Raw genomic sequence first — 43,236 nt, forward strand, 5'->3', positions numbered from 1 at the left:
GTACCCACCTGGACCCCGTCGGCGTCCGCCCCGGCTTCGGCGTCCGCCCCGCCCTCGGTGGCTGCCCCGGCTCCGGCGTCCGCCCCGGCTTCGGCGGCCGTTCCCTCCACATCCCCCTCGGCCGCGCCGTCGAGGCCCGCGGTGCCCGGCTGAGGAGGACGAAGCGAGGACGAAGCAAGGACGGCCGCCCGTACCGGGCGGCCGTCCTGGTGTGCCGGGTCCTGCCGTGTTCCTCAGCGCCGCGCCATGTGGTGCCGTACCGCCGCCATGCGGGCGGAGGCGCGCTGCCTGGGCGCGCGGTGCCGGCCCCTGGCCGTACGCCGGGCCCGTCGCGCCTGCCGAGCGGCCAGGACGTCCGCCACCCGGCGCCGCAGCACGCTGCACCGCCAGACCAGCAGCGGGACCAGGGAGGTCAGCAGCGCGATCGCGGCCCAGACGCGCAGCGCCGGGTGGGCGTGGCCGCGGGGGACCGAGGCGAGCAGCGAACCGGCGAGCAGGGCCGCCCAGAGCAGGTGGACACGGAAGGTGGCGAGCCGGTCCGGGCGGGCCGGGCCGCCCTCGGCCGTGGCGAGCCGGCCCGGCGGGCGCCGGAGCACCGTCCGTACCAGGGAGAGTACGTGGAGCGGGGCGGACACCGCGGACATCAGCAACCCCGCGACGCCGAAGGACCCCTTCGGCCGGTGGGGGCCGGCGTTGCGCCCTCGGGTCCCCAGGCACAGGGCGATCCGGAACGCGACGGCGGCGCCGTGGAGCGCCAGCCACACCGTGGGGTCGAAGGGGGCGCCGGAGGCACCGAGCCCCAGGAAGAGCACGCAGGCCAGCGCGGAGAGGATCCAGCCGAGGCCCGAGAGGGGGTAACGGGCGGCCGCCAGCGTGTAGGTGAGCAGGCTGCCGGGGCGCAGTTTCCACGGGGCCTTCCAGAACTGCCGCAGGAGGGACTCGTAGGTGCCGCGGCTGCGGTGCAGTTCCTGGGCGAAGAAGCCGTTCCAGGAGGACGGTCCCCGGCCGACGGCCACCACGTCCGGGGTGTGGACCGAGCGCCACTTGCGGCCGGTGGCGGGGTTGCGGCGGGCGTGGATCTCCAGCCCGGTGGCCAGGTCGCCGGCGGCGGAGTCGTACATCCCGCCGGCCTGCCGCAGCGCCGTGACGCGGACGACGTCGGTGGTGCCGGTGAACAGGGCGGAGCCGTAACGGTTGCCGGCCCGCTGCGCGGAGGCGTGGACGAGGAACCGGTGGCTCTCGGCGGCCCTCGTCACGGCGGTGTCGTGGTCGCCGTGGACCTGCGGGCCGACGACGAAGGCGACGTCCGGGTCGCGGAAGTAACCGAGCATCCGCTCCAGGTAGTGGGGGAGCGGGACCTGGCCGGTGCCGACGCCGGCGGTGAACTCGTAGTCGCCGCCGTGGGCGTCGAGCCAGGCGTTGTGGTCGCCGTGCCGGGCGCCGGCGCGCAGGGCGCCCTTGGGGTGGTTCCAGCGCGCGACGCCCTTGCGGGTGAAGTGCCGTACGCCCAGCGTCTCGCAGAGCCGCCGGACCTCCGGGTCGTCGTCCTGGTCCAGCAGCCACACGTCGACGGGGCCTTCGTGCCGGACGCGTACCGCGCCCTCCAGCGTGGCCCGCAGCTCCTCCAGGGACTCACCGCCCGGGGCGGAGGAGACCAGGAGGGCGACCCGGGTGCCCGGTGCCGGGGCGACCGGGACCGGGTCGCGGGCGACCAGGGTGGCGTGGGCGTGGGCGAGGACGGCGACCAGGCGGAGGAGTTCGAGGAGGCCGAGGGAGACCAGCATCGCGGTGTCGGCGACGTGCGCCCACTGCGGCGCGGTCTCCCGGGCCGTCCAGTGGCGCGGCTGCACGAGCCAGACCAGCACGCCCAGCGAGGCCAGGGGTGCGGCGGTGAGCAGCAGCCAGGTGCGGATCCGGTGCCCTTCGCGGGAGATCAGGCTGCGGTACCTGACCCGGTACAGCACCCCTGGCCGAGGGGGGTCGTTGAGGGGTCCGGCGAGCGTCCCGTGGCGCGCGTAGTCGTAGCGGCGGGGGGCGCCGGGGACCGGGGCCGGCCGGTCGCCGTCGCCGGTGGCCGGTGCGGGGACGAGCCCGCCGGGCCGGTTGGGCGTCTTGCGCATGCTGCTGGGCGTGATCGTCACGGCGACCCCGTAGGAGGAGAGAGGTGAAGGAATCACCGAAAGGTGGGAAAGCGGTGCAAAGCCCCTGATGGGCACTGAGAAAGTAGCAAAGGGCCCTAGAGTTATCCGACAAGCAGACAATCGGCGTGGCGCGGTGCGCGGCCATTGCCCGCTACGACCCGGCGCGGATACGCTGCGTTCGCGATACCGATCGCTATACGGAATATCGAACAGGCGCCGGAGAGAGCGAGCAGAGATGGGACGTCTCGTACCCGCCGTGACCAGAGCCCTGGACATCCTGGAGCTCTTCCTCGAAGGCGACGGCACGATGTCCGCGCCCGAGATCACCCGCAGGCTGGGTCTGCCGCGCACCACCGTGCACGAGCTGGTGACGACCCTCGCCGCGCGCAACTACCTGGTGCCGCAGCCCGGTCAGTCCGGCCGCTACCGCCTCGGCGTGCGCACGTACCAGCTCGGCAGCCGCTACGCCGAGCAGCTGGACCTCGCCGCCGAGGGTCAGCAGGTGGCCCGTTCGGTCGCGGAGACCTGCGACGAGACGGTGCACGTGGCGATCCTGGAGGGCACCGACGTCATCTACATCGCCAAGGTGGACAGCACCCACGCGGTCCGGATGGTGTCGGCGGCCGGGCGCAGGCTGCCCGCGCACTGCACCTCCGTCGGCAAGATGCTGCTGGCCTCGCTGCCCCCGGACGCCCTCGACGAACGCCTGCCCGGCGACGGGCCGCTGCCCGCGATGACCGAGCACAGCATCACCTCGGCCGACGAACTGCGGCGCCAGCTCGGTGCGGTGCGCGAGCGGGGGGTCGCCGTCGAGCGGCGCGAGTCCAACCCGGACGTCTCCTGCGTCGCCGCCCCGGTCCGCAACTCGGCGGGACGGGTGGTGGCCGCGCTCAGCATCTCCGTGCCGATGATCCGCTGGACCGAGGAGCGCCGGGCCGAGCTGGAGGAACTGGCCGTCAAGGGCGCCGCCGAGCTGTCCGAGCGCCTCGGGCACCGGGGCGGTGCGCGATGAGCGGGGTCGAACTCGCCCTCAAGGCCGGGGCGCGCCTCGGCGAGGGCCCGACCTGGGACCCGGTCGGCGCGCGGTTGCTGTGGGTGGACATCCTCGCCTCCCGGGTGCACTGGTACGACCCGGCCGGCGGCGGCGAGTCGGTGATGGCGACCGGGCAGCACGTCGGCGCGGCCAAGCCGCGCGCGGCCGGCGGCGTGGTGGTGAACCTGCGCGACGGCGTGGGGCTGTACGACGCGGACGGTGCCTTCCGCTGGCTGCACCGCGACCCCGTCCCCGGCCGGCGGGCCAACGACGCCGCCGTGGACGCCGCGGGCACCCTGTGGGCCGGCACCATGCGCTACGACGAGGCGCCCGGCGGCGGGACCCTGCGCCGGGTGGCCCCGGACGGCACGGTCGAGCCGGTGCTGGACGACGTGACCGTCAGCAACGGCACCGACTGGAGCCCCGACGGCTCCCTCATGTACTACGTGGACAGCCCGACCCGGCGCGTCGACGTCTTCGACGTCGACCGGGACACCGGACTCGTCCGCGGGCGGCGGCCGTTCGCGGAGGTCGAGGAGGCCGCGGGGCTCCCGGACGGCCTCACCGTGGACGCCGAGGGCTGCGTCTGGGTGGCCCTGTGGGACGGGGCCGCCGTCCGCCGCTACACCCCGCGGGGGGACCTGGACCGGGTCGTGGAGGTGCCGGTACGGCGGCCCACCGCCTGCGCCTTCGGCGGCCCGTCGCTGACCGATCTCTACATCACCTCCGCGAGCACGGGCCTTGACGCCCGGGAGCTGGCCGAGCGGCCGCTGTCGGGATCGCTGCTGGTGGTGCCGGGGGCCGGGCAGGGGATGCCCGATGTGCCGTTCGGTGGTTGATTCCGTGGTGGTTCGGGGTTGATTCGGGGCTGATCGGCCCCTAAACCCGCATGTCCCGGGTTTCACAGAGGTTTCACGGGATCGACGGTCAACTCATATGTACGTCGTATCGTCGCGTCCCATACGCTGCCGGGGCAATGGACTACTGCGCAGCATGCCGACGGCACATCAACGGCGCCCTGTCTTGCCCGGGGTGCGGAACGCCCGCTCACCAGCTCGGTGCGCAGGGGCCTGCCGACGCGCCCGTGCAGGAGCCCGGGACCGACGAGGGCGAGGCCACGGCGCCGCCCGAGGGCGGTCGTGCGGACCGCCGCAAGGCCGCGGGACGGGGGTCCGCGGAGAGCTCCCCGCGCCGTTCCGGCAGCCGGGCCCGCACCCGCCGCGTCCGCACCCGCCGCCGTTCCCGGCTGCTGGTCGGCACCCTGGTGGGCGCCGCGATCGTGCTCGTCGGCTGGAGCGTGGCGGAACTCCCGCTCGCCGGCTACGTGACGGGCGCGAGTTCGGCCGCCTCGGACGACACGCGGACCGACGGCGCCTCCCCGCGCCCGACCTCCTCGCCCGGCGACGACACCTCGGGGGACCCGGCGGCACCCGCCTCCGACGCCCCGGCGTCCGAGAGCGCGAGCGCCTCCGCGTCGCCCAGCGCCTCCAAGAGCGACAAGGAGTCGTCGTCCCCCTCGGCCTCGGCCTCCGCCTCGGTCAGCCACCCGCCCGCCGGCTCCGGGACCAAGCCCCCCGCCGGAGGGGGCCCCACCACCTCGGCGCCGCAGAACTCGAGCCCGGCGTCCGCGCCCCCCACGCACACGCCGAAGCCGACGCCCTCCTGCACCCGTTTCCTGTGGTGGTGCACCTGACGGGCACCGGGCCCGTCCTCCCCGGCTCGTCCACCGACCCGCTCCGACCCGCTCCGTCCTGCGGTCCCACCGGCCGTCGCCGCGGTGTGCGACGGGACACGCCCATGCCGATTTATTTGACTTCCTCAAACATCCAGGCTCATGGTTAGTTAAGAACCTAAAGCTTTGGAGGCGTTCCCCCATGCCGAAGAGCCGTGAATGGCACCTGGTCGCCCGCCCGCACGGGTGGCCGAAGCCCGAGGACTTCGCGCTGCGCGAGACCGAGGTCCCCGAGCCCGGACCCGGTGAGATCCTCGTGCGCAACCTCTACGTGTCGGTCGACCCCTACATGCGAGGCCGTATGAACGACGCGAAGTCGTACGCGGAGCCGTACCGGCTGGACAAGCCGATGCACGGCGGCGCGGTCGGCCGGGTCGTCGCCTCGGGCGCGGAGGGCTTCGCCCCCGGCGACCACGTGCTGCACTTCCTCGGCTGGCGTGAGTACGCCCTGGTCAACGCGGAGACCGCGGTCAAGGTCGACCCCGACCTCGCCCCGCTCAGCACCTACCTGGGCGTGCTCGGGATGACCGGCCTCACCGCCTACGCGGGCCTGTTGCGCGTCGCCGGCCTCAAGGAGGGCGACGCGGTCTTCGTCTCCGGCGCGGCGGGCGCGGTCGGCAGCCAGGTCGGCCAGATCGCCAAGCTCAAGGGTGCCTCCCGGGTCATCGGCAGCGCCGGTTCGGACGAGAAGGTCAAGCTCCTCGTCGAGGAGTACGGCTTCGACGCCGCCTTCAACTACAAGGACGGCCCCGTGGCCGAGCAGTTGGCGGCGGCCGCGCCCGACGGCATCGACGTCTACTTCGACAACGTGGGCGGCGAGCACCTCGAGGCGGCCATCGGCGCCCTCAACCTGCGCGGCCGGGTGGCCGTCTGCGGCATGATCGCCCTCTACAACGCGACCGAGCCCGCCCCCGGCCCCCGCAACCTGTCCCGGCTCATCCAGAACCGGCTGCGCATCGAGGGCTTCCTCGTCGGTGACCACTACGACCTGCAGTCGCAGTTCGTCCAGGAGGTCGGCGGCTGGATCCGCGAGGGCAGGCTGCGCTACCGCGAGACCGTCGTCGACGGGATCGAGAACAACCTGGAGGCCTTCCTCGGCGTCCTGCGCGGTGACAACACCGGGAAGATGCTGGTGCGTCTGCCCGATTAGCAGCGGGCGGGAACGGGGGACGAGGGGCGTGCCCGGATGGGTGCGCCCCTCACGCGCCGCCGGGTTCCCCGGCGTCGCGGGCCGGATCGAGCAGGGCGACGAAGCGCCGGAAGACCGCGGGCATGTCCACCTCGCCGGGGTCGTGCAGCCACTGCAGTTGCAGACCGTCCATGACGGCCACGAGCAACGGGGCGGCCTGCTCGGGCGTGAGGCCGCCGGGCAGCGTCCCGCCGTACTCGGCGCGCAGCGAGTCGGCGGCCCAGCGGCGCACCCGTGTGTAGCGGTCCCTGAAGTACTCCCGCGCCGGGTGGTCCTCGGTGACGCTGTCGCCGGCGAGCACGCTGAAGACCTGGACGACGCCCGGCCGGGTGGCGTTGTACTCGACCAGGTTGGCCACCATCTCCATCGGCCAGGCCGTGCCGTGCAGCGCCGCCGAGGCCATGTCCCACCGGTCGCGGACCTCGAGCACCGCGACGAGCAGGGCCTCCTTGGTCGGGAAGTAGTGGAGCAGCCCCTGCTGCGTGAGCCCGACCCGCTCCGCGACGGCGGCCAGCGAAGCCCCCCGGTAGCCGCGTTCGGCGATCACTTCGAGGGCGGCCTGGATGATCTCCGCCTTGCGGTCCTCGTTGCGGACCGCGCGGCCGAGTCCCCGGCCGCGGTCGTTGGCAGTCACAGGCGTGAGCCTAGCCCGGTGCCGGGTACGGGCCGAAAGTAACGAAGAGGTGACGACACCTACCGATCAACAGGACGCGGGCCGGAGGATGGCGACCAGTCAGGCAGGCAGGCGACGGGTTGTCACGTCCTCACGAAGGAGTCCACCCCATGAGCGACACCTCCGGAACCCCGCTCGACGACGCGGTCGAACGCGCGCTGGGCAAGCTCGACCTCGACGCGAAGGCACGGCTGCTGGCCGGGCAGGACATGTGGTCGCTGCCCGCGCTGCCCGAGATCGGACTGGGCTCGCTGGTCATGTCGGACGGGCCCATCGGGGTGCGCGGCGTGCGCTGGACCGCGGACGACCCCTCCATCGCGCTGCCCAGCCCCACGGCGCTCGCCGCCACCTGGGACCCCGCCCTCGCCCGCCGCACCGGGCGGCTGCTCGCCCAGGAGGCCCGCCGCAAGGGCGTGCACGTCCTGCTCGCCCCGACCGTCAACCTGCACCGTTCGCCGCTGGGCGGGCGGCACTTCGAGGCGTACTCCGAGGACCCGTACCTCACCGGTGAGATCGGCACCGGCTACGTCGCGGGCGTCCAGGACGGCGGGGTCGGCACGACCGTCAAGCACTTCGTCGCCAACGACGCCGAGACCGAGCGCTTCACCGTCGACAACGTCATCGGCGAGCGCGCCCTGCGCGAGCTCTACCTCGCGCCCTTCGAGGCCATCGTCAGGGACGCCCGTCCCTGGGGCGTCATGGCCGCCTACAACTCCGTCAACGGCACCACGATGACCGAGCACCACCGCCTGCAGAACGAGGTGCTGCGCGAGGAGTGGGGCTTCGACGGCTTCGTCGTCTCCGACTGGGCGGCCGCCCGGGACACCGCCGCTGCCCTCGCCGGCGGCCTCGACGTGGCCATGCCGGGATCGCGCACCGTCTACGGGCAGGCGCTGGCCCGCGCGGTGCGCGAGGGCCGCGTCGAGGAGTCCGCCGTGGACACGGCGGTGCGCAACGTGCTGCGGCTCGCCGCCCGGGTGGGCCTGCTGGCGGACACCCCCGCGGCGGTGCCCGCCGACCGGATCCCCGCCGCGATCGACGGCCCCGCGCTCGCCCGGGAGATCGCCCGCCGCTCCTTCGTCCTGGTCCGCAACGAGCCGCGCGACGGGCGGCCCGTCCTGCCGTTCGACCCCGCCGCGGTGCGCGGGATCGCGCTCATCGGCGCGGCCGCGCGTGACGCCCGGGTGCTCGGCGGCGGGTCCGCGCAGGTCTTCCCCGCCCACGTGGTCGCGCCGCTGGACGGCCTGCGCGCGGCGCTGCCGGAGGGCACCCCCTTGGCCTACGCCGTGGGCGCCGACCCCAACGAGGAACTCGCGCCCGCCGGGCCGGGCTTCGCGCTGCGCGCGGTCTGCCGGGACGCGGCGGGCGAGGTCCTCGGCACCTGCACGCTGCCCGGGGGCCACGTGCAGTGGATGGGCGGTGACCTGCCCGACGGGGTGACCCACGACACCCTGCACTCCGTCGAGGTGACCGGCACCTTCACCCCCCGCGAGAGCGGCGCCCACCACTTCGGGACCCGGGGGCTGGGCGGCTTCCGGCTCGTCGTGGACGGCGCGCCGGTCTACGAAGGGACCCAGGTCGCCGGGCCCGAGTCCGGTCCCTTCGAGGGGATGTTCGGTGCGCCCGTCGAACGCGGCCGGGTCGTACTGACCGCCGGGGTGCCCGTCGAGGTCTCACTGACCCACGCCCTGCCCCAGGACCGCAGGGGGCCGGTCCGGGCGGTCGTCTTCTCGCTCGTCCACGGCGAACCGCAGCGGGACGGGGACGAGTTGATCGCGGAGGCCGTCGCGGCGGCGCGGGAGGCGGAAGTGGCGGTGGTCGTGGTCGCGACCACCGAGCGGGTCGAGAGCGAGGGATTCGACCGCGCGGACCTGCGGCTGCCGGGCCGTCAGGACGAACTCGTGCACGCGGTGGCCGCGGTGAACCCTCGGACGGTGGTCGTGGTGAACGCCGGATCGCCGGTGGAGATGCCGTGGCGCGAGGAGGCCGCCGCGGTGCTGATCGGGTGGTTCCCCGGACAGGAGGCCGGCGCGGCGCTCGCCGACGTCCTCCTCGGCGCCGCCGAGCCCGGCGGCCGGCTGCCCACCACCTGGCCGGCCCGGCTGGCCGACGCCCCGGTCGGCGAGGTCGTGCCCCGGGACGGGGTCCTGCGCTACGACGAGGGCGTCTTCATCGGCTACCGCGCCTGGGAGCGGGCCGGGGCGGAGCCCGCGTACCCGTTCGGGCACGGGCTCGGCTACACCGACTGGGCCTACGAGGACGCCTCCTTCGCACCGGCGGAGGGGCCGGAAGCGGACGGCGGGCGAGGCACCCTGGGCACGCTCACCGTACGGCTGCGCAACACCGGTGACCGGGCCGGGCGGGAGGTCGTCCAGGTCTACCTGGCGGCGCCCGCGGGCGAGGACCCGGCGGGCGGACGCCCGGCCCGCGTCCTGGCCGGATTCCTCCCGGTGGAGCTTCCGGCGGGCGCCGTGACGGAGGCCCGGATCGCGCTGCCCCGCCGTGCCGCGCAGATCTGGGACCCCTCGGAGGGTGACTGGCGCACTCTTGCGGGTACGTACACCGCCGAGGTCGCGCGCAGCGTCGCCGACCGCCGTCTCACGGTGCCGGTGGCCGTGGGCGGCTGACCCACCACCCCGGGGAGGTCCCTGACAGCCTCCCCGGGGTGCGGGGTCGTCGTCGCATGATGACGGATCGTCAGGCTCCGTTCCGGGTGCGGTCCCCCGGCCGGCCCCCGCCCGATTGCGGGCCGCCTCCCGTGACGTGACGCTCGTGCCAACCGCGCCCCACTCCAGGCGTCCACCCGAGGAGCAGCGATGACGGCACGTACGCGCACCCGTCCGGTCCTGGCCGGCGCGGCTCTCGTCCTGGCCGGCGCGTCCGCGCTGCTGACCGGCTCCGCGCGGGCCGGCGAGCCGCCCGCGCCCGCCGTCGCCGGCTGCACGGTGAACGGCCGGGCGGTCACCGGGGGTGCCGTCACCGGCACCGAGGGCTTCGACGAGATCGACTGCCCGGGCGGTGTCCCCGCGGGCGTCGTGGTCGCCGGGGCCGGCGGCGTCGACGTCATCACGGTCCACGGCGGCAACGCGGGGACCGTCGACGGCGGCGGCGGGGCCGACATGATCGAGATCAACGGCGAGAACAGCGGGCGGGTCACCGGAGGCGACGGCGACGACCTCGTCGACCTCATCGGCGACGCCGGGGCCAACTCCGGTACCGTGGGCGGCGGACCGGGCGACGACGTGCTCTTCCTCAAGGCCCAGGACATCGCCGGCACCGGCGTCGTCACCGGCGACACGGGCTCCGACGTCTGCCTCTTCGACCCGGACCCCTCGGGCGCCCGGGACTGCGAGGTCATGGTCTGAGCCCCACCGTCCGCGCGCGGTTCGCATACCCTGTCGCGCATGCGAGATCTTGCCAACGGGATACGGCTCTTCGTGGACGGCCAGCGCTGGGTGCTCCGGCACGGCCGCTGGTTCGGCTTCGGGCTGCTGCCGGCGCTGATCACCCTCGTCGGCTACGTGGCGGCACTGGTCGTCCTCGCCTTCTGGGCCGACGACGCGACCGCCTGGGCCACGCCCTTCGCCGACGACTGGGACTCGCCCTGGCGCGGCCTGTTCCGCGGGCTGCTCACCGCGGTCGCCTTCGGCGGCGGCCTGCTGCTGGCGGTGATCTCCTTCACAGCGGTGACGCTCCTGGTCGGCCAGCCCTTCTACGAGTCCCTCGCCGAGCGGGTCGACGTCACCGAGGGCGGCGCGCCCGACGCCCCCGACGTCCCGCTGTGGCGGGAGCTGCTGCAGTCCGCCCGGGACAGCCTGCGGGTGCTGGTCCGGGTCGCCGCCTGGGGCATCCTGCTGTTCGCCGCAGGCTTCATCCCCTTCGTCGGCCAGACCGTCGTCCCCGCGATCGGCTTCTGCGTCTCCGGGTACTTCCTCGCCCTCGAACTCAGCGGGGTGGCCTTCCAGCGGCGTGAGGTCCCGTTGCGGATGCGGATGCGGATGCTGCGCGGGCGGATGGCGCTGACGCTGGGCTTCGGTGTGCCGTTGATCCTGTGTTTCCTGGTGCCGTTGGTGTCGGTGCTGCTCATGCCGGGTGCGGTGGCGGGTGCGACGCTTTTGGTGCGTGCGTTGATGCAGCCGCAGGAGGTGCCCGAGCCGCGGCCGGAGCCGGGTGCGCCGGTGGGGCGGCTGGACTTGGGCAAGCCGTAGCCGCCGGGGGCTCGGCGGCGGGGTGGCCTTCCAGCGGCGTGAGGTCCCGTTGCGGATGCGGATGCGGATGCGGATGCTGCACGGTCGGATGGCGCTGACGCTGGGCTTCGGTGTGCCGTTGATCCTGTGTTTCCTGGTGCCGTTGGTGTCGGTGCTGCTCATGCCGGGTGCGGTGGCGGGTGCGACGCTTTTGGTGCGTGCGTTGATGCAGCCGCAGGAGGTGCCCGAGCCGCGGCCGGAGCCGGGTGCGCCGGTGGGGCGGCTGGACTTGGGCAAGCCGTAGCCGCCGGGGGCGATCCGGAGGGAACCGTTCCGCACCTGCCGCGTGACTTATGCCCTGTGGACGAGCACGCGAGGGGGAGGCGCGCCATGGCGCAGCGCACCAACCAGTACGACGACAATCCGCAGAGCTACCGCACCTACTGGGAAGGCCGCGGCTACGAACACGACGCCGAGGTCGCCGCGTTGCGGCGGCTGCTCGAAGGGCGGCACTTCGGGCACGCGGCGGACGTCGGCGGCGGCTTCGGCCGGCTCGTGCCGGTGCTGCGGGAGTTCGCCGACCGGGTCACGCTGGTGGACGCCAGCCGCAAGCAGCTGGACGACGCGGAGGAGTTCCTCAGGGGGCTCGCGGGGGTGAGCATGCGGCTGATGATCGCGGGAGGCCTCGGGCTGCACTCCGCGAGCGTCGACCTGGTCACCATGATCCGCGTCATGCACCACCTGCCCGACCCGGGGGCCGCGCTGACCGAGATCGCCAGGGTGCTGCGGCCGGGCGGCACCGCCGTCGTCGAGACCGCCAACCTCGCGCACGCCGCCAACCGGCTGCGCTACGCGGCGCACCGCCGGCGGGTGCCGCGGTCGCCGGTGGACATCCGCTCGGCGGAGAACCGCGAGCGCGACAGCATCCCGTTCGTCAACCACCACCCGCGCACGGTGGCCGCGCAGCTGGAGGCCGCGGGGCTGCGCGTGGAGCGCCGGCTGTCGGTGTCCAACCTGCGCAGCGCGCGGCTCAAGCGGGTGGTCCCGCACGCGACGCTGGTACGGGCCGAGGGGGCGCTGCAGTCCCCGCTGGCCCGCGTGGGGTTCGGGCCGAGCATCTTCTTCCTCGCCCGCAAGCCGGCGTAGCGCCCGGGACCCCTGGCGGAGCGGCGCCCCGGTGCGCCATGCTCCGGGCGGCCGACCCGCTACCCGACCGCCCGGAGGTTCCCCGCGATGCGCCTGCCGCTCCGCCCTGCCGTGCCCGCCGACGTGCCGCCGCCCACGGCGGAGGAACTGCGCCTGGAGCGGGCCGTGCCGCGGGAGATCCTGCGCCGCGGCGGCTTCGACACCGCGGCCCCGCGGTTCGCCCGGGCCCTGGCGGAGGCCCGCGACCCGGCCTCGGCCGCCCGGAGCGTGCGGCGGCACGGGCGCGCGCTGTGGCGGGCCGCGGTGGACCGGGCCCAGGGCCGCGGGGCGGTGGGCGGTGACCTGAGCCACGACGACGACCGGCCGCTGTACTGGGCCCGGCTCGCCCTCGGCGCGGAACTGCGCCGGTGGGAACCGGCGTTCGCGCTGCCCGCCGCCGGCCGTGTCGCGCTGGCGGCCCGGCTGGAGCGCGCCTCGCGCGGACAGGACGCCGTCCGCCCGCCCCTGGCCGAGGGCGTGCGGCGCATCCTGCTGACCGGCTTCGACCCCTTCCGGCTGGACACCGACATACGCTGCAGCAATCCCTCCGGGGCTGCGGCGCTCGCCCTGGACGGCGTCACCCTCGCGACCGCCGCGGGCCCCGCCCGCGTCGAGACCGTCGTCTTCCCGGTGCGCTGGGGCGACTTCGCCGACGGCACGGTCGAAGCCGTCCTGTGCCCCCGGTTCCGGCCAGGCCCGCGCCGGGTCGACCTGTTCGCGACCGTCAGCCAGGGCCGGGACGGACGCTTCGACCTCGAACGCTTCAACGGCGCCTGGCGCGGCGGCCATCCCGACAACACCGGCCTGTCCGTCACCGGCCCGGTCCCGGTCCCGGTGGCCGCCGCCGACCGGCAGCCGCAGTGGACGGCGTCCACGCTGCCGTACGCGGCGCTCGCCGCCGCCGGCACCGGCCCCTTCCCGGTGCACGACCGCACCACCGTCACCGAGGTCCCCGCCGGGGCGACCGACCCCGTCACCCGTGACGGCGGCCCGACCTCCGGCTCCGCGGCCCGCGCCGGGGGCGGCGGCGACTACCTCTCCAACGAGATCGCCTACCGGGCCACCCTGCTGCGGGACAGGCTCGCGCTGCCCGCCCCGGGCGGCCATGTCCACACCCCGGTGCTGCACTTCGGCCCCGGCAACACCGACCCGGCCACCGGCACGGTCACCGACCCCGCCTTCGTCGCCCAGCGGCTCGCGGTCACCGCCCAGATCCGTGCCCTCCTCGTCGCGGCCGCGGGCACGCTCGGCTGAGGAGAGGTGAAGGACAGGGGCCGCACGCGGACCCGGGTGCTCGACCATGTCCCGGCCGGGGACGTGAAGCTCGTCGCGCCGGCCGCCGCGGGCCGGATCACCACCGTCGCCGTGGGCCTGCGCGGTCAGGGGAGGCGATGACTGAACGGAAGCCCCGCCGGGCCCGTATGAGACCGGGGACGGCCGCAAGATAGCCGAACCGCGCACCACTTGTCCCGTAAACACCACACATGTACCAGATGTGAGGAATATGCGAAAAGGTGGTGCAGGCAAGGGGAAGCGGGCCGCCGCGGCGTGGCCCCCGTGATCGAGGGAGGTTCTGCCGTGACCGTCGCAGTCGGCGCCACCGGTAATGCCACCGAGTTGTTCCGCGCCAACACCGCGCACAGTCCCTCGTACTTCGCGCTGCGCCGCGCCGCCGGCGGCCTGTCGTCCTCCGACGCAGGACACGACATCGTCGACTTCTGCATCCCGTGCAACCCCTACTTCCCGAGCCCGGCCATGTACGACAAGCTCCAGGAGTCGATGCGGGACATCCTCACGTACTACCCGAGCAGCACGGACGTCATCACCAACGAGCTGTGCTCGCTGCTCGGCCTCAACCCGCAGACCGTGGCCATGGGCAACGGCTCGACCGAGCTGATCACCTGGATCGACCACCTGCTGGTCCGCGAGAGCCTGGCCGTCCCCATACCGACCTTCGGCCGCTGGACCGACCAGCCCATGGAGACCGGCAAGCGCGTCGACATGTTCCTCCTCCCGGAGGCCGCCGGATTCGCCCTCGATCCGGCGGCCTTCGTCTCGTTCGTCCGCGCACGGGGTTCGCGTACGGCCGTGATCTGCAACCCCAACAACCCCGACGGCGGCTTCCTCCCCAAGCACGCCGTCGTCGCGCTCATGGACGCCCTGTCCGACCTCGACCTCGTCGTGATCGACGAGTCCTTCCTCGACTTCACCGACGCCGAGGCCTGGCCGAGCGTCGCCGGCGAGGCCGTCCTGCGGCCCAACGTGATCGTCCTGCGCAGCCTCGGCAAGAACTTCGGCCTGCACGGCATCCGCTTCGGCTACCTCGTCGCCAACCCCGCGCTGGCCGGGAAGGTCCGCCGCATGCTGCCCAAGTGGAACCTCAACTCCTTCGCGGAGGCGGTGGTCTTCATGCTCAAGGACCACCGCGAGGAGTACGCGCAGAGCCTGCGCCTGGTCTCCCGCGACCGGCAGGAGATGACCTGGCAGCTCGCGGCCCTGCCGGGGCTGACCGTCTACCCGTCCCAGGGCAACTTCGTCTTCGTCAAGCTCCCCGACGGCGTCGACGGCGCCGTGCTGCGCGACCGGCTGCTGGCCGAGCACGGGGTGCTGGTCCGCGAATGCGGCAACAAGCTGGGCAGCAGCAGCCGTTTCATGCGGCTCGTGGTCCGGCCGCAGGCCGACGTGCAGCGGCTGCTGACCGGGCTGAGCACGGTGCTGTACGGCAGCACCTGGTACGCGGCGCCCGCGCCCACGCCCGCGGCGGCTGCCGCGCCCGTCCAGGAGCAGCCCCCGCAGCCCGCTCCGCAGCAGCTGCCGCAGATCCAGCCCGCGCCGCCCGTACAGCCCGCCATGCCGCCGGTGCAGCCGCTCCCGCAGATCCAGCAGGCCCCGCCGCCCCAGCCGATGTACGAGCAGCCCGTGGGGCCGCCGCCGATGCCGCCGCAGCCGGTCTACGAGTTCAGGCCCGAGCCGCCGCCGCAGCCGGTCTACGAGTTCAGGCCCGAGCCACAGCAGCAGCCGGTCTACGAATTCAGGCCCGAGCCACAGCAGCAGTCGCAGCAGCAGCCTCAGGTGCCGCCTCAGACGCAGCCCCAGCCGCGCCCCCAGGCGCCCGCTCCGGACACGTACCCCGCGCTGACCGCCGAGGTCCCGCCGGCCTTCGCTTCGGCGCCGCCCGGCACCCCGCGGCCGGCGCTGTACTGGCAGGACGCCTCCTGACGCACCGCGCCCGCGCGGGCCGGTGAGCGACCGGACCGCGCGGGCGCAGGGTCACCTGGCCGCCCGGAACGAGCGGCTGTCCAGGGTCTTCCACTCCCCGCACGAGCTCTGCTTGCCCTGGGTCTCCCGGATGACGCAGTGCGTCTCGACCACCCGGCCGTCCCGGGTGATCGCCTTGACCCACACCCCGGAGCCGACGGAGGTCACCGTGGCGCCGCAGACGCCGCGCGGGTAGCCGCGGTTGCCGCTGAGGGAGTGCCAGACGAAGGGCCCGCGGGGAAGGGTGCGACCGCCGATGAAGACCCGGCCCTCGAACACCGCGACGGAGATCTCCTGGTCGCCCTTGCGGAGGGTGGAGTCGATGCTGACGCAGGATCCGTCACGGCCGTCACGGCCGTCGCGGCCGTCGCCGCGGTCGTTCCGGGGCCCGTCGTCCCGGCCGTTCCCCCGCTCGTCCTCGCGGCCGTCCCCGCGGTTCCCGCCCTGGTCGTCGCGGCGCTGCTGCTCGCGCTCGTCGCCGCGTTGATCGCCGCGGTCGTCCCGGCGCTCGTCGTTCCCGCCGTTCCCGTCGCCCCGGTCGTCCCGGCGCTCGTCGGCGCGCTCGTCGTCGCCCTCGTCCCGGCCGTTGTCGCCCCGGTCGTTGTCGCCCCGGTCGGTCTCCCGGCCGCCGCGCTGGTCCCCGCCGTCCTCGCCGTCCTCGCGACCGCCCTCGTCACGGGCCTCCTCGTCGCGGCCGCCGTCCTCGCCCTCCTCCTCGTCGTCGTCCGCGGCGACGCTGCGCGTGCCGGGCGGCCGGGGGTCGGCCACGGCCGCCGTCGTGCCGGCCGCGGTGGTCACGGCGCCGGGGGTCGTGGCGAGCACGGGCGCCGACACCGCGGCCGCGGCGACGGCGAGCGGCACGACCACACCGGTCAGCCGTCCGTACCGCCGGGACCTGCGCGACGGCGGCCTGCCGTCAGGACTCATGGGGGACTCCCTCGTCGAGTGCGAAAGCGCGGGGCTTGAACGACGGGATGCGTACCCGTCTGCGCGCCGACTCTCCGCCGGAGTCATTCCGGTGGCCCAGAACATCCCCGTACGGCCGACGGGGGTTCACCCGGTGCCGGTCCCGAAGTCGACAGGCGGGGGCGGCCGGGAGAGAATCCCGGCCGCCCCCGCCCGCGGGGAGGACTGCGCCGCTCAGTGGGTGCCGAAGGAGTGCACGGTGGTGGAGCGGTAGGTCTGTCCCGGCCGCAGGACCGTCGACGGGAACGAGGGCTGGTTGGGGGAGTCCGGGAAGTGCTGGGTCTCCAGGCAGAAGCCGTCGCCCTGCCGGTAGACCCGGCCCGAGGAACCGGCGAACGCCCCGGTCAGGAAGTTGCCCGTGTAGAACTGCACACCGGGCTCGGTGGTGGCGATCCGCATGACCCGGCCGGAGACGGGCTCGGTGACCGTCACGATGTGCTCGGGCGCGGCGGTGCGGCCCTTGTCGAGCACGAAGTTGTGGTCGATGCCCTGCCCGTACAGGACCTGCTGGTGCGCGGAGCGGATGTCGCGGCCGATCGCCTTCGCGGAGCGGAAGTCGAACGGGGTGCCCGCGACGGGCGCCAGCTCACCGGTGGGGATCAGGGTGGAGCCGACCGGGGTGTAGCGGCGGGCGGCGATCTGGACCTCGTGGTCGTAGATGCCGCCGTCGCCCTCACCACGCAGGTTGAAGTACGTGTGGTTGGTGAGGTTGACGACCGTCGCCTTGTCGGTGGTGGCGGTGTAGTCGATCCGCCACCGCGCGTCGGCCGTCAGGGTGTAGACGACCTTGACCTTCAGCGTGCCCGGGTAGCCCATCTCGCCGTCCGCGCTGGTGTAGCGCAGCACCAGACCGGCGTCCGAGCCCGCCTTGAAGCCCTCGACCTCCCAGACCCGCTTGTCGAAGCCCCGGTCGCCGCCGTGCAGGCTGTTCGGTCCGTCGTTGACGGGCAGCTGGTAGGTGTGCCCGTCCAGGGTGAACTTCCCGCCCGCGATGCGGTTGCCGTAGCGACCGATCAACGCGCCGAAGTACGGGCTGTTCGCCACGTAGCCGGCGATGTCGTCGAATCCGAGGGACACGTTGACGCGGCGCCCGCGCCGGTCGGGCAGCTCCAGGGTCTGGACGACGCCGCCGTACGAGAGCACCTTGAGGGTGATCCCGCCGTTGCTGACCGTCCAGATGTCGACCTTGGTGCCGTCCTCCAAGGTCCCGAAGTGTTCCTTGCTCACCTTGCTCCCGCCTGCGGGCCTGTGCCGGGCGTCGGCGGTCTGCCCCGCCGTGCCGGCCTTTCCGGCCGCCCAGGCGCTCGTCCCGCTGATCGCGGGCGCGACCGCCCCGAGCGCCGCGCCCGCGATCAATGTACGTCTGTTCACTTGCGGCTCCTTCGATAGGTAGCTGCTTTACGAACCGACCTTGCGCTTGTTCCAGACGTCGAAGCCGACCGCGGCCAGGAGCACCAGACCCTTGATGACCTGCTGGTAGTCCGTGCCGATGCCGACGAGCGACATCCCGTTGTTGAGCACCCCGAGCACCAGGCCGCCGATGATGGCGCCCAGCACGGTGCCGACGCCGCCGGTGGCGGAGGCGCCGCCGATGAAGGCGGCCGCGATGGCCTCGAGCTCGAAGTTGATTCCGGCCTGCGGGACACCGGCGTTGAGCCGTGCCGCGTAGACCACGCCCGCGAGCGCCGCGAGCACGCCCATGTTCACGAAGACCAGGAAGACGACCCGCTTGTCCTTGACGCCGGAGAGCTTCGCCGCCGCCTGGTTGCCGCCGAGCGCGTACACGTGGCGGCCGATCACCGCGTTGCGCATCACGAAGCCGAAGACGATGAGCAGCCCGGCCAGGATGAGCAGCACGATCGGCACGCCGTGGTAGCTGGCCAGCGTCATGGTGAAGGCGACGACGCAGGCGACGATGGCGAGCAGCTTCAGCAGGAAGAAGTTGCGCGGCAGCACGTCCAGGTCGTACGCGAGCTGCTGGCGGCGGTCGCGGATCTCCTGGACGACGGCGATGGCGATCACCACGAGACCGATGAGCAGGGTCAGGTTGTGGTAGTTGGTGTGCGGCCCGACCTCGGGCAGGAAGCCGTTGCCGATCTTCTGGAAGCCGCGCGGGAAGGGCGAGATGGACTGGCCCTCCAGGAAGATCTGCGTGCCGCCGCGGAAGAGCAGCATGCCGGCCAGGGTCACGATGAACGACGGGATCCCGACGTACGCGATGAAGTAGCCCTGCCAGGCACCGGCGACCGCGCCGATGAGCAGGCAGGCGACCAGGGCGAGCGGCCACGAGACGTGGTGGTGGATGATCATCACTGCGCCGGCCGCGCTGACGAAGGCCGCGAGCGAGCCGACGGACAGGTCGATGTGGCCGGCGATGATCACGACCATCATGCCGATCGCCAGGATCAGGATGTAGCTGTTCTGGCCGATGAGGTTGGTGACGTTCTGCGGTTTGAGCAGGATGCCGCCGGACCATATCTGGAAAAGCGCCGCGATCAGCACCAGCGCGATGATCATGCCGTACTGGCGCATGTTGCGCCGGGCCGCCTGCAGCAGGAGGCCGGCGGCTCCGGCCGCCGCGCCGCCGCCCTCGGCGGCCGTTGCCGCGCCCCCGGCGGGCGGCGGAGGAGTCTTGTCGGTCTTCACCGGGCTGCCCATCTCAGTTACCTCGGTCCATGGTCATGTGGCGCATCAGCACTTCCTGGGTCGCGCTCTCGCGCGGGATCTCCCCGGTCAGCCGGCCCGCGGACATCGTGTAGATGCGGTCGCACATGCCGAGCAGCTCCGGCAGTTCGGAGGAGATGAAGACGACGGCCTTGCCCTGGGCCGCCAGGTCGTTGATGACCGTGTAGATCTCGTACTTGGCCCCGACGTCGATGCCCCGGGTGGGCTCGTCGAGGATGAGGACCTCCGGCCCGGCGAAGATCCACTTGCTGAGGACGACCTTCTGCTGGTTGCCGCCGCTCAGCTTGCCCGTGGTCTCGAAGACCGTCGGGGTCTTGATGTTCATCGTGGAGCGGAAGGACTCCGCGACCCGGGCCTCCTCGTGCTGGTTGACGACGCCGCGCTTGGCGACCTTGGACAGGGCGCTGAGCGAGATGTTGCGGCTGATGTCGTCGATGAGGTTCAGCCCGTAGTGCTTGCGGTCCTCGGTGACGTACGCGATGCCGTGGCCCACCGCCTCCGGGACGGTGCGGGTGCGGATCTCCTTGCCGTGCAGGTAGACCCGGCCGCTGATGCCACGGCCGTAGGAGCGGCCGAAGACGCTCATGGCCAGTTCGGTGCGGCCGGCCCCCATCAGCCCGGCGATGCCCACGATCTCGCCGCGCCGGACGTCGAGGGAGACCCCGTCGACGACCTTGCGCTGCTGGTCGATCGGGTGGTGCACGGTCCAGTCCTCGACGGCGAAGGCCACCTCGCCGATCTCCGGCTCCCGCTCGGGGAAGCGGTGGTCGAGGTCGCGGCCCACCATGCCGCGGATGATCCGCTCCTCGGTGACGGTGCTGTGGCCGTCCTCGTCGGTGGCCTTCATGTCGAGCGTCTCGATGGTCCGCCCGTCGCGCAGGATCGTGATGGAGTCGGCGACCCTGGCGATCTCGTTGAGCTTGTGCGAGATGATGATGCAGGAGATGCCGTGCTCCTTGAACTCCATGATGAGGTCAAGGAGCTTGCGGCTGTCCTCGTCGTTCAGGGCGGCGGTCGGCTCGTCCAGGATGAGGAGCTTGACCTCCTTGGACAGCGCCTTGGCGATCTCGACGAGCTGCTGCTTGCCCACGCCGATGTCCGCCACGCGGGTGGTGGGCCCGTCGGTGAGCCCGACCCGCTTGAGCAGCCGGCCCGCGTGCCGCAGCGTCTCGTTCCAGCTGATGACACCGCGGGTGGAGTGCTCGTTGCCGAGGAAGATGTTCTCGGCGATGGACAGGTACGGCACCAGGGCGAGCTCCTGGTGGATGATCACGATGCCGCGCTGCTCGCTCGCGCGGATGTCGCGGAACTCGCAGGTCTCACCCTGGAAGAGGATCTCCCCTTCGTAACTGCCGTGCGGGTAGACCCCGCTGAGCACCTTCATCAGGGTCGACTTGCCCGCACCGTTCTCACCGCAGATGGCGTGGACCTCGCCCTCGGCGACAGTCAAGGTGACGTCGGAGAGCGCCTTGACCCCTGGGAAGGTCTTGGTGATGGAGCGCATTTCGAGGACGGGTCCGGCCATTCCTGCTTTCCGTTCTCCTCGGGTGGTGGGAAGTGACGATCGTCGGTCGCGGTCCGGCTCAGGGACTACTGGAGCTCGGACTCCTTGATGTAGCCGGAGTCGACGACGACCTCCTTGTAGTTCGACTTGTCGACGCTCACCGGCGGCAGCAGGTAGGTCGGGACGACCTTGGTGCCGTTGTTGTAGGTCTTGGAGTCGTTGGTCTCCGGCTTGCCGCCGGTCAGCACCGCGTTGCCCATCTGGACGGCGACCTTGGCCAGTTCGCGGGTGTCCTTGTAGACGGTCTGGGCCTGCTCGCCCGCGATGATCGACTTGATCGAGGCGACCTCGGCGTCCTGACCGGTGACGATCGGGAGCGGCTTCTTGCCGGTGCCGTAGCTCACGCTCTTGAGCGCCGAGATGACGCCGCGGGAGATGCCGTCGTACGGGGAGAGCACCGCGTCCACGTCGTCGGAGGTGTACGACTTGCTGAGCAGGTCGTCCATGCGGGCCTGGGCGGTGGCGCCGTCCCAGCGCAGGGTGGTGACCTGGTTGAGCTCGGTCTGGCCGCTCTTGACCACCAGCTGCTTCTTGTCGATGTACGGCTTGAGGGTGTCCATCGCGCCGTTGAAGAAGTACTTGGTGTTGTTGTCGTCGGGCGAGCCGGCGAAGAGCTCGATGTTGAAGGGGCCCTTCTTGCTGCCGTCCTTCAGGCCCAGCTTCTCGAGGATGTAACCGGCCTGGAGCTGGCCGACCTTGTAGTTGTCGAACGTCGCGTAGTAGTCGACGTTCGCCGAGCCCAGGATGAGGCGGTCGTAGGAGATCACCTTGATGCCCGCGTCGTGGGCCTGCTGCAGCACGTCGCTGAGGGCCGAGCCGTCGATGGCGGCGATGACCAGCAGCTTGTCGCCCTTGGTGATCATGTTCTGGATCTGGGCGACCTGGTTCTCGACCTTGTCGTCGCCGTACTGCAGGTCGGTCTTGTAGCCCTGGGCCTGGAACTGCTTGACCATGTTGTCGCCGTCGGCGATCCAGCGCTCCGAGGACTTGGTGGGCATGGCGATGCCGATGGTGCCGCCCTTTCCACCGTCCTTGTCGCCGCCGCCTCCGGTGTTGTCGCTCTGCCCGCAGGCGGTCGCGGTGGCCCCGAGGGCGAGGGTGGCTATCAGCGCGGCTGTGGTGCGCAGACGTGCGGCTCTGGCGATGCGCATGGCTGATCAGATCCTTTCGGCGGCCAGGCGGGGGTCGGTCGCCTGGTCCGGGTCGGTCGCGATGTCCAACGGGAAGCGGTGGAGCGGACCCGGCTGCCGCGCGCCCAGCGGGGAGAGCCCGCCGTCCGCGCCCAGCCGGGAGAGCAGGTCGAGCACAAGGCGGCCGCGCCGGACCCGCTCGCGGGCGGTCGTCAGGGCGACCTCCCGCAGCTGACCTCCGTACGGGTAGATGCCGGGGGCCTTGCTCAGCCCGAACTTGAGGTAGATCGGCGCGCCGCGGCGGATCAGCTCCGCCGCGTCGTAGAGCCGGACGAAGCCGCCGAGGTCGTCCGGGGCCTCGATGTAGAAGTCCATCGGCGCCCGGCTGACCCGGCGGATCTCGGTGATCTGCTGGAGGGTCAGGTCGGAGGGGATGTTGATGGAGTCGGCGCCCAGCCGCTCCCACACCGCGTAACCCGCCGGGTTGACCGGGCCGACCAGCGCCGAGACCTTGAAGGTGGTGTCGGCCGGCAGCAGGCCCTGCGCGCGCAGCTGGTGCAGCAGCCACAGCACGCCCTCGTCGGCGACGAGCAGGCAGCGCACGCCCAGGGCGGCGGCGCGCAGCGCGTCCTCGACGCAGCCGGCCACCTGGTCGTGGCCGCGGGCGCGCAGGCCCCCGCCGCGGGAGTCGGTGCGGGTGGCGGCGCCGATGTCCCAGGTGCCGCGGGGACCGGTGAACAGGCAGAGCTCGACGTCCCGTTCGGCGCAGGCGGTCACCATCTCGGTGATCTCCGCGTCCGTCAGCATCCAGATGCCGCTGCCCTGGCTGATCCGGTGCACCGGCACCTCCAGCCGCTCGCTCTCCTCCAGCACGGTGGCCAGCGCCTCCGGGCCCTCCACGGAGGGGATCTCGGTGCGCCAGCTGCCCCCGTCGGGGAAGGAGTGCGGGGAGGCGTCGGCAGGGTCGTCCGCCGGCGCGCCGTGACCGAGGAGGGTGAGCGCGTACTGACCCGGGTGTCGGGGACCGCCTGTGGTGCCGGCCGTGCCGGGGCTCGGGGTGGGTGCGTCGGTCACGGTGCTCCTTCGTTCTCGCCGTTCGGCATATCGGACGACGTTCGGTTCATTGGGTATGGGTGGGCACGGATGGGACATCGGGTGTCCGCCGCGCACGGAGCGGTCACGGACGCAGCAGCACCTTCCCCACCTTCGGATCCCTGTTCCCCAGCAGTCCGAGGGCGTCGGCGTACTCCTCCAGCGGCAGGTCGTGCGTGATCAGCGGCGCCGGGTCCAGGATCCCGGCGTCGAAGGCCCGTACGGTGTGGGCCCAGGCGGCGGGCGGCGCCCCGAAGACCGTGTGCACGGTCAGCTGGCGCACCACCAGGTCGGTGGGGTCGAGCCCGAGCGCTCCCGGCGCGGGGATGCCGGTCAGCGCCAGCCGCCCGCCGCGGCGCAGCAGCCCCGCCGACACGCGGGCCGCGGAGGCGGAGCCGGCGGCCTCGACCACCAGGTCGTACCGCCCGTCCTCAGCGGCCAGTTCACCGGCCGTGCGGAAGCGCGTGGCGCCGAAGGAGGCGGCCAGCTCCTCCCGGTCCCGGCCGGTTCCCACCACCAGCAGCTCCGCCGGCGACACCGCGGCCAGGAACTGCACCGCCAGCATGCCGAGCGTGCCGGTGCCGACGACCGCCACCCGCTCGCCCGGCGCGGCCGGGGCCTTCAGCAGCGCCGCCGCCACGCACGCGGCCGGCTCCAGGAGCACGGCGGTGCGCAGGTCGGCCGCGTCGTCCAGGACGTGCAGCAGCCGGGCCGGCAGCGTCAGGGTGTCCGCCATGGCACCGGGCTGCGTGAAGCCGGTCTCCTCGTACGGCGCGCTGCACAGCGTGGTCTCCCCGGCGTGACAGCGCTCGCAGACCTGGCAGTTGCGGAAGCCCTCGCCGACGACCTTCCGGCCCACCAGGCCGGCGGTCACCCCGGCGCCGACCGCCTCCACCGTGCCGGACCACTCGTGGCCGGGGGTGACGGGGTAGCGGACGTAGCCCTCGGGGCGGGTGCCGGCGTGCACCTCCCGGTCGCTGCCGCAGATGCCCGCGGCGTGGACGCGGACCAGCGCCTCGCCCGGACCGGGCGCGACCGGTCCGGCCGGCACGATCCGGTGCCGGCCGGGTCCGTCGAGGACGACGGCGCGGGGGGTGTGGACGGTCACTTGGCGCCCTTCGGCTTGCGGCGCTCCCAGCCCTCGGCCCACAGGTCGAAGCGGGCCTGCTGCTGGGGGAACTCGGCGGCGGCGTCGACGTCGAGCTCGACACCGAGGCCCGGCGCGTCCGACAGCGTGAAGTACCCGTCCTCGCCGACCACGGGGGCGCCCTTGACGACCTTCTTGATCTCGGAGTCCGCGAAGTCGTTGAAGTGCTCGAGGATCTTGAAGTTGGGGGTGCACCCGGCGAGCTGGAGGCTCGCGGCGGTGAGCACGGAGCCGCCGACGTTGTGCGGGGCGACCAGCACGTAGTGGGTCTCCGCGGTGGCGGCCAGCTTGCGGACCTCGTTGATGCCGCCGATGTGCCCCAGGTCGGGCTGGATGATGTCGGCGGCCTGGAGCTCGAACAGCTCGCGGAACTCGTAGCGGTCGTGGATGCGTTCACCCGTGGCGATCGGCAGATCGGTGTGGGCGGCCACCTTCGCCAGGGCCTTGAGGTTCTCCGGCGGCACCGGCTCCTCGATCCAGCTCGGCTTGAAGGGCGCCAGCTCGTTGGCGACGCGGATCGCGGTCGCCGGGCTGAACCGCCCGTGCATCTCCACCAGCAGCTCGGTCTCGGGGCCGATCGCGTCGCGCACGGCCTCGATGAGGGAGACGGAGTAGGCGGTGGCCGCGTGGTCCAGCTCGAAGTGGCCGGTGCCGAAGGGGTCGATCTTCAGCGCGCGGTAGCCGCGGTCCACCACGGCGCGGGCGGCCTTGTGGTAGGCCTCCGGGGTGCGCTCGGTGGTGTACCAGCCGTTGGCGTACGCCTTGACCTTCTCGTTCACCTTGCCGCCGAGCAGCTGCCACACGGGGACGCCCAGCGCCTTGCCCTTGATGTCCCAGCAGGCCATCTCGATGACGGCGATGCCGGACATGACGATCTCTCCGGCCCGCCCGTAGTCGCCGTACTTCATCCGGCGGACCAGGTCCTCCACCGCGAAGGGGTCGGAACCGGATATGTGGTTGGCCTCCGCCTCGCGGAGGTAGCCGAGCAACGCGTCGGTGTGGCCGAGCATGCGGGTCTCGCCGACGCCCGTGAGCCCCTCGTCGGTGTGGACGAGCACGTAGGTGAGATTCCGCCAGGGAGTACCGACCACATGGGTGCTGATGCCGGTGATGCGCACGGGAAGCCGCCCCTTTTAGGGTGTCGTTCGAGATTTCGTCACACGTTCGAAATGTTGAAGGGAACGTAGTTACGGGCTCCCGGCGGTGTCAATGGGTGTGCCGGGCAGGTGTCGGCGATGTTGCCGAAGTGAGTCCGTACGCCCGTCACGCGTGCCGTCCCGTGTCCGAAACCCCGGACGAACGGCCGGGTCCGGCGCGGCTAGCCGCCGGCCGGGTCCGGTCCGAAGGCCGCGGCGTAGACCAGCCCCGCGAGCTTGGCCTGTCCCTCGGCGCTGGGGTGGAACCAGTCCCAGGGACTGAGCTCCTTCTGGGTGAAGCGGTAGTCGAAGACCATGCCGCCGTCGTAGCGGCAGCGTTCGTGGCGCGCGCACTCCTGCCGCAGCACGTCGTTGTACGCCATCACCCTTTCGCGTACGGTCTGCCGCCGTTCGCGGGCGGCCGTGCTCATCGACTGTGCGTCGGACAGCATCGACGGGCACAGGCCCAGCTTCCAGATCTGCCGTCCCAGCACGTTCTGCCGGCCGACGTCCCACAGGCGCATCAGGTCGGGCACGCTCGCGACGAAGACCTGGGCCTTCGGCAGCTTGCTGTCGAGGGTGCGCAGGGCGGCGGAGAAATCCTTGCGGTACTCGGCCACCGGGGTCATGCGGTCGATGCTGCGCGCGCACGCGTCGTTGGCCCCCATCAGGATCGTCACCTGCTGCGGTCGCAGCGCGACCGCCTTCTTGGCCTGCTCCGGCAGGTCATGCATCCGGGCGCCGCTGGCCGCCAGGTTCCAGCTCTCGGTGGCCGGCCGGTTCAGCACCCGGGTGGCCACGCTCTTCACGGAGCTGCGGCTGCCGGTCGCCCAGGACAGGTCCGGACAGTCCGTCAGGATCCCGCAGGCGTCGAAGGCGCGGGTGATGGAGTCGCCGAGCGCGGCCAGGGAGGCGGGCGTGGTGTCCCACACCTGCGCGGGGCGCTTCGCCGTGCCCGCCCGCCCGGCGGCACCGGCCTCGGTGCTCCCGGGGCCGCCGGTGGCCGAGCAGCCGGCCGCGAGTGCCGTCGTGAGCAGTGTGACCAGCGCGATCAGGGCGCCGCTGACCCCGCGCGGGAGCGACTGGCGCATCCGTTCTCCCTCGGACGAGTGGTGACTTCTCGCTGATCCCGACAGTACGTCACTCCTCGCCTGACGCAGCGCGGTAGCTTTTTCCCTGACAGGTGGTGCGAAAGAGGTGATCAGAGGTCAGATCTTGTCTCATTCGTTATGATTAGTGCAGAATGTCCACTGCTGTCCCGGATGGCTCGGTTATGGGCATGAGGCCGCTGGGGAAGGCGTACCTCGTCCCACACTGGAGGTCCCGGTGACGACACGTGGAGTTCTGTACGTGCACTCCGCGCCACGCGCGCTCTGCCCGCACGTCGAGTGGGCCGTCGCGGGCGTGCTCGGCGTGCGCGTGAACCTGGACTGGATCCGCCAGCCAGCCTCTCCCGGCACCTGGCGGGCCGAGTTCTCCTGGCAGGCGGAACCCGGCACCGCCTCCAAGCTGGCGTCCGCGCTGCGCGGCTGGCATCTGCTGCGCTTCGAGGTCACGGCGGAGCCGTGTGCCACCGCCGAGGGGGAGCGCTACAGCAGCACGCCCGAACTCGGCATCTTCCACGCCGTCACCGGCATCCACGGGGACATCCTCATCCCCGAGGACCGGCTGCGCGCCGCGCTCGCCCGCGCCCGCAAGGGCGAGGCCGACCTGGAGACGGAAGTCGCCAAGCTGCTCGGCAAGCCGTGGGACGACGAGTTGGAGCCCTTCCGCTACGCGGGTGAGGGCGCCCCCGTGCGCTGGCTGCATCAGGTCGTCTGACGCTCCGCCATCCGCCGCGGTGCCGCGGCGCCCTCCGGCGCCGGCGGCTCGTCGCCCGCGCGCGCCGCGGCGCCCGGCCACCACACCTTCGGGCCGATGTCCCGTACCAGCGCGGGCAGCAGCAGCGAGCGCACCAGCAGGGTGTCCAGCAGCACCCCGAAGGCCACGATGAAGGCGATCTGCGCCAGGAAGGCCAGGGGGATCACGCCGAGCGCCGCGAAGGTGGCGGCGAGCACCACGCCCGCCGAGGTGATCACCCCTCCGGTGGCGGTCAGCCCGCGCAGGACGCCCTGCCGCGTGCCGTGACGCAGCGTCTCCTCGCGGACCCGCGTCATCAGGAAGATGTTGTAGTCCACCCCGAGGGCGACCAGGAAGACGAAGCCGTACAGCGGCACCGAGGCGTCCGTCGCCGAGAAGCCGAACGCATGGCGGAAGACCAGCGCCGACACGCCCAGGGTGGCGGCGAAGTTGAGCGCCACCGTGGCGACCATGAGCAGCGGCAGCAGCAGGCTGCGCAGCAGCGCGGCCAGGATCACCAGGATGATCGCGAGGACGACGGGGACGACGAGCGTGCGGTCGCGCTCCGCGGTCCGCTGGGTGTCCACCTGCTGGGCCGTGTAGCCGCCGACCACCGCGTCCGCGCCGGGTACCGCGTGCACGGCCGTGCGCAGCCGCTGCACCGTGGCCTTGGCGGCGTCGCTGTCGGCGGCGTCCTTCAGCGTCACCTCCAGCAGGACCCGGCCGCCGGCGACGAGCGGCTCGCCCCCGCCGGGCCGGCCGGCGGCGGTGAGCGGGGCGACGGAGTCGACGCCGTCGGTGCCGGCCGCGGCCCGGGTGACCGGGTCGAGCCGCTCCGCCTCCGCGATGACCACGGCCGGGTTCCCCGCACCGCCGGGGAAGTGCTCGCCGAGGACGCGCTGGGCGGTCACCGAGGGCGCCTGGTGGACGAAGATCTCGTCCAGCGGCACACCCCGGGCGGTCAGCGCGGGGGAGAAGGCGGCACAGCCCACCAGCAGCGCCAGGCTCGCGGCCCCCACCCGGCGCGGCGTGCGGTCCACGAGGGCCGCGATCCGCCGCCACACGCCCTCCCCCTCCGGACGCCTGTCCCGCGGCCGGGCGGGCCAGTAGGCGGCCCGGCCGAGCAGCAGCAGTGCCGCCGGCAGGAAGGTCAGGCTGCTTGCGACGGCGCAGACGATGCCGACGGCGCCGACCGGGCCCAGGGCCCGGTTGTTGGTGAGGTCACTGGCCAGCAGGGCGAGCAGGCCGAGGGCCACGGTGGCCGCGCTCGCCACGATCGCCCCGGCCGAGCGGCGCAGCGCGGCGCGCATCGCCGCGAACCGGTCGCCGCGGACCGCGAGTTCCTCCCGGAAGCGGGCGGCGAGCAGCAGGGCGTAGTCGGTGGCCGCGCCGATGACGAGGATCGACAGGATGCCCTGGACCTGGCCGTCGACCCGGACGACGCCGTGGTCCGCCAGCACGTACACCACGCCGCAGGCCAGGCCGAGCGAGAAGACCGAGCCGACGATGATGACCAGGGGCAGCAGCAGCGCGCGGTAGACCAGCAGCAGGATCGCCAGCACGACGCCGAGCGCGGTGAACAGCAGCAGTCCGTCGATGCCCGCGAAGGCCTCGCCCAGGTCGGCCTGCGAGGCCGCGGGCCCGGCGACGTGGGCGGTGGTCCCCGGGACCCGGGCCGCGGTGCCCTGAATCCGGCCGACGGCGTCCCCGACGTCCCGGCCGAGGTCGGGGCGGAGCTGCACGACGCCCTGCAGGGCCCGCCCGTCGCCGGAGCGCAGCGCGGGGGAGGGGCGCCCGGTGACCCCCTCGGTGCCGGCGAGCGAGGCCAGCGCCGCCGTGGCGGCCTGCTGCTGGGCGTCGGTCACGCGGCCGCGGTCGGCGGTCCAGACGACGATCGCCGGTACGGTCCCGTTCCGGCTGAAGGCCGTCCGTTCGGTGACGGCCTTCGTCGACTCGGCGCTGCGCGGCAGGAAGGCCGCCTGGTCGTTGGTGGAGACCTCGCCGAGCCTGCCCGCGTAGGGGCCGAGTGTGCCCCCGACGCCCAGCCAGGCGACCAGCATCACCACGGGCAGCAGCCATCGGACGGCGCGCGGCAGGGATGTCATCGCTCTCTCCCGTGGGATGTGGAACGGGGGACTGCCCCCGTGCGGAAGGATGTATCTCAGCTATTGAGTATCTTAATCATCGAGATTATCTACGATGGAGGTGTGCCCGACAACTTCCAGGACGAGTCCCCGACCGGGCTGCAGGCCTTCGCCGTGCAGCTGCGCAGGATGAACGGCGAGTTCAACCGCATCGCGCAGGACTTCGCGCAGAGCCAGAAGCTGCACCACACCGACGTGCAGGCGCTGGTCGCGATCCTGGACGGTGACGGCCACGGCGGGGCCATGACCCCCGGTCTGCTGCGCGAACGCCTCAATCTGACCTCCGGTGCCGTCACCGCCTGCCTGGACCGGCTGGAACGCGCCGGCCACGTCCGCCGCACCCGTGACGCCGCCGACCGCCGCGTGGTCCATCTGCACTACGCCCCGCGGGGAATGGAGGTGGCGCGGGAGTTCTTCCGCCCGCTCGCCCGGGGCACGGACGCGGCGCGCGCCCGCTTCACCGAGGACGAACTCGTCGTCGTGATGCGCTTCCTGGCCGCGATGAACGACGAGCTGACCGCCCTGCGCGCCCCCGTCCCGGACTGAGCCCGCGTCCGTCACGGCCCCGCGCGGCCCTCCGCTACGGACCCGCCGCGCCCGCCCGGGCCGCGGCGGCTATGTTGCGCGCCATGCCGCCGAAGACCACGGAGTGGAACGGCGAGACGCTCCACCAGTACGCGTGCCCCGCCAGCCCGCGCGGATGGAACAGCGCCCGCTGCCCGTAGACGGTGCGCCCGGCACCGTCCCGTCCGGACGTCAGCTCCAGCCAGGCCATGCCCGGCAGCCGCATCTCGGCGCGCAGCCGCAGCAGCCGGCCCGGCTCGATCTCCTCCACCCGCCAGAAGTCCAGCGAGTCGCCCGCCCGCAGGTGCGTGGCGTCCCGCCGGCCCCGGCGCAGCCCGACCCCGCCCACGAAGCGGTCGAGCCAGCCGCGCACGGCCCAGGCCAGCGGGAAGGAGTACCAGCCGTTGTCGCCGCCGATGCCCTCGATGACCCGCCACAGCGCCTCGGGCGAGGCGTCCACGATGCGCGTCCGGCGGTCGGTGTAGAGCGAGCCGCCCGCCCAGTCGGGGTCCGTCGGCAGCGGGTCGCTCGGCGCGCCGGGCACGGAGGCCGAGGACCAGCGGGTGACCACGTTCGCCTCGCGGATGCGCTGCAGCGCCAGCCGCAGCGCCGCCTCGACGCCGATCATGCCCTCGGGCGGGTCCGGCACCCACGCGGCGATGTCGCGGTCGTGGCAGACCACCTCGTACCGCAGCGACTCCGTCAGGGGCCGCGCGATGCTCGCCGGCACCGGGGTCACCAGCCCCACCCAGTGGCTCGACAGGCGCGGCGTCAGCACCGGCACGGGCACGATCAGCCGGTGCGGCAGCCCCGCCACCTCGGCGTACTTCAGCATCATGGCGCGATAGGTGAGCACGTCCGGGCCGCCGATGTCGAAGGCGCGGCTCACCTCGGGCGGCAGCGTGGCGCAGCCCACGAGGTAGCGCAGCACGTCCCGTACGGCGATCGGCTGGATCCGGGTGCCGACCCAGCGCGGGGTGACCATCACCGGCAGCCGCTCGGTGAGGTAGCGCAGCATCTCGAAGGAGGCCGAGCCGGAGCCGATGATCACCGCCGCCCGCAGCGCCGCCGTCGGCACTCCGGAGGCGAGCAGCACCCGGCCCACCTCGGCGCGCGAGCGCAGGTGCGGCGACAGCTCCCGCTCGGGCACCCCGGCGGGGGTCAGACCGCCCAGGTACACGATCCGCCGCACGCCCGCGGCCTTCGCCCGGGACCCGAAGACCTCCGCGGCATCCCGGTCGGTCCGCTCGAAGTCCCCTCCGCTGCCCAGGGCGTGGACGAGGTAGTACGCGACGTCCACGCCCTCCATGGCCGCCCGCACCGACTCCGGGTCGGTGACGTCGCCCCGGACGATCTCCACCTCGCCCGCCCACGGGTGGTCGCGCAGCTTGCCGGGCGTACGGGCCAGGCAGCGCACCCGGTGCCCGGCCTCCAGCAGTTCGGGGACGAGCCGGCCGCCGATGTAGCCGGTCGCGCCCGTCACCAGGCAGGTGAGGCTCATCGCGGGCTCCCGGCGTCGCGGGCGAAGGGGCCGGCCGCCGGCTCGGGCGGCAGCAGGGTGCGCAGCAGCGCCGCCAGTGCCGTCAGCGCGGCCGTGAGCAGGAGCGGCAGGAGCGGCAGGAGCGGCCAGAGCGGTGCCCCGGCGTGGCGCGGGGCCGGTGCGGTGCCCGGCGGCCCCGGGACCGGGCGGGCGTCCGTTCGCAGGCGCGGGCTCATCGCGCTCCCTCCGTTCCCGGGGCGGTCAGCGCGCCCGCCACCTCCGGCGGCAGCGGACGCAGCCGCAGCAGCCCGGCGACCAGGCGCGCCGTCAGGGCGTGCCAGGTCCCGGCACCGCGCAGCATCGCGTGGTCGCCGCCCGGCACCACCAGGTGGCAGGCCTGGGCGCCCGCCGCCCGCGCCCGGTCCGCCAGGGTCAGCGAGCCGGCCGGATCGGTGACCCGGTCCCGGTCGCCGTGCAGCAGCACCAGACGGCACCCCGCCAGATGCCCCACCGGCTCGTCCTCGGGACACCACGGCGCCAGCCCCACGACCGCGCCCACCAGCGGATGCCCGGCCACGCGCAGCGCCGCCCGGCCGCCCATCGAGTGCCCCACCAGCATCACGGGCACCTCCCCGGCGCGTTGCCGCAGAGCCTCCAGCGCCCGCAGGGCGTCCCGCGCCGCGTCCTCCCGCTCGCCGTTCCAGCCGCGGTGCCGGTAGCGGACCCCGGCCAGCGCCACCGCGTGCCCGGCGGTGGCCCGGCCGATCGCGCGGACGAAGGGACGCATCCGGACCCCCGGCAGGTTCCACGGCGGGGGCGGTTCAAGGCCCTCCGCACGACCGCCGTGCAGCACCAGGACGGCGGCGCGCGGCCGCTGGGGCAGCACGTACGGGACCAGCGCCGGACGCGGCGTGCCGCCGCCCGCTTCGTCACCGTACGTCATCGGACCGCCCCTCTCGTGCGCTCTCCGTCATTATCGGCCGCCCTCCGTGACGACGCCCGTCACGTGCGTCCACCCATGGATTCGCGGCCGTCCGCCCGGCGGATTGCCGCACCGACCAATCCGTCCCGCCGCGGGCTCCGAACCACCAGCAGGGAGAGGACCGCGACGAAGGGACGGGACGTGACCGAAGCAAGGCGAAGGGTGGCCGTCGTGGGCAGCGGCGTCGCCGGGCTCACCGCCGCCTACCTGCTGCAACGGCACTGCGACGTGGCGCTGTTCGAGGCCGACGACCGGCTCGGCGGGCACGCCCACACGCACGACGTACCCTCCTGCGACGGCCGGGTGACCGCCGTCGACACCGGCTTCATCGTCCACAACGAGCGCACCTACCCCACCCTGCTGCGGATCTTCGCCGAACTCGGCGTCCCCACGCAGGAGTCCGAGATGAGCATGTCCGTGCGCTGCGAGGGCTGCGGCCTGGAGTACGCGGGCGCGCGTGGCCCCTCGGGGATCTTCGCGCAACCGCGCAACGCGCTGCGCCCGGCCTATCTGCGTATGCTGGCCGAAGTGCCCCGATTCCACCGCCTGGCCCGGCGGCTGCTCGCGGAGGGCGGTTCCGACGACACCACCACGCTGGGGGAGTTCCTCGGCGCGGGGGAGTTCTCGGCGTACTTCACGGCCCACTTCACGACCCCGCTGGTGGCCTGCGTCTGGTCCTGCTCGCCGCGGACCGCCGCGCACTACCCGGCGGTCTACCTCTTCCGGTTCCTCGACCACCACGGGATGCTCTCGGTGGGCGGTTCCCCCACCTGGCGGACCGTCACCGGCGGATCACGCGTCTACGTCGAGCGCATCGTCAAACGGCTCACCGCGATCCGCACCGCCACCCCCGTACGCGCCCTGCGCCGGCACGCCGACGGCGCCGACGTCGTCACCGACGACGGCGACACCGAGACGTACGACGCGGTGGTCGTCGCCACCCACCCCGACCAGGCACTACGACTGCTCGCCGACCCCACCGCGGAGGAGCGCCGGGTGCTCGGCGCCATCCCGTACTCCAGCAACCCGACGGTGCTGCACACCGACACCACGCTGCTGCCCCGCAGCCGCGGCGCCCGCGCCTCCTGGAACTACCTCATGCCCACCTGCGCCCCCGACCCCGGCGGGGTCCGCGTCAGCTACGACATGAACCGCCTCCAGCGGCTGGACACCCCCGAGCGCCACGTCGTCACCCTCGGTGACGAGGAACGCGTCGACCCCGCCCGGGTGCTCGCCCGCATGGTGTACGAACACCCCGTCTACACCCCCGCGTCGCTGGCCGCGCGACGGCGGCTGCCGGCCCTGGCGACCCCCGTCACCGCCTTCGCCGGGGCGTACCACGGCTGGGGCTTCCACGAGGACGGCTGCCGCTCCGGCGCCGAGGCCGCCCGCCACCTGGGGGCGCGATGGTGACCCCCGCGGGCCTGCCGCCGCAGGTGCCCGCCCTGTACGAGTGCACGATCACCCACGTGCGCACCGATCCGCTGCGGCACGCCTTCGCCCACCGTACCTACATGTGGCTGACCGACCCCGCCCGGCCGCCCCGGCTCCCCGCCGCGCTGCGCCCGCTCGCCCGCTTCGACCCCCGTGACCACTTCGGCGGCCGGCACCCGACCGTACGGGCCGCCCTCGACGCCTGGCTCGCCGCCCAGGGCGTCGACCTGCACGGCGGCCCGGTCCGGATGCTCAGCCACGCCCGGGTCCTCGGCCACGTGTTCAACCCGCTGACCCTGTACTGGTGCCACGACCCGGACGGCACCCTCGTGTGCGTGGTCGCCGAGGTCCACAACACCTACGGGGAACGGCACGCCTACCTGCTGCGCACCGACGGCCGCGACGGCGCCCACGTCGCCAAGGACTTCTACGTCTCCCCGTTCCTCCCCGTCGACGGCGGCTACCGCATGCGGCTGCCCGAGCCGCACGACCGGCTCCACCTCACCGTCCACCTGGAACGGCCCGGCGGCGGCACCCCGTTCACCGCCACCGTGCGCGGCGAGCGGCGCCCGGCGACCGCGCCGGGCCTGCTGCGTGCCGCCGCCCGCCACCCCTGGTCCACGGCTGCGGTGTCGGCCGGCATCCGCCGGCACGGCATCCGGCTGCTGCTGCGCGGACTGCCCGTGCAGCCCCGTCCCGTCCACGCGCCCCAGGAGGGTTTCGAGTGACCATGTCCACCACGTCCGTCCCCCTCTCCGCTTCCGCACCCGCCTCCGGCGTGGACCCCCGCCGCTGGCCGGACGTCGCCGCGCCGCCACGGTGCTCACGGCTGCGCGCCGCGGTCGCCGGCGCCGTGCTGCGACGCGCCCTGAGCGGGCTCCCGCTGCGCTGCCGGCTCGGCGACGGCGGCCCGGTCCTCGGCACGGGCGGGCCCACCATGCTGATCGCCGACCCCGAGGCCTTCCACCGCCGGGTCGGCACCGGAGGACTCATCGGCTTCGGCGAGTCCTACATGGCCGGCGAATGGGACGCGCCGGACCTGCCGGCCGTCCTCACCGTGCTCGCCTCGGACGTCACCGGGCTCGTCCCCCGGCCGCTGCAGCGGCTGCGCGCCCTGTGGGCACACCGGCAGCCCACCGAGCGGCGCAACACCCTCGACGGCGCCCGCGGCAACATCCACGCCCACTACGACCTGTCCAACGAGCTCTTCGCCCTCTTCCTCGACGAGACCCTCACCTACTCCTCGGCCGTCTTCCGCGGCTTCCCCGCCCGGCGCGCCCAGCTGGCCGCCGCACAGCACCGCAAGATCGACCGGCTGCTCGACCTGGCGGGCGTCGGCGAGGGCACCCGGCTGCTGGAGATCGGCACCGGCTGGGGAGAGCTCGCCGTCCGCGCCGCCGGCCGCGGCGCCGAGGTCGTCTCCGTCACCCTCTCCGAGGAACAGCGCCGGCTCGCCACGGCCCGGATCGCCGCCGCCGGGCAGCAGGACCGGGCCACCGTCCGGCTGCGCGACTACCGGCAGGTGACCGGGAGCTACGACGCCATCGTCAGCGTCGAGATGATCGAGGCCGTCGGCGCCGAGTACTGGCCGGTGTACTTCACCGCCCTGGACCGGCTGCTCGCCCCCGGCGGCACGGTCGCGCTCCAGGCGATCACCATGCCCGACGAGCGCATGCTCGCCACCCGCGACACCTACACCTGGATGCAGAAGTACGTCTTCCCCGGCGGGCTCATCCCCTCCCTGGAGGCGATCGAGCGGACCCTCGACGAGCACACCGCGCTGCGCGTCACCTCCTGCGACGGCTTCGGACCGCACTACGCCGAGACGCTGCGGCTGTGGCGCGAGCGCTTCACCGAACGCGCCGCCGACGTCGCCGCCCTCGGCTTCGACGAGACCTTCCGCCGCATGTGGACCCTCTACCTCGCCTACTCCGAGGCCGGTTTCCGCTCCGGCTACCTCGACGTGTGCCAACTGCGGCTGACCCGGGGGGAGACCACCAGGTGAAGGGCGCCGCGGACACCCTCGCCCCGTTGCTGGAGCAGTTCACCGGCGGGCCGCTGCCCGTGCGGCTGCGGGCCTGGGACGGCAGCACCGCCGGGCCGCGCGACGCCCCCGTGGTCGTCCTGCGCTCCCGGCGGGCGCTGCGAAGAGTCCTGTGGCAGCCCGGCGAACTCGGCCTCGCCGAGGCGTACATCACCGGGGACATCGACGTGCGCGGCGACCTCACCGAAGGCCTGCGCGCCGTGTGGCACGCGGCACGCGACGGCGGGCTGCGCCCTCCCCGGCTCACCGCGGCCGACCGGCTCCGCGCCGCCGGCGCCGCCGTACGGCTCGGTGCGGTCGGCCCCCGGCCGCCCGCCCCGCGCGGACGCGCCCGGCTGAACGGCACCCCGCACACCAGGGGCCGCGACCGGGCCGCCATCAGCCACCACTACGACCTGTCCAACGACTTCTACGAACTCCTCCTCGACCCCTCCATGGCCTACTCCTGCGGCTACTGGACCCGCCACGACGACCCGTCGTACGGCCTCCCCGACGCCCAGCGCGACAAGCTCGAACTCATCTGCCGCAAGCTGGACCTGCGCCCCGGCACGCGGCTGCTCGACATCGGGTGCGGCTGGGGCGCGCTCGCCCTGTACGCCGCGCAGACCCACCGCGCGCAGGTCCACGCGGTCACCCTCTCCCGCGCCCAGCGGGACTTCGTACGGGACCGGATCCGCGAACGCGGCCTGGAACAGTACGTCACCGTCGAACTGCGCGACTACCGCGACCTGGAGGGCAGCGGCGGCTACGAGGCGGTCACCGCGATCGAGATGGGCGAGCACGTCGGCGACGCGCACTACCCGCGGTTCGCCGGCGCGATCCACCGCATGCTGCGCCCCCGGGGCAGGGCGCTGGTGCAGCAGATGTCCCGCGGCCGCGTCGCCCCCGGTGGCGGCGCCTTCATCGAGACCTACATCGCCCCCGACATGCACATGCGCCCGCTCGGCCGGACCGTGGGGCTGCTGGAGGACGCGGGCCTGGAGGTGCGGGCGGTGGAGTCCCTGCGCGAGCACTACGTCCACACGGTGCGGGCCTGGCTGGCCACCCTGGAGCAGCGCTGGTCCGACGTCGTCCTCCTGGCCGGAGAGGAGACCGCCCGCGTGTGGCGTCTGTACCTGGCGGGCGGGGCGCTGGCCTTCGCCGAACGCCGCATGGGCGTCGACCAGATCCTCGCCGTACGGCCCGCGGCCGACGGCACCGGAGGCGCGGCCGGCACGCCCGCCGCCTGGTACGCGGGGTGGTGAGGCGGTGAACGGCTTCCCCTGGGGCGCGTTCGGGGTGGGCGTGGCGGTGGCCGCCGGGGCCGCGCTCGCCGTCATGCTCGCCACCTTCGCGTTCGCCCTGTCCCGCGGCAGGCACCGCTACGTCGACGTCGCCTGGGGCGTGGCCTTCACCGCGGTCGCCGGGTCCGCCTACGGCATGTCCGCCGGGCACGGCGACCCGGCCCGCCGCGCGCTGGTGCTCGCGCTGACCGCCGTGTGGGGCGTGCGGCTCGCCGTCCACATCGCCCGCCGCGGCCGCGGCCACGGTGAGGACCCCCGCTACGAGGCCTTCCTGGCCAAGGCCCGCGGCAGCCGGGCCGCCTACGCACTGCGCGCGGTGTACCTGCTGCAGGGCGCGCTCGTCCTGGTCGTCTCGCTGCCCGTCCAGGCCGCCTCGTACATCCCCGGGCCGCTCGGCCCGGCGGCCGCGGTCGGCGCGCTGCTCTGGCTCACCGGCCTGCTCTTCGAGGCCGTCGGCGACCACCAGCTGGCCCGGTTCAAGGCCGACCCGGCGCACCGGGGCCGCATCATGGACCGCGGCCTGTGGAGCTGGACCCGGCACCCCAACTACTTCGGCGACTTCTGCGTCTGGTGGGGGCTGTTCGCGCTGACCTGCGACGCCTGGCAGGCCGCCGCGGTGTCGGTCGTGTCCCCGCTGCTGATGTCGTACCTGCTGACCCGGGGCAGCGGGAAGGCCCTGCTGGAACGGCACATGGCGGACCGCCCCGGCTGGGCCGCCTACGCGTCGCGCACCAGCGGCTTCTTCCCCCGGCCCCCGCGCCGGCGCGTCGGCGTCCCGCCGGGGTGAGGGGGCGGGCGCGGGCGGCCCGGGCGCCGCGTCGAGGCGGGCGATGGCGGTGGCCCCCGGCGGGCGCGGCTATTTCGCGCGGGCGCCGCGGAAGCGGGCGAGGGCCTCGTCGAGGTCGACGAGGGGGGCGGGGTAGTCCAGGGCGGCCCGCTCGTCCTCGGGGAGCCGCCAGGGGCGGTGCACGGCGCCGCCCCGCACCTCCGCCAGCTCCGGCACCCAGCGGCGCACGTAGGCGCCGTCCGGGTCGAAACGGCGGGCCTGCACCAGGGGGTTGAGCACCCGGTTCGGGCGGGTGTCGGTGCCGGTTCCGGCCACCCACTGCCAGTTCAGCTGGTTGTTGGCGATGTCGCCGTCCACCAGCAGCTCCAGGAAGTGCGCGGCGCCGATCCGCCAGTCCACGTACAGCGTCTTGGTCAGGAAGCTCGCGGCCAGCAGCCGCGCCCGGTTGTGCATCCAGCCCTCGTGCCGCAGCTGCCGCATCGCCGCGTCGATCAGCGGGTATCCGGTACGGCCCTCGCGCCACGCGTCCGCCTCGGGCCCGTCACCGTGCCAGCGGTCACCGCGCGGCCGCAGGTCCCGGGAGGCGGCGTCGGGGCGGGCGGCGAGCACCTGGTGGTGGAAATCCCGCCACGCGACCTGCCGCACGAACGCGTCCGCGCCCGGCCCTGCGGCCTCACGGGCGCGCCGGACCAGCTCGGTGGCCGACAGGCAGCCGAAGTGCAGGTACGGCGACAGACGCGAGGTGGCGTCGCCCGCGAGGTCGTCGTGGCGGTCCTCGTACGCGGCGAGGCCCGAAGCCCGCCAGGCCCGCCAGCGCTCGCGGGCCTGGGTCTCCCCGCCCGCGGGCAGCCCGGGCGACGTGCCCGTGGGCGGCTCCGGGAGCGGCCGGGAGGCCACGCCGTCCGGGACGCGGACCACGCGGGGCGCATCCAGCGGGTCGCGCAGATCCGCGGTCTCCCAGCGCCGGAAGTACGGCGTGAACACCCCGAAGCTGTCCTTGCCTGCCGGGGTCACCGCGCCGGGCGGCACCGCGGTCAGCACGGCGTCGTGCACCCGGAGTTCGCGGCCCGCCGCTGCCAGCGCCTCCCGCAGCCGCTCCTCGCGCCGCGCGGCGTAGCGGCTCACCCCCGCTGCGACGTGCACCTGCCCGGCGCCGGTCTCCTCCGCGACCCGGCACGTCTCGCGCGCCACGTCCCCGTGGCGCAGCACCAAACGCCCGCCGCGCTTGCGCAGCCGCTCGTCCAGGTCGGCGAGGCAGCCCGCGAGGAACGCGGCGCGGTTCGGGGCGGCGAAGCCCGCGGCCTCGATGGCCTGATCGAGCACGAACAGGGGGACGACCTGCTCCGCGGAGTCGAGGGCGCCCCGCAGGACCGGGTTGTCGTGGAGCCGCAGATCGGCGGTGAACAGGCAGATCGACGTCGTCGTCACGTCCGGGGCACTCCTCCTGGCCGGCATTCGCGCCCGGCGAGCCTATGGTGCCGCCTCCCACCGCGGCGTGAGGCGCCCCGCCGCGGCCTGGCGAGCGCGGGGCGTTTCCCGTGGAGCCACGCCCTCCCGGAGCGCCCCCACGGCGGCGTCACCCCCACGCGGGGCCCTTCCCCATGGGCCGGGGCTCCAGGCCGCGTGACCGTGCGTGGGGCCGGCCGGCCGCTGTGGGGTGTCCCCGGGCGCCCGGATCGTGGCCATGTCGTTCACCTTTCTGGTCCGGGGGACGACCTGGGTGCCCTCCGGTGGAGTGGAGCTGGGGGTGAGGGGCCGGACCGGTCCGGAGGTGCTCGCCTCCTGCGCGTCGTGGCGCGAGACGATGCCGCCGCCGGGCGTGGTCATGCCGAAGCGGGCGAACGCCGCGACGAGGACGAACGCGCCTGCGGCCAGGGCGAAACAGAGAGTGAAGCGGCTCTCGGCGGGTGCGTGGCCCGGGGCTCCGGCGGCCGGCACGGCTGTGTCGCCCGGAGGCGGGGCTCGCCCGGTCCTCGGCCGGCTGCCCTCGGGGACGGGAGCTCCCCGAGCTTCGGTAGGCGGTGCCGTGCCGTCACGGGGTGGTTGTGCGGGTGCACGTGTGGCGGTGTCCTCCGGGGGCAGGCGCTGTCCGGGGTCCGGCTGGGGTGCCATGCCGCGGGCGAAGCCGTGCCTTCGGCTGGATGGCCGGTGGGGGCAGGGCGTTCGCGAACCGCCGCGGCCCCGGGGGCACGGCGGGAGCCCGGCGCGGTGACCCATGCCACAGCGGCCGCCCAGGACCTTCGGCCCGGCCGGCCCGCCGCCGCGCACCGCACCGGACGGGGTGCGGAACGGAGCGGTGCGCGGCGGTGCGCGGTGGCGTCAGGCCGGGAAGTTGATCAGGGCCAGGGGGTCGGAGGTCGGCTGCGGGGAGCCGCCGGCGGGTTCGACGGTGATGCCCATGCCGGAGGCGCCGTCGACGTTGCCCCGGAGGAGGACAGCCTGGGTCGTGTCGCCGCCGGACGGCTTCGGCATGAGGCCCGCGGAGCGCATCGTGCCGCCGTCGGCGTACCAGAGCTGGTAGACCCGGTCGCCGCTCAGCGCGGGCATGCCGTGGGCGAAGAAGACCGCGCGGTCCTGGCTGCGGGAGACGACGACCGTGCCGCCGGCGCCGCCCGCGAGCTTCGCGGAGGTGGTGACGGCGTCGGGCGCGGCCAGGACCCGGGAGATCTGATCCGCCTGGGCCTGGGTCCGCTGGTTCTCCTGGCGCAGGTCGCCGAGTTGTTGCTGCTGCCAGACCGCGACCCCGCCCAGGATCGCGGCGGCGGCGAGGCAGGCCGCCAGGGCGAAGCGGACGCGGCGCCGTGCGGGCTGCGAGGCGCGGCGGCGCATCGCACGGGCCGCGGCGCGCGGCGGCTCGGGCACCGACGGAGGCTCCTGCCGTACGTTGACGATGAGCCGCATGACGTCGTCCTTCATGCGGGGCGGGACGGGTTCGGCCGCGGCGAGCCCGAGGCGGGCGGCGGTCGCGGCCAGCTCGCGCACCTCCAGCGCGCAGGCCTCGCACTCCGCGAGGTGGCGTTCGAACTCCGCGCGCTCGTGCCGCGTCAGCGCGTCGACGGCGTAGGCGCCGGTGAGGGTGTGCAGCTCGGCCTCGGTGCTCACGCGGTCACCCCCAGGCAGTCGCGCAGCCGGATCAGGCCGTCCCGCAGCCGGGTCTTGACGGTGCCCAGCGGCAGCGACAGCAGCTCGGCCACCTCCCGGTACGTCAGCCCCCGGTAGTAGGCGAGGGTCACCGACTGGTGCTGCACCTCGGTGAGGGTGCGCATGCAGCGTCGCACCTGTTCGGCCTCCAGCCGGGCCTCCACCTGCTCGGTCACCTCGTCGTAGGCGGGGGTGCGCTCCAGCAGCGCAGCCCTGTGCTCGCGGTCCGCCGCCGCGCTGGCGGACCGTACCCGGTCCACGGCCCTGCGGTGGGCCAGGGTCATCACCCAGGTCATCGCGCTGCCCTTCTCCGGCCGGAAGCGGGCGGCGGTGCGCCACACCTCCACCAGCACCTCCTGCGTCACCTCCTCCGACTGGGCGGGGTCCCTGAGCACTCCGCGCACCAGTCCGAGCACGGGTCCGCTCACGGCGTCGTACAGCCGGGCGAAGGCCTCCTGGTCGCCGCGCGCGACGGCGAGCAGCAGCTCCGAGAGGTCCGGCCCCTGCCGTGCGGGCCTGCCGAACCGCAGCGGTTCCCTCACCACACCTCCAGCGTTCGATTCCGTGTGTCGAGGACAAGTCTCGCGTCCGGCATTCGGCGCCGCGAGCGATTCGGATTGGTCCGTCGTACCGTGGCAGTCATGTCCGACACCACCTCAGCAGCAGTCCTGGGCACCGGGATCATGGGTGCCGCGATGGCCCGCAACCTTGTCAAGGCCGGCCTCGACGTCCGTGTGTGGAACCGTACGAAGGAGAAGGCGCAGCCGCTCAGCAAGGACGGCGCACGCGTCGTCGACACCCCCGCGGAGGCGGTGGACGGCGCCGACGTGGTGCTGACGATCCTGCACGACGCGGACTCCGCCCTCGAGACCATGCGGCAGGCGGCGCCGGCGCTGCGCAAGGGCGCGGTGTGGGCGCAGTCCACCACCGCGGGCGTGGGCGCCCTCGGGGAGTTCGCGCGGTTCGCGCGCGAGCACGGCGTCGTCTTCCTCGACTCGCCCGTGCTGGGCACCCGGCAGCCCGCGGAGAACGGGCAGCTCCTGGTGCTGGCCGCCGGGCCGCAGGAGGCCCGGCAGACCGTGGCGCCGGTCTTCGACGCGATCGGCAGCCGCACCGTGTGGGTGGGGGAGGACGCGGCCGAGGGCGCGGCCAGCCGGCTGAAGCTGGTGATCAACAGCTGGGTGCTGACCGTCACCCACGGCACGGCCGAGGCCCTCGCACTGGCGAAGGGCCTTGGCGTGGACGCCGCGGACTTCCTCAAGGCCGTCTCCGGCGGCCCCCTCGACATGGGCTACCTGCAGGCGAAGGGGGCGTCGATCCTGGCCGGGGACTTCAGCCCCAGCTTCGCGGTGCGGACCGCGGAGAAGGACGCCCGCCTGATCGTGGAGGCGGGGGAGTCCGTGGGGGTCCGGCTCGACGTGGCCGCGGCCGGCGCCGAGCGCTTCCGCCGCGCGGCCGAGCTCGGGCACGGCGGGGAGGACATGGCGGCCTCGTACTTCGCGAGCTTCGAGAAATGATCACCCGATGTGCGGGAAGAGGCTGGTGAAGTACGCCGCCGCCTCGGCGGCGTCCCGGCCGAAGGGGGCGTCCAGGTCCCAGATGAGGAAGAGCAGGAAGGCGATCAGGGCGCTGTAGAGCCCGGCGAGGAGCAGTTCGCGCCGGGAGCGCCTGATCTGCAGGCTGAAGATCAGCCCCACCGCGACGAGGGCGCCGGTGACCAGGCCGAACCACACCACCCCCGGCATGGTCGGCCCGGCGTTCTCGCCGCGGGCGGTGCGCGCGTCGTCGGCGGCCGCGACCTGGTCCACGACCGGCTGGTACGCCTGGTTGGCCAGCGGGGTGCGCGGCTCGAAGTCGGTCACGTCGCGGCGCACCTTGCCGAGGAGCTCCGAGCCGCGCTGGGTGTTCTCGCCGTGCTTGAGCATGTAGGGCAGTTCGGTGTGCGCCACGTAGGAGACGTACGCGTCCACGTCGGCGCGCACCTGGTCGCGGACGGCGGCGGGGTAGACCTGCACCCGCTGGCGCACCTCGTGCAGGGCCTGGGTCTCGCGGTGCAACGTGTCCTCGGCGCCGCCGCGCGCCTCCCACACGCCGGCGATGGCGAGGCCGAGGACGATGGCGTACACCACGCCGATCATCATCGTCATGTACTCGATGACGTCGGGGGTCTCCGAGGGGTCGTCGTCGTCCCCGATGCGACGGTGGTTGATGGCCACGATGGTCAGGACGACCGCGCAGGCCGCGGCCATCGCGATGGCCAGGACGAGCCAGTCCGACATCGATCACCTCCGTGAGCGGGCTTGGGAGCGGGGCTTGAGCGCGGCGGCGGACAGGACCGCGGGCGCGGTGACCAGCAGCATGAGATGGACGATGCTCGGGCCGTCGGGGGCGGGCGGCGGGCTCGCCTTGCGGTAGGCGAC

The 43,236-nt window shown here is 73.7% G+C and carries 38 protein-coding genes and 1 pseudogene; 20 read left to right on the forward strand and 19 right to left on the reverse strand.

The window, feature by feature from the left end; all coding sequences use genetic code 11:
• Nucleotides 1–233: 233 nt before the first annotated feature.
• Nucleotides 234–2,141: a glycosyltransferase family protein gene (locus PV341_RS13975; protein WP_500357921.1), complete on the reverse strand. Its 1,908-nt coding sequence runs from the start codon at nt 2,139–2,141 to the stop codon at nt 234–236.
• A gap of 235 nt (nt 2,142–2,376) precedes the next feature.
• Between PV341_RS13975 and PV341_RS13980 the strand changes: the two genes are divergently transcribed.
• From PV341_RS13980 to PV341_RS13995, 4 genes are all read left to right on the forward strand, one after another.
• Nucleotides 2,377–3,153, forward strand: a complete 777-nt coding sequence (locus tag PV341_RS13980) for an IclR family transcriptional regulator (protein ID WP_500322030.1) — start codon at nt 2,377–2,379, stop codon at nt 3,151–3,153.
• Nucleotides 3,150–4,013, forward strand: coding sequence for an SMP-30/gluconolactonase/LRE family protein (locus PV341_RS13985; protein WP_500322032.1), 864 nt, complete (start codon nt 3,150–3,152; stop codon nt 4,011–4,013). The genes PV341_RS13980 and PV341_RS13985 overlap by 4 nt, the downstream gene beginning before the upstream one ends.
• Nucleotides 4,014–4,150: 137 nt before the next feature.
• Nucleotides 4,151–4,867 (forward strand): SCO2400 family protein, encoded by a 717-nt coding sequence (locus PV341_RS13990; protein ID WP_500322034.1) that lies wholly within the window; start codon nt 4,151–4,153, stop codon nt 4,865–4,867.
• Between the two features lie 181 nt (nt 4,868–5,048).
• Complete coding sequence (locus tag PV341_RS13995) at nt 5,049–6,056, forward strand: NADP-dependent oxidoreductase (RefSeq protein ID WP_500357922.1); 1,008 nt, start codon at nt 5,049–5,051, stop codon at nt 6,054–6,056.
• A gap of 49 nt (nt 6,057–6,105) precedes the next feature.
• Here the strand turns inward: PV341_RS13995 and PV341_RS14000 are convergent, their stop codons facing one another.
• Complete coding sequence (locus PV341_RS14000; RefSeq protein WP_500322036.1) at nt 6,106–6,729, reverse strand: TetR/AcrR family transcriptional regulator; 624 nt, start codon at nt 6,727–6,729, stop codon at nt 6,106–6,108.
• Nucleotides 6,730–6,878: 149 nt separating this feature from the next.
• Between PV341_RS14000 and PV341_RS14005 the strand changes: the two genes are divergently transcribed.
• The 8 genes and pseudogenes from PV341_RS14005 (at nt 6,879) to PV341_RS14040 (ending at nt 15,359) form a co-directional block, all read left to right on the forward strand.
• Nucleotides 6,879–9,395 carry a beta-glucosidase gene (locus PV341_RS14005; protein WP_500357923.1) on the forward strand — a complete coding sequence of 839 codons (2,517 nt, stop codon included), beginning with the start codon at nt 6,879–6,881 and terminating at the stop codon, nt 9,393–9,395.
• Nucleotides 9,396–9,584: 189 nt separating this feature from the next.
• Nucleotides 9,585–10,133, forward strand: a complete 549-nt coding sequence (locus tag PV341_RS14010) for a hypothetical protein (protein WP_500322038.1) — start codon at nt 9,585–9,587, stop codon at nt 10,131–10,133.
• A gap of 39 nt (nt 10,134–10,172) precedes the next feature.
• A complete protein-coding gene (locus PV341_RS14015; RefSeq protein ID WP_500322039.1) occupies nt 10,173–10,976 on the forward strand; it encodes an EI24 domain-containing protein in 804 nt (267 codons plus the stop codon).
• A 22-nt stretch (nt 10,977–10,998) separates the two neighbouring features.
• Nucleotides 10,999–11,259: pseudogene (locus tag PV341_RS14020) on the forward strand (EI24 domain-containing protein); the annotation flags it as partial.
• Nucleotides 11,260–11,345: 86 nt separating this feature from the next.
• Nucleotides 11,346–12,101: a class I SAM-dependent methyltransferase gene (locus PV341_RS14025; RefSeq protein ID WP_500357924.1), complete on the forward strand. Its 756-nt coding sequence runs from the start codon at nt 11,346–11,348 to the stop codon at nt 12,099–12,101.
• An 87-nt stretch (nt 12,102–12,188) separates the two neighbouring features.
• The gene (locus PV341_RS14030) at nt 12,189–13,394 is read left to right on the forward strand and encodes a PA0049 C-terminal domain-containing protein (RefSeq protein WP_500357925.1); all 1,206 of its coding nucleotides are present in this window, start codon (nt 12,189–12,191) and stop codon (nt 13,392–13,394) included.
• Between the two features lie 6 nt (nt 13,395–13,400).
• The gene (locus PV341_RS14035; protein WP_500322044.1) at nt 13,401–13,535 is read left to right on the forward strand and encodes a hypothetical protein; all 135 of its coding nucleotides are present in this window, start codon (nt 13,401–13,403) and stop codon (nt 13,533–13,535) included.
• 183 nt (nt 13,536–13,718) lie between these two features.
• Nucleotides 13,719–15,359: a pyridoxal phosphate-dependent aminotransferase gene (locus PV341_RS14040; protein WP_500322045.1), complete on the forward strand. Its 1,641-nt coding sequence runs from the start codon at nt 13,719–13,721 to the stop codon at nt 15,357–15,359.
• Nucleotides 15,360–15,410: 51 nt separating this feature from the next.
• Here the strand turns inward: PV341_RS14040 and PV341_RS14045 are convergent, their stop codons facing one another.
• The 9 genes from PV341_RS14045 to PV341_RS14085 all read right to left on the reverse strand — a co-directional run bounded on the left by PV341_RS14045 (nt 15,411) and on the right by PV341_RS14085 (nt 26,209).
• The gene (locus PV341_RS14045) at nt 15,411–16,325 is read right to left on the reverse strand and encodes a hypothetical protein (RefSeq protein ID WP_500357926.1); all 915 of its coding nucleotides are present in this window, start codon (nt 16,323–16,325) and stop codon (nt 15,411–15,413) included.
• Between the two features lie 213 nt (nt 16,326–16,538).
• Complete coding sequence (locus tag PV341_RS14050) at nt 16,539–17,720, reverse strand: aldose epimerase family protein (RefSeq protein WP_500322389.1); 1,182 nt, start codon at nt 17,718–17,720, stop codon at nt 16,539–16,541.
• 42 nt (nt 17,721–17,762) lie between these two features.
• A complete protein-coding gene (mmsB, locus tag PV341_RS14055; protein WP_499511730.1) occupies nt 17,763–19,022 on the reverse strand; it encodes an ABC transporter permease family protein in 1,260 nt (419 codons plus the stop codon).
• 1 nt (nt 19,023) lies between these two features.
• Nucleotides 19,024–20,574 (reverse strand): multiple monosaccharide ABC transporter ATP-binding protein, encoded by a 1,551-nt coding sequence (mmsA, locus tag PV341_RS14060; protein ID WP_500322049.1) that lies wholly within the window; start codon nt 20,572–20,574, stop codon nt 19,024–19,026.
• Nucleotides 20,575–20,639: 65 nt separating this feature from the next.
• Nucleotides 20,640–21,764 (reverse strand): multiple monosaccharide ABC transporter substrate-binding protein, encoded by a 1,125-nt coding sequence (chvE, locus tag PV341_RS14065; RefSeq protein ID WP_500357927.1) that lies wholly within the window; start codon nt 21,762–21,764, stop codon nt 20,640–20,642.
• A gap of 6 nt (nt 21,765–21,770) precedes the next feature.
• Nucleotides 21,771–22,817, reverse strand: coding sequence for a hypothetical protein (locus PV341_RS14070; RefSeq protein ID WP_500357928.1), 1,047 nt, complete (start codon nt 22,815–22,817; stop codon nt 21,771–21,773).
• Between the two features lie 103 nt (nt 22,818–22,920).
• Nucleotides 22,921–23,943, reverse strand: coding sequence for a zinc-dependent alcohol dehydrogenase (locus tag PV341_RS14075; protein ID WP_500322054.1), 1,023 nt, complete (start codon nt 23,941–23,943; stop codon nt 22,921–22,923).
• Nucleotides 23,940–25,100, reverse strand: a complete 1,161-nt coding sequence (locus tag PV341_RS14080; protein ID WP_500322055.1) for a mandelate racemase/muconate lactonizing enzyme family protein — start codon at nt 25,098–25,100, stop codon at nt 23,940–23,942. Before PV341_RS14080 ends, PV341_RS14075 begins: the two co-directional genes overlap by 4 nt.
• A 200-nt stretch (nt 25,101–25,300) precedes the next feature.
• Nucleotides 25,301–26,209, reverse strand: coding sequence for an SGNH/GDSL hydrolase family protein (locus tag PV341_RS14085; RefSeq protein ID WP_500322056.1), 909 nt, complete (start codon nt 26,207–26,209; stop codon nt 25,301–25,303).
• A 235-nt stretch (nt 26,210–26,444) separates the two neighbouring features.
• Here PV341_RS14085 and PV341_RS14090 point away from each other — a divergent pair, with 235 nt between their 5' ends.
• Entirely contained in the window at nt 26,445–26,939 is a 495-nt protein-coding gene (locus PV341_RS14090; RefSeq protein WP_499511723.1) for a DUF3145 domain-containing protein, read from the forward strand.
• Here PV341_RS14090 and PV341_RS14095 read toward each other — a convergent pair.
• Nucleotides 26,927–29,062, reverse strand: a complete 2,136-nt coding sequence (locus tag PV341_RS14095) for an MMPL family transporter (protein WP_500322057.1) — start codon at nt 29,060–29,062, stop codon at nt 26,927–26,929. The genes PV341_RS14090 and PV341_RS14095 overlap by 13 nt on opposite strands.
• 138 nt (nt 29,063–29,200) lie before the next feature.
• Between PV341_RS14095 and PV341_RS14100 the strand changes: the two genes are divergently transcribed.
• Nucleotides 29,201–29,647 carry a MarR family winged helix-turn-helix transcriptional regulator gene (locus PV341_RS14100; RefSeq protein WP_500322390.1) on the forward strand — a complete coding sequence of 149 codons (447 nt, stop codon included), beginning with the start codon at nt 29,201–29,203 and terminating at the stop codon, nt 29,645–29,647.
• Nucleotides 29,648–29,681: 34 nt separating this feature from the next.
• Here the strand turns inward: PV341_RS14100 and PV341_RS14105 are convergent, their stop codons facing one another.
• From PV341_RS14105 to PV341_RS14115, 3 genes are read right to left on the reverse strand one after another with little or no spacing between them, the layout of a single operon-like run.
• Complete coding sequence (locus PV341_RS14105) at nt 29,682–31,166, reverse strand: SDR family oxidoreductase (RefSeq protein ID WP_500322058.1); 1,485 nt, start codon at nt 31,164–31,166, stop codon at nt 29,682–29,684.
• On the reverse strand, nt 31,163–31,381 hold the full coding sequence (locus tag PV341_RS14110; RefSeq protein ID WP_500322059.1) for a hypothetical protein: 219 nt from the start codon (nt 31,379–31,381) through the stop codon (nt 31,163–31,165). Before PV341_RS14110 ends, PV341_RS14105 begins: the two co-directional genes overlap by 4 nt.
• Nucleotides 31,378–32,088 (reverse strand): dienelactone hydrolase family protein, encoded by a 711-nt coding sequence (locus PV341_RS14115; RefSeq protein ID WP_500322061.1) that lies wholly within the window; start codon nt 32,086–32,088, stop codon nt 31,378–31,380. Before PV341_RS14115 ends, PV341_RS14110 begins: the two co-directional genes overlap by 4 nt.
• A 180-nt stretch (nt 32,089–32,268) precedes the next feature.
• On the opposite strand from PV341_RS14115, the gene PV341_RS14120 reads away from it, so the two are divergent.
• The 5 genes from PV341_RS14120 to PV341_RS14140 are packed head-to-tail and all read left to right on the forward strand — an operon-like array spanning nt 32,269 to nt 37,675.
• Entirely contained in the window at nt 32,269–33,540 is a 1,272-nt protein-coding gene (locus tag PV341_RS14120) for an NAD(P)/FAD-dependent oxidoreductase (RefSeq protein WP_500322062.1), read from the forward strand.
• Complete coding sequence (locus PV341_RS14125) at nt 33,534–34,289, forward strand: DUF1365 domain-containing protein (protein ID WP_500322063.1); 756 nt, start codon at nt 33,534–33,536, stop codon at nt 34,287–34,289. The genes PV341_RS14120 and PV341_RS14125 overlap by 7 nt, the downstream gene beginning before the upstream one ends.
• Nucleotides 34,286–35,566, forward strand: coding sequence for a class I SAM-dependent methyltransferase (locus PV341_RS14130; protein WP_500322064.1), 1,281 nt, complete (start codon nt 34,286–34,288; stop codon nt 35,564–35,566). The genes PV341_RS14125 and PV341_RS14130 overlap by 4 nt, the downstream gene beginning before the upstream one ends.
• Nucleotides 35,563–36,849 carry a class I SAM-dependent methyltransferase gene (locus PV341_RS14135; protein ID WP_500357929.1) on the forward strand — a complete coding sequence of 429 codons (1,287 nt, stop codon included), beginning with the start codon at nt 35,563–35,565 and terminating at the stop codon, nt 36,847–36,849. The genes PV341_RS14130 and PV341_RS14135 overlap by 4 nt, the downstream gene beginning before the upstream one ends.
• A gap of 4 nt (nt 36,850–36,853) precedes the next feature.
• A complete protein-coding gene (locus PV341_RS14140) occupies nt 36,854–37,675 on the forward strand; it encodes a DUF1295 domain-containing protein (RefSeq protein WP_500322066.1) in 822 nt (273 codons plus the stop codon).
• A 69-nt stretch (nt 37,676–37,744) separates the two neighbouring features.
• On the opposite strand, the gene PV341_RS14145 is transcribed toward PV341_RS14140, so the two are convergent.
• The 3 genes from PV341_RS14145 to PV341_RS14155 all read right to left on the reverse strand — a co-directional run bounded on the left by PV341_RS14145 (nt 37,745) and on the right by PV341_RS14155 (nt 41,358).
• Entirely contained in the window at nt 37,745–39,103 is a 1,359-nt protein-coding gene (locus tag PV341_RS14145; protein ID WP_500322067.1) for a cryptochrome/photolyase family protein, read from the reverse strand.
• An 891-nt stretch (nt 39,104–39,994) separates the two neighbouring features.
• Nucleotides 39,995–40,777, reverse strand: a complete 783-nt coding sequence (locus tag PV341_RS14150) for an anti-sigma factor (protein ID WP_500357930.1) — start codon at nt 40,775–40,777, stop codon at nt 39,995–39,997.
• Nucleotides 40,774–41,358 (reverse strand): sigma-70 family RNA polymerase sigma factor, encoded by a 585-nt coding sequence (locus PV341_RS14155; protein ID WP_499511711.1) that lies wholly within the window; start codon nt 41,356–41,358, stop codon nt 40,774–40,776. Before PV341_RS14155 ends, PV341_RS14150 begins: the two co-directional genes overlap by 4 nt.
• A gap of 99 nt (nt 41,359–41,457) precedes the next feature.
• Here PV341_RS14155 and PV341_RS14160 point away from each other — a divergent pair, with 99 nt between their 5' ends.
• Nucleotides 41,458–42,333, forward strand: coding sequence for an NAD(P)-dependent oxidoreductase (locus PV341_RS14160; protein ID WP_500322070.1), 876 nt, complete (start codon nt 41,458–41,460; stop codon nt 42,331–42,333).
• Here PV341_RS14160 and PV341_RS14165 read toward each other — a convergent pair whose 3' ends face one another.
• A complete protein-coding gene (locus PV341_RS14165) occupies nt 42,334–43,095 on the reverse strand; it encodes a bestrophin-like domain (protein ID WP_499511709.1) in 762 nt (253 codons plus the stop codon).
• Nucleotides 43,096–43,236 lie beyond the last annotated feature (141 nt).

The organism is Streptomyces sp. PA03-1a, assembly GCF_033792805.1.
In the GTDB taxonomy this organism is placed as follows: domain Bacteria; phylum Actinomycetota; class Actinomycetes; order Streptomycetales; family Streptomycetaceae; genus Actinacidiphila.

What these genes read in the sequence shown, in the direction of transcription:
- PV341_RS14115 (WP_500322061.1), bottom strand. Translation starts at nt 32,088, where the DNA reads ATGACGTACGGTGACGAAGCGGGCGGCGGCACGCCGCGTCCGGCGCTG.
- PV341_RS14160 (WP_500322070.1), top strand. Translation starts at nt 41,458, where the DNA reads ATGTCCGACACCACCTCAGCAGCAGTCCTGGGCACCGGGATCATGGGT.
- chvE (WP_500357927.1), bottom strand. Translation starts at nt 21,764, where the DNA reads ATGCGCATCGCCAGAGCCGCACGTCTGCGCACCACAGCCGCGCTGATA.
- PV341_RS13980 (WP_500322030.1), top strand. Translation starts at nt 2,377, where the DNA reads ATGGGACGTCTCGTACCCGCCGTGACCAGAGCCCTGGACATCCTGGAG.
- PV341_RS14165 (WP_499511709.1), bottom strand. Translation starts at nt 43,095, where the DNA reads ATGTCGGACTGGCTCGTCCTGGCCATCGCGATGGCCGCGGCCTGCGCG.
- PV341_RS13995 (WP_500357922.1), top strand. Translation starts at nt 5,049, where the DNA reads ATGCCGAAGAGCCGTGAATGGCACCTGGTCGCCCGCCCGCACGGGTGG.
- PV341_RS14015 (WP_500322039.1), top strand. Translation starts at nt 10,173, where the DNA reads ATGCGAGATCTTGCCAACGGGATACGGCTCTTCGTGGACGGCCAGCGC.
- PV341_RS14110 (WP_500322059.1), bottom strand. Translation starts at nt 31,381, where the DNA reads ATGAGCCCGCGCCTGCGAACGGACGCCCGCCCGGTCCCGGGGCCGCCG.
- PV341_RS14030 (WP_500357925.1), top strand. Translation starts at nt 12,189, where the DNA reads ATGCGCCTGCCGCTCCGCCCTGCCGTGCCCGCCGACGTGCCGCCGCCC.
- PV341_RS14010 (WP_500322038.1), top strand. Translation starts at nt 9,585, where the DNA reads ATGACGGCACGTACGCGCACCCGTCCGGTCCTGGCCGGCGCGGCTCTC.
- mmsB (WP_499511730.1), bottom strand. Translation starts at nt 19,022, where the DNA reads ATGGGCAGCCCGGTGAAGACCGACAAGACTCCTCCGCCGCCCGCCGGG.
- PV341_RS13985 (WP_500322032.1), top strand. Translation starts at nt 3,150, where the DNA reads ATGAGCGGGGTCGAACTCGCCCTCAAGGCCGGGGCGCGCCTCGGCGAG.
- PV341_RS14095 (WP_500322057.1), bottom strand. Translation starts at nt 29,062, where the DNA reads ATGACATCCCTGCCGCGCGCCGTCCGATGGCTGCTGCCCGTGGTGATG.
- PV341_RS13990 (WP_500322034.1), top strand. Translation starts at nt 4,151, where the DNA reads ATGGACTACTGCGCAGCATGCCGACGGCACATCAACGGCGCCCTGTCT.
- PV341_RS14085 (WP_500322056.1), bottom strand. Translation starts at nt 26,209, where the DNA reads ATGCGCCAGTCGCTCCCGCGCGGGGTCAGCGGCGCCCTGATCGCGCTG.
- PV341_RS14005 (WP_500357923.1), top strand. Translation starts at nt 6,879, where the DNA reads ATGAGCGACACCTCCGGAACCCCGCTCGACGACGCGGTCGAACGCGCG.
- PV341_RS14045 (WP_500357926.1), bottom strand. Translation starts at nt 16,325, where the DNA reads ATGAGTCCTGACGGCAGGCCGCCGTCGCGCAGGTCCCGGCGGTACGGA.
- mmsA (WP_500322049.1), bottom strand. Translation starts at nt 20,574, where the DNA reads ATGGCCGGACCCGTCCTCGAAATGCGCTCCATCACCAAGACCTTCCCA.
- PV341_RS14125 (WP_500322063.1), top strand. Translation starts at nt 33,534, where the DNA reads ATGGTGACCCCCGCGGGCCTGCCGCCGCAGGTGCCCGCCCTGTACGAG.
- PV341_RS14025 (WP_500357924.1), top strand. Translation starts at nt 11,346, where the DNA reads ATGGCGCAGCGCACCAACCAGTACGACGACAATCCGCAGAGCTACCGC.
- PV341_RS14105 (WP_500322058.1), bottom strand. Translation starts at nt 31,166, where the DNA reads ATGAGCCTCACCTGCCTGGTGACGGGCGCGACCGGCTACATCGGCGGC.